The organism is Arthrobacter sp., from assembly GCF_031988865.1.
GTDB lineage: Bacteria > Actinomycetota > Actinomycetes > Actinomycetales > Micrococcaceae > Arthrobacter_B.
Genome location: NZ_DALZXY010000007.1, coordinates 1 through 57,671 on the forward strand (window position 1 = coordinate 1; position 57,671 = coordinate 57,671).

52 protein-coding genes, 1 tRNA gene and 2 pseudogenes (1 of these 55 running past the window's edge) are annotated in these 57,671 nt (G+C 64.9%); 33 read left to right on the forward strand and 22 right to left on the reverse strand.

Translation table 11 applies throughout. From position 1 onward, the window contains the following. Positions 1-208: 208 nt before the first annotated feature. Both purH and RTN46_RS02330 read left to right on the forward strand, forming a co-directional pair. Positions 209-1,822 carry a bifunctional phosphoribosylaminoimidazolecarboxamide formyltransferase/IMP cyclohydrolase gene (gene purH, locus RTN46_RS02325; RefSeq protein ID WP_312178816.1) on the forward strand — a complete coding sequence of 538 codons (1,614 nt, stop codon included), beginning with the start codon at positions 209-211 and terminating at the stop codon, positions 1,820-1,822. A gap of 176 nt (positions 1,823-1,998) precedes the next feature. Continuing rightward, entirely contained in the window at positions 1,999-3,219 is a 1,221-nt protein-coding gene (locus tag RTN46_RS02330; RefSeq protein WP_312178817.1) for an NADP-dependent isocitrate dehydrogenase, read from the forward strand. Positions 3,220-3,311: 92 nt separating this feature from the next. Here the strand turns inward: RTN46_RS02330 and RTN46_RS02335 are convergent, their stop codons facing one another. Together RTN46_RS02335 and RTN46_RS02340 are read right to left on the reverse strand one after the other, a co-directional pair. Beyond that, positions 3,312-3,857 (reverse strand): Hsp20/alpha crystallin family protein, encoded by a 546-nt coding sequence (locus RTN46_RS02335; protein WP_312178818.1) that lies wholly within the window; start codon positions 3,855-3,857, stop codon positions 3,312-3,314. Between the two features lie 169 nt (positions 3,858-4,026). Then, entirely contained in the window at positions 4,027-5,496 is a 1,470-nt protein-coding gene (locus RTN46_RS02340) for a glutamate--cysteine ligase (protein WP_312178819.1), read from the reverse strand. A 147-nt stretch (positions 5,497-5,643) separates the two neighbouring features. Here RTN46_RS02340 and RTN46_RS02345 point away from each other — a divergent pair, with 147 nt between their 5' ends. Beyond that, positions 5,644-5,841 carry a hypothetical protein gene (locus RTN46_RS02345; protein ID WP_312178820.1) on the forward strand — a complete coding sequence of 66 codons (198 nt, stop codon included), beginning with the start codon at positions 5,644-5,646 and terminating at the stop codon, positions 5,839-5,841. Between the two features lie 56 nt (positions 5,842-5,897). Here RTN46_RS02345 and RTN46_RS02350 read toward each other — a convergent pair whose 3' ends face one another. The 9 genes from RTN46_RS02350 to purU form a co-directional block, all read right to left on the reverse strand. Beyond that, positions 5,898-7,022, reverse strand: coding sequence for a Gfo/Idh/MocA family oxidoreductase (locus RTN46_RS02350; RefSeq protein ID WP_312178821.1), 1,125 nt, complete (start codon positions 7,020-7,022; stop codon positions 5,898-5,900). A 94-nt stretch (positions 7,023-7,116) separates the two neighbouring features. Further along, the gene (locus tag RTN46_RS02355; RefSeq protein ID WP_312178822.1) at positions 7,117-8,376 is read right to left on the reverse strand and encodes an MFS transporter; all 1,260 of its coding nucleotides are present in this window, start codon (positions 8,374-8,376) and stop codon (positions 7,117-7,119) included. Beyond that, positions 8,373-8,993 (reverse strand): helix-turn-helix domain-containing protein, encoded by a 621-nt coding sequence (locus RTN46_RS02360; protein WP_312178823.1) that lies wholly within the window; start codon positions 8,991-8,993, stop codon positions 8,373-8,375. The genes RTN46_RS02355 and RTN46_RS02360 overlap by 4 nt, the downstream gene beginning before the upstream one ends. A gap of 169 nt (positions 8,994-9,162) precedes the next feature. Further along, positions 9,163-10,245, reverse strand: coding sequence for a substrate-binding domain-containing protein (locus RTN46_RS02365; RefSeq protein ID WP_312178824.1), 1,083 nt, complete (start codon positions 10,243-10,245; stop codon positions 9,163-9,165). Between the two features lie 71 nt (positions 10,246-10,316). Next, a complete protein-coding gene (mmsB, locus tag RTN46_RS02370; RefSeq protein WP_312178825.1) occupies positions 10,317-11,612 on the reverse strand; it encodes a multiple monosaccharide ABC transporter permease in 1,296 nt (431 codons plus the stop codon). Continuing rightward, positions 11,609-13,174: a multiple monosaccharide ABC transporter ATP-binding protein gene (mmsA, locus tag RTN46_RS02375; RefSeq protein ID WP_312178826.1), complete on the reverse strand. Its 1,566-nt coding sequence runs from the start codon at positions 13,172-13,174 to the stop codon at positions 11,609-11,611. The genes mmsB and mmsA overlap by 4 nt, the downstream gene beginning before the upstream one ends. A 232-nt stretch (positions 13,175-13,406) precedes the next feature. Then, on the reverse strand, positions 13,407-14,615 hold the full coding sequence (locus RTN46_RS02380) for an ROK family transcriptional regulator (protein ID WP_312178827.1): 1,209 nt from the start codon (positions 14,613-14,615) through the stop codon (positions 13,407-13,409). An 84-nt stretch (positions 14,616-14,699) separates the two neighbouring features. Continuing rightward, positions 14,700-15,218, reverse strand: coding sequence for a gamma carbonic anhydrase family protein (locus tag RTN46_RS02385; RefSeq protein ID WP_312178828.1), 519 nt, complete (start codon positions 15,216-15,218; stop codon positions 14,700-14,702). 42 nt (positions 15,219-15,260) lie between these two features. Continuing rightward, on the reverse strand, positions 15,261-16,151 hold the full coding sequence (purU, locus tag RTN46_RS02390) for a formyltetrahydrofolate deformylase (RefSeq protein ID WP_312178829.1): 891 nt from the start codon (positions 16,149-16,151) through the stop codon (positions 15,261-15,263). A 45-nt stretch (positions 16,152-16,196) separates the two neighbouring features. On the opposite strand from purU, the gene RTN46_RS02395 reads away from it, so the two are divergent. From RTN46_RS02395 to RTN46_RS02420, 6 genes are all read left to right on the forward strand, one after another. Continuing rightward, positions 16,197-16,778 carry a GNAT family protein gene (locus RTN46_RS02395; protein WP_312178830.1) on the forward strand — a complete coding sequence of 194 codons (582 nt, stop codon included), beginning with the start codon at positions 16,197-16,199 and terminating at the stop codon, positions 16,776-16,778. 222 nt (positions 16,779-17,000) lie between these two features. Then, the gene (gene glyA / locus RTN46_RS02400) at positions 17,001-18,284 is read left to right on the forward strand and encodes a serine hydroxymethyltransferase (protein ID WP_396157203.1); all 1,284 of its coding nucleotides are present in this window, start codon (positions 17,001-17,003) and stop codon (positions 18,282-18,284) included. 20 nt (positions 18,285-18,304) lie between these two features. Further along, entirely contained in the window at positions 18,305-19,237 is a 933-nt protein-coding gene (locus RTN46_RS02405) for a bifunctional methylenetetrahydrofolate dehydrogenase/methenyltetrahydrofolate cyclohydrolase (RefSeq protein WP_396157218.1), read from the forward strand. 85 nt (positions 19,238-19,322) lie between these two features. Beyond that, complete coding sequence (locus RTN46_RS02410) at positions 19,323-20,291, forward strand: ABC transporter ATP-binding protein (RefSeq protein ID WP_312178831.1); 969 nt, start codon at positions 19,323-19,325, stop codon at positions 20,289-20,291. Further along, a complete protein-coding gene (locus tag RTN46_RS02415) occupies positions 20,284-21,156 on the forward strand; it encodes an ABC transporter permease (protein ID WP_312178832.1) in 873 nt (290 codons plus the stop codon). Before RTN46_RS02410 ends, RTN46_RS02415 begins: the two co-directional genes overlap by 8 nt. Continuing rightward, positions 21,153-22,040: an ABC transporter permease gene (locus RTN46_RS02420; protein WP_312178833.1), complete on the forward strand. Its 888-nt coding sequence runs from the start codon at positions 21,153-21,155 to the stop codon at positions 22,038-22,040. Before RTN46_RS02415 ends, RTN46_RS02420 begins: the two co-directional genes overlap by 4 nt. 86 nt (positions 22,041-22,126) lie before the next feature. Here the strand turns inward: RTN46_RS02420 and RTN46_RS02425 are convergent, their stop codons facing one another. Then, positions 22,127-22,774, reverse strand: coding sequence for a response regulator transcription factor (locus RTN46_RS02425; RefSeq protein WP_312178834.1), 648 nt, complete (start codon positions 22,772-22,774; stop codon positions 22,127-22,129). After that, on the reverse strand, positions 22,771-24,168 hold the full coding sequence (locus RTN46_RS02430) for a histidine kinase (RefSeq protein ID WP_312178835.1): 1,398 nt from the start codon (positions 24,166-24,168) through the stop codon (positions 22,771-22,773). The genes RTN46_RS02425 and RTN46_RS02430 overlap by 4 nt, the downstream gene beginning before the upstream one ends. Before the next feature lie 124 nt (positions 24,169-24,292). Between RTN46_RS02430 and RTN46_RS02435 the strand changes: the two genes are divergently transcribed. Then, entirely contained in the window at positions 24,293-25,291 is a 999-nt protein-coding gene (locus RTN46_RS02435) for a GAP family protein (RefSeq protein ID WP_312178836.1), read from the forward strand. Positions 25,292-25,311: 20 nt separating this feature from the next. Here the strand turns inward: RTN46_RS02435 and RTN46_RS02440 are convergent, their stop codons facing one another. Beyond that, positions 25,312-25,830 carry an O-acetyl-ADP-ribose deacetylase gene (locus RTN46_RS02440; protein ID WP_312178837.1) on the reverse strand — a complete coding sequence of 173 codons (519 nt, stop codon included), beginning with the start codon at positions 25,828-25,830 and terminating at the stop codon, positions 25,312-25,314. A 139-nt stretch (positions 25,831-25,969) separates the two neighbouring features. Here RTN46_RS02440 and RTN46_RS02445 point away from each other — a divergent pair, with 139 nt between their 5' ends. The 4 genes from RTN46_RS02445 (at position 25,970) to RTN46_RS02460 (ending at position 29,067) form a co-directional block, all read left to right on the forward strand. After that, the gene (locus tag RTN46_RS02445; protein WP_312178838.1) at positions 25,970-26,482 is read left to right on the forward strand and encodes a hypothetical protein; all 513 of its coding nucleotides are present in this window, start codon (positions 25,970-25,972) and stop codon (positions 26,480-26,482) included. Positions 26,483-26,578: 96 nt separating this feature from the next. Next, positions 26,579-27,427, forward strand: coding sequence for an exodeoxyribonuclease III (locus RTN46_RS02450; protein ID WP_312178873.1), 849 nt, complete (start codon positions 26,579-26,581; stop codon positions 27,425-27,427). Positions 27,428-27,439: 12 nt separating this feature from the next. Further along, entirely contained in the window at positions 27,440-28,480 is a 1,041-nt protein-coding gene (trpS, locus tag RTN46_RS02455) for a tryptophan--tRNA ligase (RefSeq protein ID WP_312178839.1), read from the forward strand. Positions 28,481-28,557: 77 nt separating this feature from the next. After that, positions 28,558-29,067, forward strand: a complete 510-nt coding sequence (locus RTN46_RS02460; protein ID WP_312178840.1) for a 2'-5' RNA ligase family protein — start codon at positions 28,558-28,560, stop codon at positions 29,065-29,067. A gap of 30 nt (positions 29,068-29,097) precedes the next feature. Here the strand turns inward: RTN46_RS02460 and RTN46_RS02465 are convergent, their stop codons facing one another. From RTN46_RS02465 to sdhC, 5 genes are all read right to left on the reverse strand, one after another. Next, positions 29,098-29,868: an alpha/beta fold hydrolase gene (locus RTN46_RS02465; protein WP_312178841.1), complete on the reverse strand. Its 771-nt coding sequence runs from the start codon at positions 29,866-29,868 to the stop codon at positions 29,098-29,100. A 133-nt stretch (positions 29,869-30,001) separates the two neighbouring features. Continuing rightward, a complete protein-coding gene (locus RTN46_RS02470) occupies positions 30,002-30,778 on the reverse strand; it encodes a succinate dehydrogenase iron-sulfur subunit (protein WP_312178842.1) in 777 nt (258 codons plus the stop codon). Next, on the reverse strand, positions 30,778-32,544 hold the full coding sequence (gene sdhA / locus RTN46_RS02475; RefSeq protein WP_312178843.1) for a succinate dehydrogenase flavoprotein subunit: 1,767 nt from the start codon (positions 32,542-32,544) through the stop codon (positions 30,778-30,780). Before sdhA ends, RTN46_RS02470 begins: the two co-directional genes overlap by 1 nt. A 74-nt stretch (positions 32,545-32,618) precedes the next feature. After that, on the reverse strand, positions 32,619-33,083 hold the full coding sequence (locus RTN46_RS02480) for a succinate dehydrogenase hydrophobic membrane anchor subunit (protein WP_312178844.1): 465 nt from the start codon (positions 33,081-33,083) through the stop codon (positions 32,619-32,621). Positions 33,084-33,085: 2 nt separating this feature from the next. Further along, entirely contained in the window at positions 33,086-33,466 is a 381-nt protein-coding gene (sdhC, locus tag RTN46_RS02485) for a succinate dehydrogenase, cytochrome b556 subunit (protein WP_312178845.1), read from the reverse strand. A 241-nt stretch (positions 33,467-33,707) separates the two neighbouring features. On the opposite strand from sdhC, the gene RTN46_RS02490 reads away from it, so the two are divergent. The 19 genes and pseudogenes from RTN46_RS02490 to RTN46_RS02575 all read left to right on the forward strand — a co-directional run bounded on the left by RTN46_RS02490 (position 33,708) and on the right by RTN46_RS02575 (position 55,247). After that, a complete protein-coding gene (locus tag RTN46_RS02490; RefSeq protein ID WP_312178846.1) occupies positions 33,708-34,859 on the forward strand; it encodes a mannose-1-phosphate guanylyltransferase in 1,152 nt (383 codons plus the stop codon). A gap of 102 nt (positions 34,860-34,961) precedes the next feature. Beyond that, entirely contained in the window at positions 34,962-36,152 is a 1,191-nt protein-coding gene (locus RTN46_RS02495) for an amidohydrolase (RefSeq protein WP_396157220.1), read from the forward strand. 227 nt (positions 36,153-36,379) lie between these two features. Beyond that, the gene (locus tag RTN46_RS02500; protein WP_396157208.1) at positions 36,380-37,498 is read left to right on the forward strand and encodes a BMP family protein; all 1,119 of its coding nucleotides are present in this window, start codon (positions 36,380-36,382) and stop codon (positions 37,496-37,498) included. Between the two features lie 133 nt (positions 37,499-37,631). Next, a complete protein-coding gene (locus RTN46_RS02505; RefSeq protein WP_312178847.1) occupies positions 37,632-39,176 on the forward strand; it encodes an ABC transporter ATP-binding protein in 1,545 nt (514 codons plus the stop codon). Next, the gene (locus tag RTN46_RS02510; protein ID WP_396157210.1) at positions 39,173-40,537 is read left to right on the forward strand and encodes an ABC transporter permease; all 1,365 of its coding nucleotides are present in this window, start codon (positions 39,173-39,175) and stop codon (positions 40,535-40,537) included. The genes RTN46_RS02505 and RTN46_RS02510 overlap by 4 nt, the downstream gene beginning before the upstream one ends. Continuing rightward, a complete protein-coding gene (locus RTN46_RS02515) occupies positions 40,534-41,820 on the forward strand; it encodes an ABC transporter permease (RefSeq protein ID WP_312178848.1) in 1,287 nt (428 codons plus the stop codon). The genes RTN46_RS02510 and RTN46_RS02515 overlap by 4 nt, the downstream gene beginning before the upstream one ends. Positions 41,821-41,833: 13 nt before the next feature. Then, positions 41,834-42,289, forward strand: a complete 456-nt coding sequence (locus RTN46_RS02520; protein WP_312178849.1) for a cytidine deaminase — start codon at positions 41,834-41,836, stop codon at positions 42,287-42,289. Next, positions 42,286-43,572, forward strand: coding sequence for a thymidine phosphorylase (locus tag RTN46_RS02525; RefSeq protein ID WP_312178850.1), 1,287 nt, complete (start codon positions 42,286-42,288; stop codon positions 43,570-43,572). Before RTN46_RS02520 ends, RTN46_RS02525 begins: the two co-directional genes overlap by 4 nt. 260 nt (positions 43,573-43,832) lie before the next feature. Then, positions 43,833-44,477, forward strand: a complete 645-nt coding sequence (locus RTN46_RS02530) for a DedA family protein (protein ID WP_312178877.1) — start codon at positions 43,833-43,835, stop codon at positions 44,475-44,477. A 43-nt stretch (positions 44,478-44,520) separates the two neighbouring features. Next, a complete protein-coding gene (locus tag RTN46_RS02535; protein ID WP_312178851.1) occupies positions 44,521-45,672 on the forward strand; it encodes an adenosine deaminase in 1,152 nt (383 codons plus the stop codon). After that, positions 45,665-46,372, forward strand: a complete 708-nt coding sequence (locus tag RTN46_RS02540) for a MazG nucleotide pyrophosphohydrolase domain-containing protein (RefSeq protein ID WP_312178852.1) — start codon at positions 45,665-45,667, stop codon at positions 46,370-46,372. The genes RTN46_RS02535 and RTN46_RS02540 overlap by 8 nt, the downstream gene beginning before the upstream one ends. 117 nt (positions 46,373-46,489) lie before the next feature. Next, entirely contained in the window at positions 46,490-47,770 is a 1,281-nt protein-coding gene (gene eno / locus RTN46_RS02545) for a phosphopyruvate hydratase (protein ID WP_312178853.1), read from the forward strand. A 126-nt stretch (positions 47,771-47,896) separates the two neighbouring features. Next, the gene (locus RTN46_RS02550) at positions 47,897-48,631 is read left to right on the forward strand and encodes a septum formation initiator family protein (protein WP_312178854.1); all 735 of its coding nucleotides are present in this window, start codon (positions 47,897-47,899) and stop codon (positions 48,629-48,631) included. Positions 48,632-48,806: 175 nt separating this feature from the next. Beyond that, positions 48,807-49,469 (forward strand): annotated as a pseudogene (locus tag RTN46_RS17005) (DUF501 domain-containing protein); the annotation flags it as partial. A gap of 111 nt (positions 49,470-49,580) precedes the next feature. After that, positions 49,581-50,444 (forward strand): annotated as a pseudogene (locus RTN46_RS17010) (exopolyphosphatase); the annotation flags it as partial. 35 nt (positions 50,445-50,479) lie between these two features. Next, positions 50,480-51,871: a S8 family peptidase gene (locus RTN46_RS02560; protein WP_396157213.1), complete on the forward strand. Its 1,392-nt coding sequence runs from the start codon at positions 50,480-50,482 to the stop codon at positions 51,869-51,871. 79 nt (positions 51,872-51,950) lie between these two features. Further along, the gene (locus RTN46_RS02565) at positions 51,951-53,333 is read left to right on the forward strand and encodes an FAD-dependent oxidoreductase (protein WP_312178856.1); all 1,383 of its coding nucleotides are present in this window, start codon (positions 51,951-51,953) and stop codon (positions 53,331-53,333) included. 163 nt (positions 53,334-53,496) lie between these two features. Next, positions 53,497-53,569 (forward strand) — tRNA-Leu (locus RTN46_RS02570). 283 nt (positions 53,570-53,852) lie between these two features. Continuing rightward, a complete protein-coding gene (locus RTN46_RS02575) occupies positions 53,853-55,247 on the forward strand; it encodes an ABC transporter substrate-binding protein (protein WP_312178857.1) in 1,395 nt (464 codons plus the stop codon). A 284-nt stretch (positions 55,248-55,531) separates the two neighbouring features. On the opposite strand, the gene RTN46_RS02580 is transcribed toward RTN46_RS02575, so the two are convergent. The 3 genes from RTN46_RS02580 to RTN46_RS02590 form a co-directional block, all read right to left on the reverse strand. Then, complete coding sequence (locus tag RTN46_RS02580; protein ID WP_312178858.1) at positions 55,532-56,278, reverse strand: ABC transporter ATP-binding protein; 747 nt, start codon at positions 56,276-56,278, stop codon at positions 55,532-55,534. Next, a complete protein-coding gene (locus RTN46_RS02585) occupies positions 56,275-57,219 on the reverse strand; it encodes an ABC transporter ATP-binding protein (RefSeq protein ID WP_312178879.1) in 945 nt (314 codons plus the stop codon). Before RTN46_RS02585 ends, RTN46_RS02580 begins: the two co-directional genes overlap by 4 nt. A gap of 125 nt (positions 57,220-57,344) precedes the next feature. After that, positions 57,345-57,671: the 3' end of a branched-chain amino acid ABC transporter permease gene (locus tag RTN46_RS02590; RefSeq protein WP_312178859.1), read on the reverse strand. 654 nt of this gene lie beyond the right edge of the window; 327 of the gene's 981 nt are visible here — the last part of the coding sequence; its start codon lies beyond the right edge, outside the window; the stop codon is at positions 57,345-57,347.

Here is a 57,671-nt window from a genome sequence, read left to right on the forward strand (position 1 = left end):
CTGCCGCCCGCCCGCCAGCACCCGCCGCCTGACCGTCGCCCGCGCCCCCGTACTCCAAGGGGAATGAGTCCGCAGGCTGCCGCTCTGTTACCTGTGGTCTGGGGACCGGACAGAGCGGAGCATAAACTGGTTCCGGGCCCGCCCGGCCGCGATCCGCGGCGCGGTCGCAGCTCGATCTGCCGAACCCACGTCACCTGGAGTGCCTTCCGTGAAACACACCCCCCTCGACCGTGTCCCCATCCGCCGGGCCTTGATCTCGGTTTATGACAAGACCGGACTGACGGAACTGGCCCAGGGCCTCTCCGCTGCCGGCGTCAGCATCGTCTCCACCGGCTCCACCGCCAAGCAGATTGCTGCCGCGGGAGTACCCGTTACCGAGGTCGCCGAAGTCACCGGCTTCGCCGAATGCCTCGACGGCCGCGTCAAGACGCTGCACCCGCGCGTGCACGCCGGCATCCTTGCCGACCGCCGCCGGCAGGACCATAAGGACCAGCTCGAGGAACTCGGCATCGAAGCCTTCGACCTCGTGGTGGTCAACCTCTACCCGTTCGTGGAGACCGTGAAGTCCGGTGCAGCCCAGGACGACGTCGTCGAGCAGATCGATATCGGTGGCCCCTCGATGGTCCGCGCTGCAGCGAAGAACCACCCGTCGGTCGCCGTCGTCGTTGACCCGGCCAAGTACGCCGCGGTGACCACGGCCGCCGCTGAAGGCGGCTTTGACCTGAATGAACGACGCCGGCTGGCCGCCGAAGCGTTCGCCCACACCGCCGCCTATGACACGGCAGTGGCAACCTGGACGGCACAGCAGTTCGGTGACGGCACCGACGCCGGCGCCTCCTGGCCGGCCTACACCGGAATGGCCCTGGAACGCTCGGAAGTCCTGCGTTACGGCGAGAACCCGCACCAGGCCGCCGCGCTCTACGCGGACAAGGATTCGATGCCCGGTGTCGCCCAGGCTGACCAGCTGCACGGCAAGGCGATGTCCTACAACAATTACGTCGACGCCGATGCCGCCCTGCGCGCCGCCTTCGACTTTGACCAGCCGGCCGTCGCCGTCGTCAAGCACGCCAATCCCTGCGGTGTGGCCGTCGCTTCCCCGGGTGCCGCTGACCCGATTGCGAACGCGCACCTGAAGGCGCACGCCTGCGACCCGGTCTCCGCCTACGGGGGAGTCATCGCCGCCAACCGCACCGTAACCGCCGGTATGGCAGAGACGGTGAAGGACATCTTCACCGAGGTGGTCATCGCCCCGGACTTCGAGCCCGAAGCCGTGGAGATCCTCTCCCGCAAGAAGAACATCCGCCTGCTCACCCTGCCCGACGGTTACGGGCGCAACCCGGTGGAGTTCCGCCAGGTCTCCGGCGGCGTGCTGATGCAGCAGCCGGACACGGTTGAGGCTGAAGGCGACGACCCGGCCAACTGGACCCTGGCCGCGGGCGAAGCCGCGGATGAAAAGACGCTGGCCGACCTCGCCTTCGCCTGGACCGCAGTCCGCGCCGCCAAGTCCAACGCGATCCTGCTGGCCCGCGACGGAGCTTCCGTGGGCGTCGGCATGGGACAGGTCAACCGGGTGGATTCCTGCAAGCTGGCCGTTGAACGCGCCAATACCCTGGCAGGCGAGGATGATGAGCGGGCCCGCGGCGCCGTGGCGGCCTCCGACGCGTTCTTCCCGTTCGCCGACGGCCTGGAAATCCTGCTGAACGCCGGTGTCCGCGCCGTGGTCCAGCCCGGCGGCTCCGTCCGCGACGAAGAGGTGATTGCGGCGGCGAATGCTGCCGGCGTCACCATGTACTTCACCGGCGCACGCCACTTCTTCCACTAGGAAATCCCCGCCTGCCGGCCCCGCCGCAGGCCGCGCGCATGACGAATGCGCACGGCCTGCGGTTTATGGGCCGCCAATGCGCTGTGGCATAGTTGGACGAAGATACCAGACCCAAAAAAGCCGGGTCCCCGCATGCCAAAAGCCATGTCCGGACCCCCATCACACTAGGAGACCGTGTGGCTGACAAAATCAAGGTTGTGGGCTCTGTCGTAGAGCTCGACGGCGACGAGATGACACGGATCATCTGGCAGTTCATCAAGGACCGCCTGATCAACCCGTACCTGGACGTTGACCTCAAGTACTACGATCTGTCGATCCAGAACCGCGACGCCACGGATGACCAGGTCACCATTGACGCCGCCAACGCCATCAAGGAGCACGGTGTAGGCGTCAAGTGCGCGACCATCACTCCGGATGAGGCACGCGTCGAGGAATTCGGCCTGAAGAAGATGTGGGTTTCCCCGAACGGGACCATCCGCAACATCCTGGGCGGCGTCGTCTTCCGCGAACCGATCATCATCTCCAACATCCCGCGCCTGGTCCCGGGCTGGAACAAGCCGATCATCATCGGCCGCCACGCACACGGCGACCAGTACAAGGCCACCAACTTCAAGGTTCCCGGCGCCGGCACCCTGACGCTGACCTACACCCCCAAGGACGGCGGGGAAGAAATCAAGACCCAGGTTGTCACTTACGGTGACGACGGCGGCGTGGCCATGGGTATGTACAACTTCAACGACTCCATCCGCGACTTCGCCCGGGCATCCTTCGCCTACGGCCTGCAGCGGAACTACCCCGTGTACCTCTCCACGAAGAACACGATCCTGAAGGCCTACGACGGCCAGTTCAAGGACCTCTTCCAGGAAGTCTTCGACGCCGAGTTCAAGGACCAGTTCGAAGCAGCCGGCCTCACCTACGAGCACCGCCTGATCGATGACATGGTTGCCTCCGCGATGAAGTGGGAAGGCGGCTACGTCTGGGCCTGCAAGAACTACGACGGCGACGTCCAGTCCGACACCGTGGCACAGGGCTTCGGCTCGCTGGGCCTGATGACGTCCGTGCTGATGACCCCGGACGGCAAGACCGTCGAGGCTGAAGCCGCACACGGCACCGTGACCCGTCACTACCGCCAGCACCAGCAGGGCAAGCCCACCTCCACGAACCCGATCGCCTCGATCTTCGCGTGGACCCGTGGCCTGATGCACCGCGGCAAGCTGGACAACACCCCCGAGGTCACCAACTTCGCACAGACGCTGGAAGACGTCGTCATCAAGACGGTCGAATCCGGCAAGATGACCAAGGACCTGGCACTGCTGGTCGGGCCCGACCAGTCGTACCTGACCACCGAGGACTTCCTCGCCGCACTGGATGAGAACCTCAAGGCGCGCCTGGGCTAGATCCCGCACCAAGAAGTAATACAGCAGCCCCGGTCCGAAAGGACCGGGGCTGCTGTATTTATAGGTATTCCTGCGTCTCCTGGGTTTGCCGGTTAGGAGCCTGACCCGGGATTCCCGGAGCCGCCCATGCCGCCGGAAGCGGATCCCGGCGCGGCGCCCGGCGCAGTGCCCGCACCCGTACCCATGGCCCCTGAGGGCTGTGAGGACGACTCGCCCCGGATGACGTTGCCGCCGTCCGTGTAGGAGGCCGAGACCTGGATCTTCCGTGGCTTGGCCCGCTCGCTGACGGGGATGAGGACGCTCAGCACCCCGTTCTCGTACTTGGCGGAAATACCGTCAATATCAATACCCTGGCCGAGGTTCAGCTGCCGCAGGAAGCTGCCGGACTCACGCTCCCGGGTCAGCCAGGTGGTGCCTTCCGGTGCCTGGACGGTCCGCTCCGCCCGGATGGTAAGCAGCTGGCCGTCAACATCCACATCAACGGATCCCGGATCGATGCCGGGCAGGTCCGCATTCATGATGTAGTGGTCGCCCTCGCGGTACAGGTCGATCGGCATGAGCCGCAGCCGCTGCCGGGGATCCAGAAGGGCGCCTGCCATCCTGTCCAGTTCGCGGAAAGGATCGAATTTCATGGCCATTCTCATCAACTCCTTTTCACCGTCCCGCCGGGGCGGTGGATGTGTTTTTCACTAACAGAACTGAATGAATAAACGAAGGGTCGAAACTTGAGCCAACCTCGCTCAAGGATGGAAATAGGTTAGCACTCGCGCATGGAGAGTGCTAGTGCAACCCTGATTTCCCTTCCAGCTAGTCCAACGTCCACAGATGGACCGGCTCATTGCTGTGCATGTGGCGCCAGTAGCGGCGGGTCATTTCCGTCAATGCCGTCGTCCGGTCGAACCCGGCGGCCTCGAGTTTTCCGAGCATGGCAACCTGCCACGACGCACCGTTCTGCTCGCTGCGTGCCCGTTCCCCGATGACACCGAGATAGCGGGCAATACAGGCATCCTCGACACCGAGATCCCGCAGCCCGTCCGCGGCCATGGGGACAAGGTGCCGGACCACAAGCTCAGCCACGGGGATGTCCCCGATGCCTGGCCAGTAGACGGCAGCGTCCAGTCCCAGGCGGGAGCAGGCGAGGAAATTGTCCGTGGCAGTCTTGAACGCCATCCTCGTCCACAGCGGCCGGTCAGCGGTGCGCAGCGTGTGCACCAGGCCGTAGAAGAACGCGGCATTTGCGGTTACGTCCAGGACTGTGGGCCCGGCCGGCAGGGCACGGTTTTCCAGCCGCAGGTTGGGCGTGTCCGTGCCCGGGTCGTAGATCGGACGGTTCCACCGGTACACGGTGCCGTTGTGCAGGCGAAGTTCCGGCAACAGCGGCGCGCCGGACTGTGTGGAGCCCGACGTCGTTGCTGAGACCTCAGGCAGCAGGGCCGGGAAATAGCGGACGTTCTCCTCGAACAGATCGAACATGGAGGTGATCCACCGTTCGCCGAACCAGACCCTGGGCCGAACGCCTTGGTTCCGCATCTCCGGAGGCCTGGTATCGATGGCCTGTTTGAACAGCTCGATCCGGGTTTCCTGCCACAGGATGCGCTCCATGAAAATGGGGGAGTTGGCCGCCAGTGCAACCTGCGGACCCGCGATCAGCTGGGCGGCATTCCAGGCGGGGGCAAAGTCAGCCGGGCTGACCTCCAGATGCAGCTGCAGGGAGGTGCAGGCAGCTTCCGGAGCAATGTTAGCGGCGTACTGGGTGAGCGTTTCGATGCCGTGGAGCGAGAGATGCACATCCTCTCCGCGGGCTTGGAGAACCGACGTGTTAAGCGCCGCGTAACGCGCACCGGAACTGATCCAGGCATCGCCGTCGAAGACAGCCGGAGTCAGGGTAGGCAGGATCCCGACCATCAGGATGTTCGCTTCGGCTTTGGCCGCCAGCTCGTCGGCCCGGTTGAGCTGGCGCCGCAGGCTCTCTTCAAGCTCCATCAGGCCCTCGCCGCGGATGGAAAGGGCCGGATGGTTCATTTCGATGTTGAAGGCACCCATCTCGGTCTGGAACGCGGGGTCGGCTATCTGTTCCAGGACCGAGGTATTCCGGAGCGCCGGCGTGAAGTCGTCGTTGGTGAGGTTCAGTTCGAGTTCGACGCCGATGCTGGCAGAGTCCGCGAAGTCCGCGGTACCCAAAAACCCGGCGAATCTGTCCAGGTTCTCCAGCAGGCGTGCACGGTACCGGGTCCGCTGTTCGCGGCTGAAGGACTTGGAGGTGACTTCTGCGCCCATGGTTGAAGGAAACCACGGCCGTGGGAGGTTGTATAGCGTGCCGGTGGGCCTGGGGGCGAAACTACCCGGGCCCTGTTGCCCGGCGCTGGCTGCGCCTACGCTCGTGCCTGGGATCAACGGTTGGGGAGCACCGTAAAGGAGACAGATATGCAGATCGGAAAACAGCAGATCATCGATTTCCTGAAGAGCAAGGGCAGCAATGACCAGGCAAGCCACGCCGAATCTGAGTTGCCGGACCAGGTGGATACGGACAAGGACTCGGGGCTGCTGAGCAAACTGGGCGTCAATCCGCAGGACCTGATCGGGAAATTCTCCGGCGGACTGGGCGGTCTGGGCGGGGGATAGACAAACTGCAGGGTGCCCGGCCAGCGCCGGGCACCCTGCAGTTGCTTGTGGCTGGACTAAGCGGAGCCGGGGAGTTTGCCGAGCGTATGCAGGGAAGGCTGGTGACCGTCGTCGTTGGGGTAGCGGACACCCAGCTGGGCACGGACTTCGTCGAAGAGCTGCATGGTCCGCAGGGAGTCAGCCCACGGCATGGTGGGGCTTTCGGTGAGCCCTTCCTGGATGCAGCGCGTGACTTCCCGGAGCTCGTAGGTGTAGCCGTTGCCTACCTGTTGGAAGCGTTCAACCCGGGTCTCACCCAGATGCTGCTGGATCTGCAGTTCCACGGGGTTGTGCAGCGGCGCACCGGTCCGGACCCACCCCTCGCTCCCCGAGATGGTTGCGGTCCGCGGGCCGGAGGACAGCAGGGAAGAGGTCAGCTGGGCCATGGCACCGGACTCGTAGCCCAGGGTGAGGGCGTTCTGGGTGTCGACGCCGTCGCCGTTCAGCGACCCGGAAGCCTGCACCCGCTGTGGAAAGCCCAGGGCGCCGACGGCGAGGGTCAGCGGATAGATGGTGAGGTCCAGGAGTGCCCCGCCGCCGGCGGCCGGATCCCACAGCCGGCTCGCTGGATCGTACGGCGCCGGGAACCCCAGATCTGCCTGCACCCAGTTGATGGTGCCAAGTTCGCCGCCGGCGAGGATATCCCATAGCCGGTTGATGCACGGAAGGAACCGTGTCCAGACCGCTTCCATCAGGAACACCCCGCGCCGCGAGGCCACCTCCATCAGGTCTGCCATTTCCGCGGCATTAATGGTGATCGATTTTTCGCACAGCACGTGCTTGCCGGCCTCGAGTGCTTCGCGGGCGAGCTCGTAGTGCTGGGCGTGCGGCGTAGCGATGTAGACGACGTCGACGTCCGGGTCCGCAAAAAGCTGCCGGTAGCCCTTGCCCCGGGCCTCGTCGTCGTAATAACTGGCAGCGAACCCGAAGCGGTCCGCGAAGTCCACGGCGGTCGCCTGGGAACGGGAGCTGACAGCCTGCAGGACGGCGTCTTCGAGGCGGGCGATGTCCTCGGTGACTCGGCCTGCGATTCGTCCGGTGGCCACTACGCCCCACCTCAGGATGCGGCCGGTTGCCTGGACTGGGCTGGGCGCTCCTTGAAGGACACACGGCGGTGTGTGAATGTACTTCGGGGCCTTCATGGTCCTCGGCTCTCGGTCAGTGGCTTGGCCAGCTAGTGTCTCGGCAATAGAACTACCTTATGGTCCGGGCTGGCCGCTGCCCAGTCCCGAACGACTACTTTGCCGGGTCCGCGGCCGGCTGCGGGGCGTCCGGAACTGCCGGCGCAGACGGGCGGCGCTGCATCAGCGGCAGGAGCGCCGCCAGGCACATCACCGACGCAGCGAGGGTTAGGGCCCGGTAGTCGAGTACGGAGATCAGAACCGCTGCCAGCGCGGAGGAGGCTACCTGGGGAAGGCTGATCACCACCTGCGTGGCAGCGGCGGTGCGGCCCTGGAGCGAGGAAGGGGTTTCGGATTGGCGCAGCGTGTTGAAGGAGACCACGGCCAGGGAGACACCGGTACCGGCAAGGGCAACCGCCAGGAAAAACAGTGGAACGGAGGCGGTGGCCAGCAGGGGGATTCCAAGGGCGAAAACCGCAATTCCGATCCGCAGGCACCAGGACAAGCCGATCCGGCGGATAACTGCCGCCGCGGACAGCCCGCCAATGATCGCGAACACGCCCTGGACGCTTGCGAGCACACTGATGAACTCCGGCGGCAGCCCGGCACCCTGGTCCACGGCGGCGAATTCAGTGACGTTCAGGGCTCCGGCGCCGCAGACCAGGATCACGATCGCCAGCGTGGCGGTGCGCAGGACCCGGTGGCGGGCCAGGAACACCGCACCGGCCACCGACTCTGTCCAGAACCCTGGCCGGCTGTGCGGAGCAGCCCGGACAACGGAGGTCGGCAGGCCGGCGAGGACAAGCGCGGAGGCCGCGAAACAGCAGACGGTCAGCACAACGATCGGGGCCATGCCCCACAGCGCAAACAACCCGGCGCCCAGCAGCGGGGAAACGATCCGCAGGCCCTGGTCGATGCTGGTCAGCAGCCCGTTGCCGGGTGCCAGCAGGCGTGGTTCCAGCAAATCCTTGAGCAGTCCCGACTGCGCGGCGGAGGTGAGGTAGGAGCCGGTGCCGTACAGGAACATCACCGGATAGATCAGCCACGCCATTGCTGCGTCGCTGACAAGCAGCAGCGGGAGGACGACGGCGGCAGAGCCCGCGTTGGCCGCCACGAGCAGTCCGCGCCGGGGGAGGTGGTCGGCGAGCCACCCGGTCACCGGTGCCAGGAGGGCGGGCAGGCCCAGGCAGGCAAACACGAGCCCGGCCGCGGCATCGCTGCCGGTCAGGTGCTTCATCCATACGGCGGCCGTGAGGTAGAGGGCCGAGTCGGCGAAGTTGGTAAAAACCCAAGCGGCAGACAGGCGTCGGAACGCGGGCACGGACAGGGCCTGACGGTTGGTGCCTGCCCCGGCTGTGTCCGGGCGGCTGGTCATGGTGTGCCCGGGGGAGGGGTGGGCTCAAAGTTGGTCACGCTGAAGTAGTGGACCTCACGGCTTCCAGCCGGACGCAGCGCCGGGTCGGTGCGGCGGGGAGCCAAGCGGTCCAGGAGAGCCATAATCTCTTCGCGGAGTGCTTTCAGCTCAGCGGGTGTGGCGTAGAAAGTGCTTTTGAGGATTGACGCGGCGTCCACGTCTTCGGGGTCCAGTTCACCGGATGTCCGGGCCCAGTCCATGATCCGTTCGGCCTCCCGGGCGACCAGGAGGCCGGACAGTGCTGCCAGGGCGTGCTGTGAGCCAGGAACCGTGGGGTCAACCGAATGGGTGCGGCTTTGCCGCGGTGACCGCCAGGGCTTTTCACGGCCCGGCTGCTGCACCTGCTCGATGTAGCCGTGCTTCGCGAGGATCCGGAGATGGTAGGAGCAGCTGGCTACGGACGTGCTGGTCGCAGCAGCACATTGCGTGGCCGTGCCCTCCGGAACCTTGTCCAGATAGTCCAGCAGGGCCAACCGAAGTGGATGTGCCAGGGCTCGAATACGGACCGGATCGGATATCTCAGCGGTGCGTCCGGGGGTGGACGGGCCGGGGCCGGATGGTTCTGTCTGCTCGGTCATGCACCCATCCTGTGTGCTAAAGACTTCTTTAGCAAGGGTTCTTTAGAAATGATTGCCTGAGCCATAGCAAAGAGTTTCCGGAACTGCTGCTGAACCTGCGAAAGTGCGGTCCGGACATGGAAAAGCCCGGACACCCTCGGAAAAGGGTGCCCGGGCTGTTCTTGAAGGGTTACTTGACCAGCGCGGAGAGCGTCGGATCGTTGGCGTACGCCTCGGCAGCGTTTTCCTTGGTCACGATCTGCGGTTCGAGCAGGTAGGCGGGAACCACCTTGACGCCGTTGTCGTAGGACTCGTCGTCGTTGATTTCGAGTTCGTCGCCGGCACCGAGGCCCTTCACCATTTCGATGGAGTGGTCCACGAGGGCTCGGGTGTCCTTGTTGATGGTGGAGTACTGGATGCCGTCCATGATGGACTTCACCGACTCAACCTCGGAGTCCTGGCCGGTCACGACCGGAACCGGCTTGCCGGCAGCGGAGACAGAGGTCAGGATGGCACGGGCCAGCGTGTCGTTGGGGGAGAGGACGCCGTCGAGCTCTTCGGTGCCGTAGGAACCCGAGAGCAGAGTATCCATGCGCTTCTGGGCGTTCTCTGCCTTCCAGCCCTGGGTGACGGCCTGGTTGAACTCGGTCTGGCCGGACACAATGTTCAGGTTGCCCGATTCGATCTCAGGCTGCAGGACGTCCATGGCTCCGTCGAAGAAGACCTGGGCGTTGGCATCGTCGGGGGACCCGGCGAAGAGCTCGATGTTGTAGGGGCCTTCGGGCTTGTTGGCCTTCATTCCGTCCAGCAGCGCCTGGCCCTGCAGCTGGCCCACCTTGAAGTTGTCATATGCCACGTAGTAGTCGACGTTCTCGGTGTTCGTCAGCAGCCGGTCGTAGGCGATGACGGTGATGCCGGCGTCCTTGGCTTCCTGCAGCTGCGAGCCGAGCTGGGCGCCGTCGATGGCCCCGACCACCAGGACCTTGACACCGTTGGTGATCATGGAGCTGATCTGGTTCTGCTGCTCCGATACGCCGCCGTTGGCGAACTGGACCTGCGGCTTGTAACCGGCTTCGGTCAGTCCGTCGTTGAACAGGCCTTCGGCAAGGACCCAGTTTTCCGAGGTCTTCTGCGGCAGTGCCACACCGATTGCCGAGCCTTCTTCGAAGCCGGCAGCCTCACCTGACGTGGTTTCGTCGGAACGGCCGCATGCTGACAGCGACAGTGCTGCCACCGTCGCGACAACGGCGATTGACTTTGCGATCTTGCGCATGGTGCTCTCTTTCGGGATTGGTGGTGCTGGGGTGGAGCGGACGGGTAGTGCGGAACAACGGGCCGGAAGCGCTAGGCATCCGTTCCGATGGTGGACTTCGTCCCGGTGGGCATCTCGGGCTTGGGATTGACCGGCGGCGAAACAACAGGTTTGCCGGCTTTGCCGCCGAAGTTCCGGGTTATCAGGCCGACTATTGAGGGCTTGCCCTGGCTCTTGTTCCAGACATCGAGGGCGACGGCTACGAGCAGGACCAGGCCCTTGATGATGGAGGTACGGTCGGCTCCGATGCCCAGCAGCTGCAGTCCGTTGTTCAGGACTGCCATCACGAGGCCCCCGACGACCGAGCCGACGACGGTGCCGACGCCGCCGGAAACTGCTGCGCCGCCAATGAACACGGCAGCAATGGCGTCCAGTTCCCAGCCGGTCCCGTCAAACGGGCCGGAAGCAGTGGAACGGGCAACGAAGATCATGCCGGCCAGGGACGCCAGGATGGACATGTTCATCATGACGAGGAAGTTGACCTTCTTGCTCTGCACGCCGGAGAGTTCAGCCGCGTGCAGATTGCCGCCCACCGCGTAGACATGGCGGCCGATCACCGTCTTGGTGGAGATGAAAACGTAGAAAATCACCAGGACGCACAGGATGATGCCGGAGATCGGAAAGGAGGTTCCCGGCCGCCCGGTGGAGAAGAGGTATGTCGCGTAGAGGATGGCAGCGACGAGCAGGCCGGTTTTGACCACCGAAACCCAGACCGGCGGATTGACGGATCCGATCTTTGCGGTCTTGGCCCGGCGGCGGATCTCGCCCACGATGACCACCGCTGCCAGCAGCAGGCCGAGCAGCAGCGTGAGGTTGTTGAACCCGGTGTCCGGGCCGATTTCCCAAAGGTATCCGGCACCAATGACCTGGAAATCCTGGGGCACGGGAACGGTGTTGGACTGGCCGACCCACTGGTTGGCTCCGCGGAAGATCAGCATGCCCGCGAGGGTCACGATGAAGGCGGGTATGCCCACATAGGCCACCCAGATTCCCTGCCAGGCTCCGATGGCGGCACCGATCAGCAGGCCCAGCAGGACCCCGGCGTACCAGGGCAGTCCCCAGTCCCGCATGGCCATCGCCACGAGGATGCCGGTAAATGCCGCCACGGAGCCGACCGAGAGGTCGATGTGGCCAGCGATGATCACAAAGACCATACCGACCGCGAGGATCAGGATGTAGGAGTTGCCGTTGAACAGGTTGATCATGTTCGTCGGCGTCAGGGTCTTGCCGCCCGTGAGCCACTGGAACAGGGCGATGAGGACAACGAGGGCAAAGATCATGCCGAACTGGCGGCCGTTGCCGCTCAGGAGCGCTTTGAGTGCTTTCATGAGAGGGGTCCTTGAGTGGCGTAGGTTTGCTTGCCGGCCGAGGTCATGAGCCTCATGAGGTTCTCCTGGCTGGCCTCGGCCTTGGCGAGCTCGCCGGTGATGGCGCCTTCGAAAATGGTGTAGATGCGGTCGGAGAGACCCAGGAGCTCGGGCAGCTCCGAGGAGATGACGATCACGCCCTTGCCCTGGTTGGCGAGCTGCTGGATGATCCCGTAGATCTCGAATTTGGCGCCCACATCGATGCCGCGGGTCGGCTCGTCAAGAATCAGCAGGTCCGGGTCGGTGAACATCCATTTGGACAGGACCACCTTCTGCTGGTTCCCGCCGGAGAGCTTGGCAACACCTTCATCCACGCTGGGGGCCTTGGTCCGCAGGCTTTTGCGGTATTCCTCGGCGTACCGGTATTCCTCGTCCTTGTCGACGACCAGTCCCTTGGTGATTTTCTGCAGGTTTGCCGCGACGGTGGTGGCCTTGATGTCATCGAGCAGGTTCAGGCCCAGGCTCTTGCGGTCCTCGGTGACATAGGCCAGGCCGTGGTCGATAGCCTGGGTAACGGTCCTGAGTGTGACCTCCCGGCCGTCCTTGAAGATCTGGCCGCTGATGAAGTTCCCGTAGGAGCGTCCGAAGAGTGAACGCGCCAGCTCGGTGCGGCCCGCGCCCATGAGGCCGGCAAAACCAACGATTTCCCCGCGGCGGACCTGGAAGTTTGAGCCCTTGCAGACGAGCCGGTCCGGCACAGTGGGGTGCCCGACGGTCCAGCCGCGCACATCGAAGAAAACTTCGCCGATGTGGGGTGTGTGGTCCGGGAAGCGGGATTCGAGTGAACGCCCAACCATGCCCTTGATGATCCGGTCTTCATCGGCGCCGTCCTTGGCAACGTCAATTGTCTCAATCGATTTGCCGTCGCGGATGATCGTGATGGAGTCGGCGATCTGCTCAATTTCGTTCAATTTATGCGAAATCATGATGCAGGAGACTCCCTTGGAGCGCAGGCCTGACATCAAATCGAGCAGGTGCTGGGAATCGGATTCGTTCAGGGCGGCTGTTGGTTCATCAAGAATAAGGAGCTTGACGCTCTTGCTCAGTGCCTTGGCAATTTCGACGAGCTGCTGCTTGCCCACCCCGATGTCCTTGATCGGAGTAGTGGGATCTTCCTCCAGGCCCACCCGGGCCATAAGCTCTGTCGCCGCAAGATTAGCCTTGTCCCAGTCGATGATTCCGAAACGCTGCGGTTCATTGCCGAGGAAGATATTCTCCGCAATGGACAGCTCTGGGATCAGGGCCAGTTCCTGGTGGATGATGACGATCCCGGCGGCTTCCGATGAGCGAATGTCCTTGAACTGGACTTCTTTGCCCTGGAAAAAGATGCCGCCGGTGTAGGTGCCATACGGATGCACCCCGGAGAGGACCTTCATGAGCGTCGATTTTCCCGCACCGTTTTCGCCGCAGATCGCGTGTATTTCGCCGGATTGGACGGTAATCGAAACCTCGGAGAGGGCCTTGACCCCAGGAAATTCCTTGGTAATGGAACGCATTTCCAGGATGGTGTGGTTAGCGGGCATCCGCAAAATCCCTGCCGCAGGGGCAATGGACGCTGCGCGTTCCAATTGCCCGAACTGCAACTGCTGCCTGCATGAGTGCCTCCCAATGTGACTTCTTTGTCTTTCAGGGTCTTTCCGGGACCCCGTGACGGGGTCGATAAGGAAGTAAACTCTCTTCCTTCACTTGCCGTCAAGTCTTGAACATAAGCGCAGTGAAATTGTTCATAAATATGCGTTGTAATTCAGTTCAGCGTCAGGGTACTGCACCGGCTTGCGCCAGTACCAGCGAGGCCGCACCCAACGCCTCGGCCCGATCGCCGAGGGAGGACATGGTGAGCGTGGTGGTCTCCCCGATCAGTGGGACGGCATGCCGGAGCAGGCCCCGGCGAATGGGGTTGAGGAAGCTGTTTCCCAAGCCGGTCAGTGAACCACCCACCACAACCACTTCGGGGTTCAGCGCATTCGCGAGTCCTGCCACGGTCCGGCCGATGGCCATGCCGGCGTCGTCCACCACCCGCAGCGTGGCTGGATCCCCGGCCGCCGCCTGGCGGATGATGTCCGCAGCGCTGACCGGCTCCGCCGCGGCCCGGCTTAGCAGGTCAATCATTGTTGAGGTGGACGCAACCGTTTCCAGGCAGCCCCGGTTGCCGCAGCGGCAGAGGAGGCCCTGATCGGTGACCGTGGCATGGCCGATCTCCCCGGTGATCCCGACGTGTCCGTAGAACAGGGAGCCGTTGATCAGCAGTCCGGCACCGATGCCGGAGGCCACTTTGACGAAGATCAGGTTCTCGCAGCCTCCGTGCGGGCCCCACGTCACCTGGGCTAGCGCGCCGAGGTTGGCATCGTTGTCGATGAAGACCGGAACCTGCAGTTTGGCGGCGAGGTCCTCGCGCATATTGATGCCCACCCATTCGGGCAGGATTGCCCCCGGCGCCACGGTTGCGGTTCTACGGTCAATCGGGCCGGGGATGCCGACGCCGGCGCCAAGCACCCGGTGCCGCTCCACATCCGCCTCCGCGAGGACACGGTTGAAAAGGCCGGCCGCCGCGTCCATGCCTTCGCCGGCGGCGTGGCCAAGCGGCAGGGGAATTGAGGCCTCGCCGAGGATCCGGTAGCCAAGGGTGGACAGGATTACGCGGACGTGACGGCGGCCGATGTCGATTCCAGCAGCGACGGCGCCGGTGTCCCTGAGCCGGACGGAGAGGGCACGCCGGCCGGAGCTGGTGGTGGGCTCGGTGTCCACCAGGCCGGTCTCGCTCATCTGGCGCACGATATTGGAAATGGTTGCGCTCGAGAGTCCGGTCACCCGTGAAAGCCCGGCCTGCGTCTGCGGCCCGCCGGCCAGCAACGCCTCGATAATGCGCTGCTGGTTGCGGGCGCGGAGAGCGGTCTGGGAACCCGGGTCGCTGCGGCGCCGGCCAGCGGAGAGAGCCCTCATCGTTGAGGGTGATTCGGCGGACATGGTGTTCAGAGTGCTATATGGACTCCATGTCGTCAAGAAATGAACACAGTTCTGTTGTACGCATTCAATTCTTGCCGTCAGGGTTTAGCCGATGGCTTCCCGATGCTCGGCTGCGGTTTCCAGATAATGCTCGGCGTTTCGCTGGACCGAGGCGAACTCCTCGTCGGTAAGTGTGCGCCGGACCTTCGCTGGCACTCCGGCGACGAGGGAACGCGGCGGAACCTGCGTGCCCTCCAGGACCAGGGCTCCGGCGGCTACCAGCGAACCGGCCCCGATCACGGCACCATTCATGATCGTGGCGCTCATGCCGACCAGGCAGTCGTCTTCCACCGTGCAGCCGTGAACGACGGCGTTGTGCCCAACGCTCACCCGTTCGCCAACGGTCGTGGGAAAACCTGGATCAGCGTGCAGCACAACGTTGTCCTGCAGGTTCGTCCCTGCCCCGACCCGGATCGAATTGGAATCACCGCGGACACAGACGCCGTAGAAGGCGCTGGCTCCCGGTCCAAGTTCGACGTCGCCGATCAGCGACGCGGTCGGAGCTAAGAACACGGTGGGGTCGATAACGGGCGTTTTACCGCGGAAGGGAACGATGTGAGCCATGCGACCACTGTAACGGGGCCGGCCGGCAGCGCAGGCGCAGCCCTAGTTGAAGACGATAGTGCGCCGGCCATCGAGCAGGACGCGGTGCTCGGCGTGCCACTGGACCGCCTTGACCAGGGTGCGTCCCTCGACTCCGGCCCCCAGCGCGGCCAGACGCGCTGCCGTCCGGGAGTGGTCCGCGCGGATGACTTCCTGTTCGATGATCGGACCCTCATCCAGGTCTGCGGTGACGTAGTGGGCCGTGGCGCCGATCAGCTTCACGCCGCGGGTGTGGGCCTGATGGTAGGGGCGGGCCCCCTTGAACGAGGGAAGGAAGGAATGGTGGATGTTGATGGCCCGGCCGGAGAGTTCCTCGCACAGCTCGTTGCTGAGGATCTGCATGTAGCGGGCCAGGACAACCAGTTCGATGTCCAGTTCCGCCATCAGCGCACGCAGCTGGTCTTCGGCTGCCTGCTTCGTGTCCGCGGAGACGGGGATGTGGTGGAACGGAACTCCGTAAAACTCCGCCAGTCCGGCCAGGTCGGTGTGGTTGGAGACGATCGCTGGAATCTCGATCGGCAGGTTTCCGGCACGCTGCTGGAAAAGCAGGTCATTGAGGCAGTGCCCGTCCTTGGACGCCATGATCAGGGTGCGGACCGGTGCCCCGGAGCGGTGCAGTTCCCACTCCATGCCGAATTCACCTGCAACCGCCTCGATGCGGGAACGCGTTGCCTCGTAAGGGCCCGGCGCCGTGAAATCCACCCGCATAAAAAAGGAGCCGGTGTCCGGGCTGCCGTACTGCTGTGATTCGGTGATGTTTCCTTCCACGGCGGCGAGGGCCCCGGAAACAGCGTGCACAATTCCCGGTCGGTCGGCGCAGGAAAGCGTCAGCGTGTAGGACTCCGGAGTGGATTTGGTCGTTGCCGGCAGTCCGGCGGAAGCATTTGCGGTCACCCGAACAAGGTTACCGCCCGGAGGTAGCTGGCCTACGCTGGGTGAATGGACGTTACTTTCGCCCCGCTGTCCGACAAAGACGACGAAGAGCTGGTGAGGTTCCTGACCACCAACCGCTTCCCGTTCCACCTCATCACGGAGCCGTCCGCGGACCTGGTCCGCAGGCTGCTGCTTGAGGGCAGGTTCGAATCCGACGATGTGCGCACATTCTGGGTTTACGGCGGAAACCAGCGCCTGGGCCTGGTGATCCTTGAAGACCTGGACAAGGACTGCGGCATATTCGATCTTCGGCTGGTGGAAGGACACCGCGGCGAGGGCAAAGGCGTGCCAGTGCTGCAGGCGCTGACCGGCAAGGTCTTCACGGACTATCCGGGCCTGCGCCGCCTCGCCGGGAAAACCCGGGAGGACAACATCGCGATGCGCAAGACCCTGCTGCGCTCCGGCTTTGTGAAGGAAGCCCATATCCGCGAGGACTGGCCGCTTGACGACGGGCGGCGGATTGCGTCGGTAACCTATGGGCGGCTGCGTTCGGACTGGGAAGCCGGAACCGTCACCTCCTTCGACTGGGAAGACCTTGCTGCACCCGCCCCGGGGAAGGGGCCTGGCCAGGAACCGTCCGCGCGGTAACCGAACCGCTCGGTAACTGAACCGCGCTGTAACTGCGCGCTAACATGGTTAAGTCGCAACTGGCGTTGGGTGGGTAACCACCAGGAAGCGGCAACAGCAAGCCCAAACCACGGATCGCACGCCTGGGCCGGGGTCACGTAGTCATCTGTTCGTCATGCCCGGAAACCGGGGGTGTCCGGCAGGTAGCCTGACCTATAGAACATCTTTCCCCAGGAGATCCACGTGAGACTATCCACCCAGCCCGTCACCAACGCACCCCTCTCGGAAGTAGACCCCGAGATCGCAGCCGTCCTCGACGGTGAACTGGCCCGCCAGCGGAACACGCTGGAAATGATCGCATCCGAGAACTTCGCGCCGCGTGCCGTCCTTGAGGCTCAGGGCTCAGTCTTGACCAACAAGTACGCCGAGGGCTATCCCGGCCGCCGCTACTACGGCGGCTGCGAGCAGGTGGACGTCGCCGAGAACCTGGCCATCGAACGGGTCAAGGCCCTTTTCGGTGCTGAGTTCGCCAACGTTCAGCCGCACTCCGGCGCCCAGGCCAATGCCGCGGCGCTCGCCGCCCTGATCAAGCCCGGTGAGAAGATCATGGGCCTGAACCTCGCCCACGGCGGGCACCTGACCCACGGCATGAAGCTGAACTTCTCCGGCAAGCTGTACGAAGTTGCCGCGTACGGCGTGGACGAGCAGACCTACCGCGTGGACATGGACAAAGTCCGCGAGCAGGCGCTGGCCGAGCGGCCCCAGGTCATCATCGCCGGCTGGTCCGCCTACCCCCGCCAGCTGGACTTCGCTGCCTTCCGGTCCATCGCGGACGAGGTTGGCGCCTACCTGTGGACGGACATGGCCCACTTCGCCGGCCTGGTGGCGGCCGGTCTGCACCCGAGCCCGGTCCCGTACTCCGACGTCGTGACCTCCACGGTGCACAAGACCCTCGCCGGTCCCCGTTCCGGCATGATCCTGGCCAAGGAAGAATTCGGCAAGAAGATCAACTCCAGCGTTTTCCCGGGACAGCAGGGCGGTCCGCTGATGCACGTCATCGCTGCCAAGGCTGTCGCCTTCAAGGTGGCCGGCTCGGAGGAATTCCGCGAACGGCAGGAACGCGTTCTGGAAGGCGCGCGGATCATCGCCGACCGCCTCACGGCAACGGATGTGGCCGAACACGGTGTTTCGGTCCTGACCGGCGGTACCGACGTGCACCTGATCCTGGTGGACCTGCGCAACTCCAAGCTGGACGGCAAGCAGGCCGAAGACCTGCTGCATTCGGTTGGCATCACGGTGAACCGCAACTCCATCCCGTTCGATCCCCGCCCGCCCATGGTCACCTCCGGCCTGCGCATCGGCACCCCCGCGCTGGCCACCCGCGGCTTCGGCGCGCCGGAGTTCACCGAGGTCGCCGAGATCATCGCCGCGGCGCTGAAGCCCGCCCCGGATGCCGATGACCTGCGCCGCCGGGTCTCGGTGCTCGCCCAGGACTTCCCGCTGTACTCCGGACAGGAAGAGTGGTGAGCATGGAGCAGGGCACCAATATGGAAGGAAACGTCGAGCTGGAAACCAAGACGCCGGAAACCGCACAGCGTCTGGACGGCCTGAAGGCAGCCCGGGAGATCAAGGCAGAACTGGCTGAACGGATCCAGGTCCTCGCCCAGGAGCACGGCATCACCCCCGGACTGGGAACCGTCCTGGTGGGCGATGACCCGGCCAGCCACTCCTACGTGGGCGGCAAACACAAGGACTGCGCACAGGTGGGCATCAACTCGATCCGCCGGGACCTGCCGGAGGACATCAGCCAGGAGGACCTGGAAAAGGTCATCGATGAGCTCAACGCAGACCCGGCCACGACCGGCTACATTGTGCAGCTGCCGCTGCCCAAGCACCTGGACACCAACGCCATCCTTGAACGCATCGCTCCCGAAAAGGATGCCGACGGGCTGCACCCGGTGAACCTTGGCCGGCTGGTGCTCAACGTGTCCGATGCGATGACCTCGCCGCTGCCCTGCACGCCCCACGGGATCGTGCAGCTGCTGGTCCGCAACGGCATCGCCCTCACGGGCAAGCACGTGCTGGTTGTGGGCCGCGGGGTTACGGTTGGCCGTCCGCTGGGCCTGCTGCTGACCCGCCGGCCGATCAACGCCACGGTCACGCTCGCCCACACCGGCACCGTGAACCTGCCCGAACTCCTGCGCGACGCGGACGTTGTGGTGGCCGCCGCAGGATTCCCCGGCATGATCAAGGCCGCTGAGCTGAAGCCCGGGGCGATTGTCCTGGATGTCGGCGTCACCCGCGTCACCGACCCGGAAACCGGAAAGACCACGCTGATGGGCGACGTCGACAAGGACGCAGCCGCCGTCGCGTCCTGGATCTCCCCGAACCCGGGCGGCGTCGGCCCGATGACCCGCGCCATGCTGCTGTCCAACGTGGTCGAAGCTGCCGAACGCCAGGCCGGAATCCTGGCCGGCTAAGCCGCTCCGCACCGGCGCAGGCCCGTCCGCCCTTTGGCGTGCGGGCCTGCGCCGTTCCTAGCCATACTTGCACTATGCTTGCCGGGTGCCGCAGATCACATCATCCGCCCCGCCTGCCAAGCAGGCCTTCCGGGGCCCCGTCATCTCAGCCGTGAACCTCACGAAATCCTATGGAGATTTCACCGCGGTGGACGGTATCAGTTTCGACGTTCCGGCGGGGGAGTCCTTTGGGCTGCTCGGGCCCAACGGGGCGGGCAAATCCACCACCATGAAGATGATCGGCGGTGTCTCCCGGCGCACCTCCGGGGACCTGCGGATCATGGGGCTGGACCCGGACCGCAATGGACCCGAAGTCCGAGCCCACCTCGGCGTCGTGCCCCAGCAGGACAACCTGGACGAAGAGTTGAGGGTGCGGGACAACCTGCTCGCCTACGGGCGCTACTTCGGCCTCCCCAAGAGCTATCTGCAGCCCAAGGCGGACGAACTGCTGGAATTCGCCCAGCTGACCGACAAGGCCAAGGCCCGCGTCGACGACCTTTCCGGCGGGATGAAGCGCCGCCTCACCATCGCCCGCTCCCTGATCAACGATCCGAAGATCCTGCTGCTGGATGAGCCAACCACCGGCCTGGACCCGCAGGCCCGGCATATCCTCTGGGACCGGCTGTTCCGGCTGAAGGAAGCCGGAGTCACCCTGATCCTGACCACCCACTACATGGACGAGGCCGAGCAGCTCTGCGACCGGCTGATCGTGGTGGATAAAGGCACCATCATGGCGGAGGGTTCCCCGGCGTCGCTGATCCGGGAGCATTCCTCGCGGGAGGTGGTGGAGCTGCGGTTCGGCTCGGAGCGCAACACCACCGTCGCGGCCGAGCTGGAAGGCATCGGGGAACGGATCGAAACCCTGCCGGACCGGGTCCTCATCTACGCAGACAACGGCGAGCACGCCCTGGAAGCCGTCGGCTCGCGCGGCCTGCATCCGATTACCTCTTTGGTACGCCGCTCATCGCTGGAAGACGTCTTTCTCCGGCTGACCGGCAGGAGCCTCGTTGACTGAGCAGCAGACCCACGCCGTCCTCGGGCTGCGTTCTCCACTGACTCCAGAGGAAACGGCGCGCCGTGCCCGCCGCTACGGCGCCGTCTACTACGCCGAGCATTGGCTGCGCCGGATGCGCGGCTATGGCTGGACCGTGCTGGTCACTGCAGTCGGCACCCCGCTGGTCTACCTCTTTGGTATGGGGGTGGGGCTGGCGTCGCTGGTTGACACCGGGACCAACGCAGCGTTCGACGCCGGGAACGGCACCTCGGTGTCCTACCTGCTGTTCGTGGGGCCGGCCCTGCTGGCCACCGCCTCGATCATGGTCTGCAGCGAAGAAAACACGTATACGGTGATGTCCGGGTTCAAGTGGCGGCGGACTTATTACGGTCCCAATGCGTCCCCGCTGCGCAGCGCCCAGCTGGTGGACGGACATGTGCTGGGCCTGACCACCCGGCTGCTCATCACCTGTGGAACCTACTTTGTGTTCCTGCTGCTCTTCGGCGCGGTCGGGAACCCGGCCACCGCCTGGCTGATGGTGCTCACAGCGATCCTCGGCGGTCTCGCATTCGGCCTGCCCCTGATGGCGTACAGCTCCTCGATCACCGAAGACCGGGGCCAGTTCGCCATGGTGCAGCGCTTCATCGTGATGCCGTTGTTCCTGTTCTCCGGCACCTTCTTCCCCTTGGATACGCTGCCGCTGGTCATCCGCTGGATCGGCTGGATCTCTCCGCTGTGGCACGCGTCCGAGCTGGGCCGGATGGTCAGCTACGGCCTGGCGGAACCTGTCCTCGTGACCGTTGGCCACCTCGCCTACCTGCTCCTGCTGGCCGTCGCCGGCTGGCTGCTCGCGCGGCGGAATTTCACCCGGAGGCTGGGCAAATGAGTGGAGCGCACCATGCCGGCGCCCGGATAACCACCGGTGGGGACCCTGGGGAAACGGCGGGCCGGCAGGCGCTGGCAGACCTGCCCGAACCCCGCCAGCGTTTCCTCGGTTCCCTGTACGGCCGGAACATCCGGGCGGTCTTCGCCCGTGGACTCAAAGCCACCTGGGGAAACAACTGGTCGATCATGATCAGCGGGTTCGTCGAGCCCGTGCTCTACCTGATTGCCATGGGCATCGGCCTCGGGTCGCTGATCGGCACGGTTACCGGTCCGGGCGGGGAGCAGGTCAGCTACGCGGCCTACATCGCGCCGGCGCTGCTTGCCGTTTCCGCCATGAACGGCGCCATCTACGACTCCACCATGAACGTGTTCTTCAAGCTCAACTTCGCCCGGTTGTACGAGGGGATGCTGGCAACCTCCCTTGGACCGCTGGACGTGGCCATGGGTGAGATCCTGCTTGCCCTGCTGCGGGGCGGAATGTACGCCACGGGTTTCACCGCCGTTATGGCTGCGATGGGCCTGATCACGTCCCCTGCCGCGTTGCTGATGATCCCGGCCGCAGTGGTTATCGCCTTTGGCTTCGCCTCCATCGGCATGGCGATCACCAGCTACATGAAGACGTTCCAGCAGTTGGATTGGGTGAGCTTCGTGATGCTGCCCATGTTCCTGTTCTCGGCCACGTTCTACCCGCTGAGTGTCTACCCGCAGAGCATCCAGTGGGTTATCCAGGCGCTGCCGCTGTGGCACGGTGTGGAAATGCTGCGGCAGATCAGTGCAGGGGCTTTCGGTTTGGAGACCGCAGGGCACCTGCTCTACTTCGTGGTCATGATCGGCTTTGGCCTGGTAGTCACGACACGGCGGCTGGAAGCCCTTTTCCAGAAGTAGCCGCGTTCCAGAAGCGGCGGTGTCCAGAAGCAGCAGTGTCCAGAAGCGGCAGCGTCCAGCGGTCTCCAGGAAACAGCCTCGGCCGCTCAGGAGGAGCGTGCCCGGGCTGCCAGCGCGGCCTGCAGCCTGGACTCGACGCCCAGCTTGGCCAGCACGTGGGAGACATGCGTCTTCACCGTGGTTTCAGAGATACCCAGCCGGCGGGCAATCCGGACGTTGCTCAGTCCTTCGCCCAGGCAGTCCAGGACCTCGCTTTCACGGCCGGTGAGCTCCACTGCCGGAGGGGACGGGGCTGCACCTGAGGCTTGCCGGCTGACCGCCGCGGCGACCAGCCGGCCAGCGACCTCGGGGGCAATAACGGTTCCGCCCTCGTGCACACGGCGCAGTGCCGTCGTGATTTCTGCCGGTTCGGCGGTCTTCAGCAGGAACCCGGCAGCTCCGGCGGCCAGGACCCCGAACAGGTAGGAGTCATGGTCGAAGGTGGTCAGCGCAACCACCTTCGCCAGACCGTCCGCAATGATGGTTCCGGTTGCCTCCACGCCGTCCATCACCGGCATTCGCAGATCCATGAGGACGACGTCGGGCTGCAGCGCCCGGGCCATGGAGACAGCGGTGGCGCCGTCGCCGGCCTCGCCGACTACTTCAAATCCAGGTTCCACCTCGATGACCATGCGCATTCCCAGACGGATCGCCGCGTGATCGTCGGCCAGCAGGACCCTGAGCGTTCCACTCATGCTTTGGTACCCCCATGGACTGCGGAGCCGGTGCTGGCCGGGAACATCCGCTGCGGGCCGCCTGCCAGGCGATCTTGGGCGGCCACGCCGGCTTGTGCAGAGTCGGATTGTGCGGCGCCGGCCTGTGCAGGGTCGGATTGTGCGGCGCCGGCCTGTGCAGGCCCGGATCGGGCGGCGCCGGACGCCAGGGGAGTGTCCGGAAGGACTGCCTCCACCGCCCAGCCGCTGCCCCGTGGCCCCGCGGACGCGTATCCGCCAAGCTGTTCTGCCCGGGCCAGCATGCTGGGGATGCCGGTCCCGGTGCCAACTCCGTGGTCCGCCGCGGAGGCGGCAGCACCGGTGGCGCTCGAATCAGGGCTTGTGCCGCCGTCGTTCTCAACCTGCAGCCGGACCCCGGCGGGAACCGGGTCAAGGGACATCCGGACGGCTGCCCCAGGTGCATGGCGTCCCGCGTTGACCAGCGCTTCCGTGACTATCCGGTAAAGGGCAGCCTGCACAGGCCCGGGGAGCCCGGCACCGCCGCCGGGCAGTCCATTGGTCCACTTGATCGTCAGCCCGGCAGCCCGGTGGCCATCCACCACGGCATCCAGATCCGCGGCGTTCCCGGCGAGGGGGCGGGGCTCGCCGGTACTGAGCATCCGGATCATGCCGTTGAGTTCCTCCAACCCCGCCACACTTTCCCGCCGCACATGGGAGAGCACTTCGCGTGACAGCCGGCCATCAGGGCTGCTCAGCGCAGCGCCGGACTGGAGCGCGATGGCGGACAGCCGCGAAGACAGGACGTCGTGAAGCTCACGGGCCATGTCCTGGCGTTCAGCCGCCAGCGCCAGCTCGTGCTCACGGGAGGCGAGGCTGGCCTGGTCGCGGGCAGCCTGCCGGATTGCCGCCGCCCGGGCGCTCTCACTTTCCGCCAGCTGGCCCGCCTTCCGGAGGTTGCCTGCCCATTCGGCAGGCAGCAGCAGCACCATCCCGGAGGTCAGGAGGAAAACCACACCCGCGGCAAGGCTCCCGGTCAGCAACCAGGCCGCAGCCCCGGACGCGGCGCAGACCGCCAGCATGGAGATCTCCGTGGTCCTCGCGGCCCGCGCCGAACCAAAGAGAACCAGCGAGAAGACGGCTTCAAAAGCGAAGAAGTACCCGCCTGCGCTCCCGGCCAGTGCCAGGGCCACGGCCGCGGCTGCACTGACGGTCACCATAAGGGCAGTCCGCCGGTGGCGCAGGACGACGGCAGCGGACCCGGCCACAGTGAGCAGCGGCCACCACGGAGCCAGCCAGGGCAGCAGCGGTTCACGGGTCGCAGTGATATCGACCGAATGCAGTAACCAGGCCAGGGCAGCGTAGCCCAGGGCCAGCAGCACGTCCTCGCGGCGGATCCGGCCGGAAGAAGAATTCATACCTCCATCCTGATGGCCCGGACCCCGGCAGCCAAGCAGGCCGCACCGGCCTGAGACGAAAGGATGAGGCCCGCTCCTCCCAATGCCGGATGCCCGCTGAATCCGCTCCCGGAAGAGTGAGGATATGACCTTGGAAATCCTGGCCCAATTGGCCATTCTCGCCCTCATCGACAGCACCAGCATCGGCACGCTCGTGATCCCCGTGTGGCTGCTCCTGCGCCCCGGTGCGCGCAGGACAGCCGGGAAGGTTGCGGTCTACCTGGGGGCAGTTGGGGTGTTCTATTTCCTGGTGGGGCTTGTCCTGCTGTCAGGAGCCACCGGGATCGCCGGTGTGCTGGGCAGCGGCAGCATCGGCTCTGTGCTGGAGCTGCCGGCGGTGCAGGCCGTGATGGTGGCAGCCGGGGCGGGCATGCTGGTCTGGTCATTCAAGGACTCAATCGGCATCTCCAAGCCTGGTGCCCGAAACAGCTCAGCAAGCGGAGCCGGTGCTGCCGGTCCGGGTGCCGCGGTTCCGGCGCCCGGTCCCGCAGCTGCGGAACCGGGACTCCAGATACCAGCCCAGACACCAGGCCGGGAGCCGGCCCAATCGAGCCCCCAGCGGGACCGGCCGGGCTCTGCGGCCGGCTACGCCACCACAGGCAGTACCACCGCAGGCAGTACCTCCGGCAGCGGAATTCCGGCCGGGACCCGCGGAGCCAAGGTGGCAACAGCCGAGCGTTCCGAGGCCACCGAGCGGCGGTGGCAGCATCGGATTGGCAGGGCACTGGACACCCGCGGCGGGCTGCTGGGCCTGGCCCTGCTCGCCGGGCTCCTCGAGCTGCCAACCATGCTGCCCTACCTCGCCGCCGTCGGTTTGCTGACCGGTTCCGGCACGGAATGGCCGGCATCTGCCGGGATTCTGGGACTCTACTGCCTAGTGATGCTGCTGCCGGCAGGACTCCTGGTTGCCGGCCGGCTGCTGCTGGGCCGGCTGCTGGATACCCCGTTGGAACGGCTGGGCGCCTGGCTGTCCAGGGTGTCCGGGGAGGCTGTGCTGTGGGTGGTGGGAATCGTCGGCTTCCTGATCCTGCGGGCAGGGCTTGCCGGGCTCTTCCCCGGCGCGGCCTGGAACCCGTTCGGCTGAGCACCCGGCAAGTCAGTTGGTCAGTCGGCGGCGGCCAGCGCCGAGCTGAAGATCCGGGTCATGGCTTCGTTGAAAAGGACGAACTCGACCGTGTCTATCCCCGTCCCCGGATGATTACGGACGGTCTGCACGGCAATCTCCGCGACTGTTCCGGCGTCCCACCCGTAGACCCCGGCGCTGATCGCCGGGAAGGCGACCGATGCCGCACCCAGTGAGACCGCCGCGTCCAGGCTGTTCCGGAACGCTGCCGCGAGCAGGCGGGGATCTGTCTGGCCGGCGTGCCGGTTGGGGCCGACGGTGTGGATAACCCAGCGCGCCGGCAAGGCAAACCCCTCGGTAACCGCTGCCTGGCCGACTGCGAGTCCGTCCCGGTAGTCGCCGGCCCGCAGGGCCCGGCACGCCTCGAGCAGTTCAGGCCCGGCGGCCCGGTGGATCGCGCCGTCAACACCGCCGCCGCCAAGCAGGGAGGAGTTCGCGGCATTCACCACGGCGTCCACAGACCGCCGGGTGATGTCGCCTGTCACTGCCTTCATCTCCATCGCACCAGCCTCCCAGCAGGGTCACCCGCCCGGCAACCGACGGGCCGGCGTAACCGGAACCAAGAGCAATCCGCCGCTCCGGGTTTCGCCGTGGGGGTAAGCGGAATCGATCTGCATGAATTTTTGAGAGAATAAGTCCATGCAGTCCATCCCTAACGGCAAAACGCCGCCAGCATCCAGCCCCGGCAGGGGAATCAGCCGCAAGATGGCCACCATCGGCACCACGCTTATGGTGTTTGTGTTCATCGTGGCCGTGATCTTCGCCGCCAATGAGAACGACGTCGTTGGCTGGCTGGTGGTGATTATCTCCCTTGGGTGGCTTGTCCTGTTCGCCTTCGTGGTCTTCAGCATCCGCGGCGCTGCCCGGAAGGCAGGCGCCAAGCTGGCGGAAGCGCAGGATTCCCTCAACCGGGCAGCCGGCGGAGCTCCGTCAGTCCAGGTCATGGATGAGGCAACCACGATCCGCGACCAGAAGCTGGACCACAGCTTCAAGATCATCCAGGTGCAGTCCCGGGTGATCCGCGAGAACCTGGGCAGCGACGAGGGCCAGGTTGAGCGGGCGATCGAGACGATTGAAATCACCGCGCACAATGCCCGCGGAATGATGAAAAAGGACGACGGCGGCCCGGTCGAGGGCACGCTCGTCGACTGAGCCGGGGAGTACCGCGCAGGCCGCATGCCCTCTCGATGGGCGTGCCGCACAAGATGAACCCGCAAGCTACCGAGGGGTAAGGTTATTGGCGTGAGCATGGCATCTGCAGGGGAGCCCAGCCCCGCATCGGCACTGGGAACACTGAGAATCGCGACGGTCAACGTCAACGGCATCAGGGCCGCGTACAAGCGCGGCATGGCCGACTGGCTGGCCGACCGGGACATCGACATCCTCTGCCTGCAGGAGGTGCGTGCGCCGGACGCGATCGTCCGGGAGCTGCTCGGCGACGAATGGCACATCCTGCATGCCGAAGCGGAGGCCAAGGGCCGCGCCGGCGTCGCCATCGCCTCGCGGCATGAGCCGGTCGCCGTGCGAGAACACATCGGGGAAGACTACTTCGCCCTCTCCGGACGCTGGGTCGAAGCGGACTTCAAGGTCCCCGTCGACGGCGAGGAGAAGCTGCTGACCGTCGTCAGCGCCTACGTGCACTCCGGCGAAGCCGGAACACCCAAGCAGGAGGACAAGTACCGCTTCCTGGACGTTATGGCCGCTCGGCTGCCCGTACTGGCCGCGACCAGCGACTACGCCCTGATCGTCGGCGACCTCAATGTCGGCCACACCACCTTGGACATCAAGAACTGGAAGGGCAACGTCAAGAAGTCGGGCTTCCTGCCTGAAGAACGTGCCTACTTCGACCGCTTCCTCGGAGAAGAAATCGGCTACGTCGATGTGGCCCGCCGGCTCGCCGGCGACGTGGCCGGGCCCTATACCTGGTGGTCCTGGCGCGGCCAGGCCTTCGACAATGACGCCGGCTGGCGCATCGACTACCACATGGCCACACCGGGCCTGGCGGAACGAGCCGTCAGCGCCGTCGTGGACCGTGCCGCCACTTACGACACCCGTTTCTCGGACCACGCTCCCGTCGTGGTCGACTACCAGTTCTGAGGTCCTGGACAAATGACTGAAACCCCCACAACACCTGCTACACGTCAACGCATCCTCTCCGGCATGCAGCCGTCCGCAGATTCCCTGCATCTGGGCAACTACCTCGGTGCACTGGTGAACTGGGTGCGGCTGCAGGAGCAGTACGACGCCTACTTCTTCATCCCTGACCTGCACGCCATCACGGTGCCGCAGGATCCAGACGACCTGCGCAAACGGACCCGGGTCACTGCTGCGCAGTACATTGCCGGGGGAGTGGACCCGGACCGCGCCACCCTCTTTGTCCAGTCCCAGGTTCCCGAGCACACGCAGCTGGCCTGGGTGCTGAACTGCCTGACCGGTTTCGGCGAAGCTTCGCGGATGACGCAGTTCAAGGACAAGCAGCAGCGCTTCGGGGCGGACGCCGCGAGCGTGGGCCTGTTCACCTACCCCATCCTGCAGGTGGCTGACATCCTTCTCTACCAGCCGCACGGTGTTCCGGTCGGTGAAGACCAGCGCCAGCACGTTGAACTGAGCCGGGACCTGGCCAAGCGCTTCAACAGCCGGTACGGGGAAACCTTCACGGTTCCGGAAGTCTTCATCCAGAAGGACTCCGCGAAGATCTACGACCTGCAAAACCCGGCCGCGAAGATGTCGAAGTCTGCCGCATCGCCGGCAGGCCTGATCAACCTGCTGGATCCGGACAAGGTCATCGCCAAGCGGATCAAGTCGGCTGTCACCGACGACGGCACCGAGATCCGGTTCGACCGCGAGGCCAAGCCGGGCATCTCCAACCTGCTCTCCATCTATTCGCTCATCTCCGGCCGCAGCGTTGACACCCTGGTGAAGGAGTACGAAGGAAAGATGTACGGACATCTCAAGGTAGACCTTGCAGACGCCGTGACTGAACATGTCCGCCCCATCCGCGAACGGGCCCTCGAACTGCTGGACGATCCGGCGGAACTCGACCGGCTGCTCGCTCACGGTGCAATGAAAGCCCGCGAGAGCGCGTCGGCTACACTGGCCGATGTGTACGAGAAGATGGGTTTCCTGCCACTGGGTTCCACGACTCGCTAAATCTCATGGGCTACACGAACTCGACGGTGCAAATCCCACCCGGCGCGGCGCGCGGCGGCAGAGACCTAACGCCCGAAATGCCGTGCCAGGTCGGAATCGTCATCCCCGTTCCCGAGCCCATGGCCTCCGAGCTGCAACGGGCACGCGCGTCCTTCGGTGACCCGATGGCCTCCGTGATCCCGGCCCACATCACCCTGGTGACCACCACCCCGGCCACCGACTGGCCCTCAGCGCTGCGCCACGTCCGGCAGGTTACTGCCGCACACCGCCCGTTCACCGTAACCCTGCGCGGCACCGCATCGTTCCGGCCGGTAACCCCGGTGGTGTACGTCCAGGTGGCCGAGGGGTTCGAGGAATGCTCACGCCTGCACCAGGAACTTCAGAGCGGGCCGCTGGAGCACAGGACCCCTTACCCCTACCATCCGCACGTAACCGTGGCGCACGATGTCAGCGAGGCGGGCATGGACGAAGCCCTCTCCTCGCTAAGCGGCTACGAAGCGAGCTTCCGCGTGGATCGGATCGGTGTATTCGAGCACAACGACCAAGGCCTCTGGATCCTGCGCGAGGACATGGCCCTCAGGGGCTAGGACACCCCACCGCCGGCGGACCTCCCTCGCCTACTGTGCCCTTCGCAGATACACGCGGGACCAGGCGGCGATGACCTCGGCGGCACGGGTGGTCTGCTCCCGATCCGGCATCAGATGGTCGGCCCCCTCAAGGGAAACAAAACTGCGCGGTGAACCGGCCGCCCGGAAGATCTCATCAGCGTTCTGCACGTCCACGGTCTTATCCTGCGGCGAGTGCATCACCAGAAGCGGAACCCCAAGGCCACTAATGCACTCTGCCAGGTCGTGCCGGAGCAGGTCATCCACCAACTCCTGCCGGATGGTCAGGGTCCGCCCGCCAAGTGAGACGTCGGCCTGGCCAAGGCGCGCGATTGTCTCCAGCTCATCTTCGAAGAGGTGCAGCACGTGGGAGGGGCGGAAAGGCGCCGCGATGGTCACGAGGGCCGCCAATTCAGGCACCATGGCCGCGGCGGCCAATGCCGCTGCCCCGCCGAGGGAATGGCCCACCAGCAGGGTGGCAGGGCGCCCCTGTGAGCGCAGATAGTCCACGGCGTTGAGTAGGTCCTGGACCTTTGTGCTGAAAGAGCCGTCCTCCCAGGTGCCAGTCGAGCGTCCCAGGCCCGCCGCATCATAGCGAAGGACGCCGATGCCCTGCTCCGACAGCGCCTTGGAGATACGGGAAGCCGCCGCACTGTTTTTACCCAAGGCAAAACCATGGCAGAACACAGCCCAGCCGAGCGTGCCGCCGTCGGGGATATCCAGGGTCCCGGCCAGCGTGGTGCCGTTGGCTCCGGGGAAGGTGACGGATTCGAACGCAGGCATGGCTAAACCCTATCCGCTCGGAAGAAGGGGCCAGAAAAGCAGAAAAACAGAAAAGCAGAAAAGCAGAAAAGCGGCGGCCCCGGTCAAAGACCGGAGCCGCCGCTTTCAGCAATTTCTGCGCAGTGGCTGTTGCCTAGATCGAGCGGCTCAGGATGGCCTGCTTGACCTCGGAAATCGCCTTCGTCACCTGGATGCCGCGGGGGCAGGCTTCCGAGCAGTTGAAGGTGGTGCGGCAGCGCCACACACCTTCCTTGTCGTTCAGGATCTCCAGCCGCATGTCTCCGGCGTCGTCACGCGAGTCGAAGATAAAGCGGTGGGCGTTCACGATCGCGGCCGGACCGAAGTACTGGCCATCGGTCCAGAACACCGGGCAGGAGGACGTGCACGCAGCGCAGAGAATGCACTTGGTGGTGTCGTCGAACCGCTCACGGTCCTCTGCGGACTGCAGGCGCTCCTTCGTGGGCTCATGGCCCTTGGACACGAGGAAGGGCATGATCTCGCGGTAGGACTGGAAGAACGGCTCCATGTCCACGATCAGGTCCTTCTCCACCGGGAGGCCCTTGATCGGCTCCACGAGGATCGGCTTGGAGGTATCCAGGTCCTTGAGCAGCGTCTTGCAGGCCAGGCGGTTGCGGCCGTTGATGCGCATGGCATCGGACCCGCAGACGCCGTGGGCGCAGGAGCGGCGGAAGGAAACGGAACCGTCGTGTTCCCACTTGACCTTGTGCAGGGCATCCAACACGCGGTCGGTACCGTACATGGTGAGGGTCCACTCGTCCCAGTACGCCTCGTCAGAGACCTCCGGGTTGTAGCGCCGGACCTTCAGGGTGATGTCGAAGGACGGGATTTCGCCACCGGTGGATTGGGCCAGATCGACCTTTGAGGCCGGCTCTGCTGCTTCCGTAGTCATTAGTACTTCCTCACCATCGGCTCGTAGCGCGTGAAAATAACCGGCTTGGTATCGAGCCGGATGCCGGCGGTGTGCTCGGCGTTGTCCGCTTCATCGACCTTGTAGGCCATGGAGTGCAGCATGAACTTCTCGTCATTGCGGTCCGGGAAGTCTTCACGGAAGTGGCCGCCGCGCGATTCCTCGCGGTGCAGGGCCGCAACCGTCATGACCTTGGCCAGTTCGAGCAGGAAGCCCAGCTCCACCGCCTCGAGCAGGTCAAGGTTGAAGCGCTTGCCCTTGTCCTGGACGTTGATCTTCTTGTAGCGCTCTTCGAGTTCCGCAATGTCGGAGAGCACCTGGTTGATGGTCTCAGCGGTGCGGAACACCTGCATGTTGGCATCCATGGTGTTCTGCAGGTCGCGGCGGATCTCCGAAACGCGCTCGGTTCCCTCGGAATTGCGCACCAGGTCCAGGAGGGCGATGGTCTCAGCCTCCGGATCTTCGGGCAGCTCGACGAAATCGGCCTGCAGTGCGTACTCAGCGGCGTAGATGCCGGCACGCTTACCGAAAACGTTGATATCCAGGAGGGAGTTGGTGCCCAAGCGGTTGGAACCGTGGACGGAGACGCAGGCAACCTCGCCCGCTGCGTACAGGCCGGGGATGACGGTCTCGTTGTCCTGGAGGACCTCGGCCTTGATGTTGGTCGGGATGCCGCCCATGACGTAGTGCGCGGTCGGGAAGACCGGCACGGGCTCCGTGTACGGCTCCACACCCAGGTAGGTACGGGCGAACTCGGTGATATCCGGGAGCTTGGCGTCGATGTGGGCCGGCTCCAGGTGGGTCAGGTCCAGCAGGACGTAGTCCTTGTTCGGGCCGCAGCCGCGGCCTTCCCGGACTTCGTTGGCCATGGAGCGGGCCACGATGTCACGGGGCGCCAGGTCCTTGATGGTGGGGGCGTAGCGCTCCATAAAGCGCTCACCCTCGGAGTTGCGCAGGATCGCGCCTTCGCCGCGGGCAGCTTCCGAGAGCAGGATGCCCAGGCCGGCCAGGCCGGTCGGGTGGAACTGGATGAACTCCATGTCTTCCAGCGGGATGCCCTTGCGGAAAGCGATGCCCATGCCGTCACCGGTCAGGGTGTGGGCATTGGAGGTGGTCTTGAAGACCTTGCCCGCGCCGCCGGTGGCGAAGACCACGGACTTGGCCTGGAAGACGTGCAGTTCACCGGATGCGAGGTCGTAGGAAACGACGCCGGCAACACGCTTCTGGCCGAAGCTGTCGGTGACAGTCAGCAGGTCCAGGACGTAGTACTCGTTGTAGAACTCAACGTTGTGCTTGACGCAGTTTTGGTACAGCGTCTGCAGGATCATGTGTCCGGTGCGGTCGGCTGCGTAACAGGCACGGCGGACCGGTGCCTTGCCGTGGTCACGGGTGTGGCCGCCGAAGCGGCGCTGGTCAATCCGGCCTTCGGGCGTGCGGTTGAACGGCAGGCCCATCTTTTCCAGGTCCAGCACTGCGTCAATGGCTTCTTTCGCCATGACTTCTGCTGCGTCCTGATCTACCAGGTAGTCGCCGCCCTTGACCGTGTCAAAGGTGTGCCACTCCCAGTTGTCTTCTTCTACGTTGGCCAGTGCTGCGCACATGCCGCCCTGCGCCGCGCCCGTGTGGGAGCGGGTGGGGTACAGCTTGGTCAGTACCGCCGTCCGTGCGCGCTGTCCGGATTCGATGGCGGCACGCATACCGGCGCCGCCGGCGCCGACTATGACGACGTCGTACTTATGGACCTGCATACCAGATGCTCTTTCTGTTGAAACTGAACCTTACTCAGGTCTTACTCAGGAGGAGTGCTGCGGTGCCTGTCCGGCTACGGGGCCGGGCAGAAGGACGGCAGCTGGTCCAGCGTGGCGTTGGCCGGGCACGGATCGAAGGTGAAGATCACGAGCGTGCCGAGCACGATGATGACGACGGTGGCTGAGTACAGGACCGTCTTGAGCCACATGCGGGTGGAGTTCTTTTCGGCGTAGTCGTTGATGATCGTCCGGACGCCGTTGGTGCCGTGGAGCATAGCCAGCCAGAGCATGACCAGGTCCCAGATCTGCCAGAGCGGGGAGGCCCACTTGCCGGCAACAAAACCGAAGTCGACGGCGTGGATGCCGTCGCCGACCATCAGGTTCACGAAGAGGTGCGTGAAGATCAGGACCACCAGGAGTGCACCTGAGATGCGCATGAACAGCCATGCGAACATCTCGAAGTTTCCCTTGCCCGACTTGCTGCGGGTGTAGCGGGGGGCAATGCGGCCGGCCCGGGGGGCTTCAATTGGCGTACTCATGATTAGTTACCCCCGAAAACGATGGGAAGGTGGCGAATGGCGAAGCCGATCACGGTGACAGCCCACAAGCCGACAACACCCCACAGCAACTGGCGCTGGTACTTGGGGCCCTTCTTCCAGAAGTCGATAAGAATTACCCGGATGCCGTTAAAGGCGTGGAACACGATGGCGGCGACCAGGCCAAGCTCACCGAGACCCATGATGGGGTTCTTGTACGATCCGATGACCACGTTGTAGGCCTCGGGCGAAACGCGCACCAGTGAGGTATCCAACACATGGACTAATAGGAAGAAGAAGATCACCACGCCAGTGATCCGATGGGCAACCCATGACCACTGGCCTTCGCGGCCGCGGTAAAGCGTGCCTGCTGGTAACTTCGACACTGAATTTTCCTCCCTGCATCGCAGCGGCGCTAGCGCGTCTTCTACGCAGTGATGACGCCGGTGCGAGAGCATTTAATAAGCTCAAGCATAATCTAGGTCCCGGTAGGACCGGGATCAATTTAGGTTCCCCTATTGTGTGACCTGGCTTACACTCCGCAGCGTGCGCCTGGGGCGGCTGGGCATCTACTCAAGGTGCGGCAACAGCGGGTCGGAAGGGAACGGTCAGCTAACCTTGGCACTGATGAGTACTGAAATGAAAAACGTGAACCCGGGACCGGCTCCGGACACCGACATATTCGAGCGTTTCTACGGTGTAATTCCGGCTGGCGGGGTGGGGACCCGGCTCTGGCCCCTCTCGCGTGCTGCCGCGCCGAAGTTCCTGCACGACCTGACCGGCTCCGGTTCGACGCTGATCCGCGCGACCTATGACCGCCTGACTGCGCTCAGCGACGACCGGGTCATGGTCGTCACGGGCCAGCTGCACCGGACGGCAGTCCTCGCACAGCTGCCCGAGATCCAGCAGGAGAACCTGGTGCTGGAAAGCGAGCCCAAGGACTCCGCTGCCGCCATCGGGCTGGCTGCGGCCATCCTTTACCACCGGGACCCGTCAATCATCATGGGTTCCTTCGCCGCAGATCAGGTCATCACCCCGGTAGAAATCTTCCAGGAGACCGTCCGGGAGGCGGTCCACACCGCGGCCCAGGGGTACATCGTCACCATCGGCATCCATCCCACCCACCCTTCGACCGGGTTCGGCTACATCAGGGCCGGCGAGGCACTCGAGATCGCCGGCGCACCCAGCGCCCACGCCGTCGTCGAGTTCGTGGAGAAGCCCTCCGAGGACACCGCCCGCAGCTACCTGCGCAGCGGCAATTACAGCTGGAACGCCGGGATGTTCGTTGCGCCGGTGGCGCTGATGCTCAAGCACCTGCAGTCCAACGAGCCCGAGCTGCACGCCGGGCTCATGGAGATCGCGGAGGCCTGGGACACGCCGAAGCGGCGCGAGGTCGCACTGCGTGTCTGGCCCACCCTGCCCAAGATCGCCATCGACTATGCGGTCGCTGAACCGGCTGCAGCAGCGGGTGACGTGGCAATGATTCCCGGCATCTTCAGCTGGGACGACGTTGGGGACTTCGCCGCAATCGGGCGGCTGAACCCGGCCGAACAAAACTCGGAGCTGACCGTTATGGGGGAGGGCGCCAGGGTCTATTCCGAGAATGCTTCGGGGATCGTGGTCTCCGACACCAAACGCGTGATCGCACTCATTGGCATCGAAGATGTGGTGATCGTGGACACCCCGGACGCCCTGCTGGTCACCACCAAGGACCATGCGCAGGAAGTCAAAAAGGCAGTGGAGCACCTCAAAGCCAGCGGCGACACCGACGTCCTCTAGGCGAATTGCGTTACACAATCGGTGTGACGGAGGTCTTAAAGCCCGCTGGCTCACGCAAGCCAGATCAGGTTGGCTAACCTTGAAGATGTGCAGACAACTTCACTGAGTAACTCACCCGTACCCTCAATCCGGGGAAGCGTTGCTCCGATTCTGGGTGAGCTGATCGATTTCCGGCGGGACCTCCATTCCCATCCGGAACTCTCGCACAAGGAATTCCGCACCACCGACCGAATCGTCGAAGCTCTCGAAGCCGCCGGCTTGGAGCCGAAACGGCTGGACGGAACCGGCGCCTACGTCGACATTGGCGACGGGCCGATCCGGCTGGGCCTGCGGGCGGATATTGATGCCCTGCCCGTTCTGGAGGAGACCGGCCTGCCCTACGCATCGGTCAACACCGGCATCACCCACGCCTGCGGGCACGACATCCACACCACGGTAATGCTGGGCGTAGCGCAGGTACTAGCCCGTGTGGAGGCCGAGGGAAGCCTGGGCGGCAGGATCCGCGTCATCTTCCAGCCCGCCGAAGAGGTGATGCCCGGCGGTGCCCTGTCAGTCATCAAGCAGGGCATCCTCGAAGGCGTGCCCCGGATCCTGGCACTGCACTGCGACCCCCGGGTCGACGTCGGCCAGGTCGGCACCCGCATCGGCGCCATCACCTCGGCGTCGGACACCATCCGCATTGAACTCTCCGGGCGGGGCGGCCACACCTCCCGCCCCCACCTGACCGAGGACCTGGTCTTTGCCCTGGGCCAGATAGCCGTCAGCGTTCCAGCCGTCCTGTCCCGGCGGATCGACGTGCGCAGCGGTGTTTCCGTGGTCTGGGGGCAGATCCATGCCGGGTCGGCGCCCAACGCGATCCCGGCGCACGGGTTTATGGCCGGGACCATGCGCTGCCTCGACGCCGAGGCCTGGTACGCGGCTGGAAAACTGCTCGACGACGTCGTCCGCGAGGTCGCTGCGCCGTACGGTGTGGACGTTGCCCTCGAGCACACCCGCGGCGTTCCTCCGGTGATCAACTCCGAGGCCGAGACCGGGCTGATCGAGGCCTCCGCGCGGGCTGAACTCGGCGAAGATTCCGTGGTCCTCACCCCGCAGTCCATGGGCGGAGAAGACTTCGCCTGGATGACCGATGCAGTTCCCGGGGCCATGATGCGGCTGGGCACCCGCACGCCCGGCGGGGAAACTTTCGACCTGCACCGGGGTGACTACAACCCCGATGAGCTGGCCATCAGCTGCGGTGTTTCCGTGATGGCTGCGGCCGCGGTGCGGGCCGCGCGCGGACTGCGCCACTAACCCCTCCGGGACCGCTCCGGCGGCAGGGTTGGTAACAACATACAAACAATGTCCTCCGCAGCGCCCAAAAAATGGGTGCTTTGTGTCACATGCCATTATGGTTAGGTCTTGCTGCGCTCCACTGAGGTAAGGGGCGCGCACCACACGCGCCTGCGCGCGAGGCCTTTCAACCGGATGGCTGTGCTGCAGACTTCAACGGGTGGAACCCATTTCTTTCTGGAGGAACATTGAAGAATTTTCCGCGCAGCATCAAGCGCAATGCCGGTATGTCCGCCGCCATGCTGGGCGCTTCGGCGCTCCTGCTGGCCGGCTGCGGTGCCGCTCCCGAGGAAGACACGTCTTCGGACTCTGCCAGCAGCAGCAGCGCCAGCAGCGACTTCCTCGCCTGCATGGTCTCGGATTCTGGTGGATTCGATGACCGTTCGTTCAACCAGTCCAGCTTCGAAGGCCTTCAGGCTGCCGAGAAGGACCTCGGAATCCAGGTCAAGACGGCAGAGTCGCAGTCCGAAACCGATTTCCTGCCGAACCTGGACTCCATGGTGGTCCAGAACAGCTGCGACATCACCGTCACCGTCGGCTTCCTCCTGGCTGACGCCACAAAGGAAGTGGCAGCAGCAAACCCGGAGAGCAACTTCGCGATCGTCGATGACAACAGCATCGAACTGGATAACGTCAAGCCGATCATCTATGACACGGCGCAGGCTGCGTTCCTGGCCGGCTACGTAGCAGCCGGCACCTCCGAGAGCGGAAAGGTGGCGACGTACGGCGGCATCAACATCCCGACCGTCACCATCTTCATGGACGGTTTCGCGGACGGCGTTGAGTACTACAACGAGCAGAACGACGCGAAGGTAGAAGTTCTCGGCTGGGACAAGGCCGCCCAGACCGGTTCCTTCATCGGCAACTTCACCGATGCCGGTGCCGGCAAGACGACGACCGAGAACTTCATGAACGAAGGCGCCGACATCATCATGCCCGTCGCCGGGCCGGTCGGCACCGGCACGCTGGATGCCGTTGTCGCAGCCAACGCCGATGGCGGGAATAACAAGGTTGTCTGGGTGGACTCCGACGGTTTCGAAACCACTACCACCGGCAAGGAATTCATCCTTACCTCGGTCATGAAGCTGATGGGCGATGCCGTGGAGACTGTTATCTCCTCTGACGTTGACGGCCAGTTCGACGCTACCCCGTACGTCGGCACCCTGGAGAACGGCGGAGTCACTCTCGCTCCGTTCCACGATCAGGAAGATGCCGTGCCGGCAGATGTGAAGACGGCTGTGGATGAGATCAAGGCCAAGATCATTTCCGGTGAGATCACCGTGGAATCCGCAGCCAGCCCCAAGTAATCCGGGCAGGCAGTGAACCGAACCGCCGTCCGTCCGGCTGCAACGCAGCGGGTCGGGCGGCGGTTTTTCTGCTCCCGGTAGTCTTCCTTCCGGGGAACCCACACGCAAAGACTCAAACAGATTGGTTGGGGTTGTGAAACTCGAACTCAAGGGGATCACCAAGCGCTTCGGCGCATTGGTGGCCAACGACCACATTGACCTGGTGATCGAACCGGGACAGGTGCACAGCCTGCTCGGGGAGAACGGGGCAGGCAAATCAACGCTGATGAACGTCCTGTACGGCCTCTACCAACCAACAGAGGGCGAAATCCTGGTCAATGACAAGCCGGTTGTTTTCTCAGGCCCGGGAGAAGCCATGGCCGCCGGAATCGGCATGGTCCACCAGCACTTTATGCTGGTGCCGGTATTCACCGTGGCGGAGAACGTTGCTCTGGGACATGAAAGTACCAAGTTCGGCGGCACGCTGAACCTGGAAACCACCCGCGCCCGCATCCGCCAGGTTTCCGACCAGTACGGGTTCGACGTCGACCCGGACGCCGTCGTTGAAGACCTCCCGGTGGGCGTGCAGCAGCGCGTGGAAATCATCAAGGCCCTGATCAGGGACGCGGAAGTCCTGATCCTGGATGAGCCGACGGCCGTCCTCACCCCTCGTGAAACAGATGAACTGCTCGCCATCATGCGCCAGCTGACTGTGGACGGAAAATCCGTGGTCTTTATCTCCCACAAGCTGCGCGAGGTTAAGGCCGTCTCCGATGTGATCACCGTGATCCGGCGGGGCAAGGTGGTCGGCGACGCACCGCCAAGCGCCAGCACCACCGAACTCGCGACCATGATGGTCGGCCGCTCCGTCAGCCTGACCCTGGAAAAGGCGCCGGCCGAACCCGGTGCCGAAACGTTCGCGGTCCGCGATCTGGTGGTCCTTAACAGCACCGGCCAGGCCGTAGTGGACCACGTCAGCTTCGAGATTGCCAAGGGCGAGATCCTCGCCGTCGCCGGGGTCCAGGGCAACGGGCAGACTGAACTGACCGAAGCCGTTATGGGGCTGCAGGACCACGTGACCGGCTCCATCCAGCTTGACGGCAAGGAACTCGTTGGGCGGCGCGTTGACCAGATCATCGACGCCGGCGTCGGCTTCGTGCCTGAAGACCGCAGCGTCGACGGACTCGTTGGTCCCTTCTCGGTAGCGGAGAACCTGGTCCTGAACCGCTACAACAAGGCACCGTTTGCGCGGGGGCTTTCCATGCGCGCCTCGGTCGTGGCAACCAACGCAGCCGAGAAGATCGACGAGTTCGATATCCGGACACAGTCCGCCGAGGCCGCGGCAGGGACGCTGTCCGGAGGTAACCAGCAAAAAGTCGTGATGGCACGCGAACTCTCGCGGCCGCTCTCACTGTTCATCGCCTCCCAGCCGACCCGCGGCGTCGACGTCGGCTCCATCGAATTCCTGCATAAACGAATCGTGGCAGAGCGCGACGGCGGGACACCGGTCCTGATCGTGTCCACCGAACTGGACGAAGTCCTGGAACTGGCTGACCGCATTGCCGTCCTTTATGGCGGAAGGGTCATGGGGATTGTCCCCGGCAACACTTCGCGCGATGTCCTTGGCCTGATGATGGCCGGGATGAGCGCCGACGAAGCAGCATCGCACGAACGCGAGACCGAGGGAGGGGCGCAGTGAGCCCGGAGGACAAAAACAGTTCGGACGGCCAACCGGCCGGACGGAAGAACAAGGAAGAGGCAGCAGCTGAAGAAGCGCGGCTGCTGACCGCCGCCGAAACTGCCGGCGGCTCCATGCCGCCGCCTGCCGTGCCTGTGTCCGGATCCGAGCTGCGCCCGGAGGACGGCGGCGAATCCATGCTCCACCGAATCGTCACGGGCAACGCACTGGTATCGGTGCTGGCTGTCCTGATGGCGCTTGTCGTTGGGGGGCTGCTGATCGCAGTGACGGACGAAGAAGTGGCCAAGGCCGCTGCCTACTTCTTCAACCGCCCGGGCGATTTCTTCGCAGCTGCTTGGTCTGCGGCGTCGGGCGCCTATATTGCCCTGTTCCAGGGCGCGGTCTTCAACTTTGAAGCCGAAAGCTTCTCACGGATGATCTACCCGCTCACCCAAACACTGACGGTTGCGACCCCGCTGATCTGCGCCGGCCTCGGTGTGGCCCTGGCCTTCCGTGCCGGGCTGTTCAACATCGGCGCCCAGGGCCAGATCCTCATCGGCGCTACCCTGGCTGCCTGGGTCGGCTTCAGCTGGCACCTGCCGGTGGGAGTGCACCTGCTGCTGGTCATCATTGCCGGAGCGCTCGGCGGCGCGCTGTGGGGCGGGATCGCCGGAATCCTCAAGGCCAAGACAGGCGCGCATGAGGTCATCGTGACCATCATGCTCAACTACATCGCCATCCAACTGGTGCTTTTCCTGCTCACAACGCCGAGCTTCCAGCGCCCAGGCTCCACGAACCCGATCAGCCCGCAGATCGACAGCACGGCCCTGTTCCCGCCTTTGCTCGGTGACGGGTTCCGCCTCCACTGGGGCTTCGTGATGGCAATCGCGGCCACCGTTTTCATCGCCTGGCTGCTCAACCGCTCCACTGTCGGCTTCGAACTCCGTGCTGTCGGCGCCAATCCGGCGGCCGCCCGCAATGCCGGCATCAGCACTGCCAAGGGCTACATCACCGTTATGCTCATCGCCGGCGCGCTGGCCGGGCTGGCGGGTGTCTCCCAGGTTGCCGGTACCGAAAAGGTACTCACTTCCGGGGTGGCAGCCAGCTTCGGCTTCGATGCCATCACCGTCGCGCTGCTCGGCCGGTCCACCCCGTGGGGGACCTTCGCGGCCGGCATCCTCTTCGGAGCCTTCCGGGCCGGCGGCGTCACCATGCAGACCAGCACCGGAACCAGCATCGACATTGTCCTGGTGGTCCAGTCGCTGATCGTCCTGTTCATCGCCGCACCGCCGCTGGTTCGGTCCATCTTTCGAATTCCACCGCCCGGAGCGTTTAAGACGTCCGGCCAGCGCACGACCTCGAACGCCCCAGGAGCAGCATGAGCACCGCACCCACCCTCGCCTCCGAACGGCCGCCGGCAGTCCAGGCCATCCGAAGCTGGAAGGTTCCGATCATCCTCGGGATCCTTGCCCTTCTAAGCTTCTTCATCTTTGGGCTCGGCGCCCCCTCCACCGAGGTGACGTTCCGCCTCACCAAACCCGAGGCCGCGATCCAGCTGCCCGACGTCGTTGTGTCCGCCACCGTGGTGGGCTGGATTTCCTCGGTGGTCCTGCTCGTCTGCGCAGCGTACGCGGCCTTCCTGGTGAGCCGCTACCGGCACGTGCCCGGCTGGCTGATCGCGGTGTTCGCGGTGTTCTTCGTCGCCGCTTTCCTCACCTGGGCCGTGGGCAGCGCCCGCACCCCGAGTGTCGCCCTGTACGGCCTGCTGGTAGGTTCATTCACTCTGGCTTTCCCGCTGATTTTCGGTTCCCTCTCAGGGGTGCTCTGTGAACGGTCCGGGGTCGTGAACATTGCGATCGAGGGCCAGCTGCTGTTCGGCGCCTTCGCCGCTGCAGTGGCCGGTTCACTGTCCGGCAACGCGTTCGTTGGCCTCTTTGCAGCTGCTGTTGCCGGTGTCCTGGTCTCCCTGGTCCTGGCAGTGTTCAGCATCAAATACATCGTGAACCAGGTGATCGTCGGCGTCGTGCTGAACGTGCTGGTCTCGGGCCTCACCGGGTTCCTCTTCTCCACGGTGCTCAGCGCCGATCCGGCAAAGTGGAACTCTCCGCCGCGCCTGCCCGTGATCCGGATCCCGCTGCTGGCCGACATTCCGATCATCGGACCGATCCTTTTCGAGCAGTCCGTGATCGGCTACCTGATGTACATTGCAGTGGCCGCGATCTACTTCGGCCTCTTCCATACCAAGTGGGGACTTCGCACCAGGGCCGTCGGCGAGCATCCGAAGGCCGCTGACACCCTGGGCGTCAACGTGAACCGCACCCGGTTCTACAACGTGCTGCTGGCCGGCTCGGTCGCCGGGGTGGGCGGAGCATTCTTTACCCTGGTCTCGGTGTCCTCCTTCAACCGGGACATGACCTCCGGCCAGGGGTACATTGCCCTCGCTGCCCTCATCCTCGGCCGGTGGAATCCGATCGGGGCACTCTTTGCGGCCTTGCTCTTCGGCTTCGCATCGAACCTGCAGTCCGTGCTCGGCCTGCTCGGGACTCCCGTCCCCAATCAGTTCCTGGCCATGCTGCCGTACGTCGTGACCATCTTCGCCGTCGCCGGCGTCGTCGGTAAGTCACGTGCTCCGGCGGCCAGCGGCATCCCATATATCAAGGGTTAGGCGGTAGAAACCTATGCAAGGAAACAACGCAGCTGGTGCCCCTGAGGGCGCCGCCGGCGGCAGCGTCCCGGACATTGACTGGGACACACTTCAGGACGCCGCACGGGCCGCCATGGCCCACGCCTACGTCCCGTATTCCCGCTATCCGGTTGGGGCGGCAGCGCTGACGGACGACGGCCGGATCGTCTCCGGCTGCAACATCGAAAACGCCTCCTACGGGCTCACCCTGTGCGCCGAATGCTCCATGATCAGCCAGCTCCAGATGACCGGCGGCGGGCGGTTGACGGCCTTCACCTGCGTGGACGGCGAAGGCAACATCCTCATGCCGTGCGGGCGCTGCCGTCAGCTGCTCTATGAATTCCGGGCACCGGACATGGCGCTGCTGACCGTCAGCGGCGTCAAGACGATGGACGAAGTGCTGCCGGACGCCTTTGGCCCCCAGCACCTGGAAGGGCAGAAAAACCAATGAGTTCCGAAAAGTTCGACACCATTGACATCATCCGCACCAAGCGGGACCGCGGCACGCTCACCCCGGAGCAGATTGACTGGACGATCGACGCCTATACCCGCGGTGCGATCGCCGACGAGCAGATGGCCGCACTGAACATGGCGATCCTGCTTAACGGCATGAACCGGGAGGAGATCTCCCGCTGGACGGCAGCGATGATTGCGTCGGGGGAGCGGATGGACTTCTCCGGCTTGGGCAAACCCACCTCCGACAAGCATTCCACCGGCGGTGTGGGGGACAAGATCACCCTCCCGCTGGCACCCCTGGTGGCAGTCTTCGACGTCGCCGTTCCGCAGCTCTCCGGCCGCGGCCTCGGCCACACGGGCGGCACCCTGGACAAGCTTGAAGCCATCCCCGGCTGGCGGGCGGACCTCAGCAACGACGAGATGATGGCCCAGCTGTCCGACGTCGGAGCGGTGATCTGCGCGGCGGGCGCCGGCCTGGCACCTGCCGATAAAAAGCTCTACGCCCTGCGTGACGTCACCGGAACCGTGGAAGCGATTCCGCTCATCGCCTCCTCGATCATGAGCAAAAAGATTGCCGAAGGCACCGGTTCCCTGGTGCTGGACGTGAAGGTCGGCTCCGGTGCCTTTATGAAGAATGTGGACGACGCCCGCGAACTGGCCCGCACCATGGTCACACTCGGTAAAGATGCGGGCGTTAATACTGTGGCATTACTCACAAATATGGCCACTCCGCTGGGCCTGACGGCAGGCAACGCCATCGAGGTGGAGGAATCCGTGGAGGTCCTCGCGGGCGGGGGACCGGCCGACGTCGTCGAATTGACCGTCGCGCTGGCCCGGGAGATGCTCACCGCAGCGGGCCGCCCCGATGCCGATCCGGAGGCCGCGCTCCGGGACGGGCGGGCCATGGACGTGTGGCGCCGGATGATCTCCGCGCAGGGCGGCGATCCCGCCGCCAAGCTGCCGGTGGCGAAGGAGTCCGAGACGATCCTGGCGCCGGCTGACGGCGTGCTCACGGAGCTGGACGCCCTCGCGGTTGGAGTGGCAGCCTGGCGGCTGGGCGCCGGGCGGGCGCGGAAGGAAGACGCCGTCCAGGCGGGCGCCGGAGTTCGGCTGCATGCCAAGCCCGGTGACAGGGTCAAGGCAGGGAGTCCGCTTCTGACGCTTCTGACCGACACCCCGGAGAAGTTCGAGCGGGCCCGCGAGGCTCTCGCCGATGCCGTCACGGTGTCCCCGGGCCCCGCCGCCACACCTGACCTGATCATCGACCGCATCAGCTGAGCCCCCCGCAACCCGGAACCCGGAACCCAACAAAAAAACACAGGGCCCAGGGCAGGGGCCGCCGGCTCAGCTTCCGGCGGACCCCTGGCCGTTGCTGCCATTCCCCGGGTCAGTCCGGGTCAGCCCGGGTCAGTCCGGGTTGAGGTTCAGGGTGTGCTCGGGGGAATACCCCATACCGGGCACTCTTCGCAGGGTGGCATCGTTGTAGCTACAGATGCCGACCCGAGGAGTGCAGCCCATTGGACGTTCTAAACGCCGTAATGGACAACATCAACAGCTTCGTCCTGACCTATTCGGGGGCTCCCTGGGTTTATCTGGTGCTGTTTGCCTGTTGTCTGCTGGACGGTTTCTTCCCGCCGATCCCCAGCGAATCGCTGGTGGTGGGCCTCTCCGCGCTCATCTTTACGTCGGCCGCTCCCAACCCCTGGCTGATTCTCCTGGCCGCAGCCGGCGGGGCATTTATCGGTGACAACATCGCGTATGCCCTTGGGCGTTCCCTCCGCACGGACCGGTTCCGCTGGATGCGTGGACCGCGGATGCAGCGCGGTTTTGTCTGGGCCCGGAGGGAACTCGACAAACGCGCTGTTTCACTAATCCTGATCGCGCGGTTCATCCCGGTGGGACGAGTGGTGGTGAACCTGACTGCGGGAGCGACGCGATATCCACGGCGTATGTTTGTGGCCCTCACCGGGCTCTCCGCGGTGCTGTGGGCCGCCTATTCAGTCGCCATCGGGGCGCTTGCCGGTGCGTGGTTCCAGCAGCACCACCTGCTCGCCGTCATCGTCGCCGTCGCGGTGGCGCTGGTTCTGGGCCTGATCATCGACAGGATCATCAACAAGCTGCGGGGCCCCACCCCGATGCACCACGAGGAACCGGTCGAGCAGATGGCCCGGAAAGAGTCCTAGCGGCCCAGGGGCGCCGGTGGCGCGGCTCACGTAGAGTTGGCGTGTGACTGAGCCCATTACGCATCCCGCTGCCCTTTCCCGCTTCGATATCCGCGTCCTGCCAAAGGTTTCGCTCCACGACCACCTCGACGGCGGGCTGCGGCCAGCCACCATGGTGGAACTCGCCGAGGCAGGCGGTTACGTCCTTCCGTCCACGGACCCCGTGGCTCTGGGGGAGTGGTTCCGTGAATCGGCGAACTCCGGATCCCTGGTCCGTTACCTGGAGACCTTCGACCACACCATCGCCGTTATGCAGACCCGTGAGGGGCTGGGCCGCGTCGCCCGCGAATTTGTTGAAGACCTGGTCGAAGACGGAGTTGTCTATGCCGAGGTCCGCTGGGCCCCCGAGCAGCACCTGCGCGGCGGACTGACCCTGGACGAGGCCGTTGAAGCCGTCCAGGCGGGCCTGGACGCCGGTGTCGAGGACGCCGCCGCCAATGGGCACCCGATCCAGGTTGGCCAGCTCATCACCGCCATGCGCCACGGCGACCGCGGCATGGAAATTGCCGAACTGGCCGTCCGCCACCGGGACAGCGGAGCCGTGGGCTTCGATATCGCCGGCGCCGAGGACGGCTTCCCGGCCTCGCGTTTCAAGGATGCCTTCACCTACCTGGCCGAGCAGATGTTCCCGGTCACGGTCCACGCTGGGGAGGCCGCGGGCGTCGAAAGCATCGTGGATGCACTGGTCCACGGGCGGGCGCTCCGCCTGGGCCACGGCGTGCGCATCGCCGAGGACATCGAAGTGGACTTCGAAGACGAAGACGCGCCCGACGCCGGCGAGGACACCGCCATCGGAATGGTGACCCTGGGTGACGTGGCCGCCTGGGTGCGGGACCGTGGAATCCCGCTGGAAATCTGCCCGTCCTCGAACCTGCAGACCGGAGCCGTGGAGTCCTTCGGCGCAGACATCGAATCCCACCCGATCGACCTGCTGTTCCAGACCGGCTTCGCCGTTACCGTGAACACGGACAACCGGCTGATGGGCGGCGTCAGCCTCACAGACGAGTTCGAGCTCCTGGTGCAGACCTTCGGCTACGACCTTGATGACGTCCTGGACCTGACCATGAACGCGGCCAACGCCGCCTTCCTGCCGCTGGAAGAGCGCGCGGCCCTGGCTGCGCACATCACCGAAGGCTTCAACCGCGTCCGTGGCTGATCCCGCGCACAGCACCGATGACCTGGGCCAGGCCTTCACCCGGCTGGCCCAGGTCATCGCGCTGCTGCGGGAGCGCTGCGCGTGGACAGCCGCGCTGACCCACGAGTCGCTGCTGGAGTACCTGCTGGAGGAGGCCTACGAGGTCATCGACGCGGTGGAGGCCGGCCACACCGGTGCCGCTGACGCCGCAGAGCTCAGCGGAGAACTGGGCGATGTATTATTCCAGGTCCTGCTGCATGCCAGGCTGCAGGAAGAAGCGGGTCACTTCTCGATTCAGGACGTGATCGAGGGACTGACCGGGAAAATGGTCCGGCGGAACCCGCACGTGTTCAACTCCGACGGAACCCTGACAGATTCTCCTACCGGTGACCCGGCCGAGATCGAGCGTGCCTGGGACGCTGCCAAAAAGGTTGAAAAACCTGCGCGCAACAGCCCTTTCGAAGGCATTCCCGCGTCCCTGCCGGCCCTTGCCCTGGCCGCCAAGGCACAGAACCGGGCCCGCCGTGCCGGAGTCCCCGTTCCCCTGCCCGCCTCCGGAACGCCGGCTTCCGGAACGCCGGAGTGGGACGGCGAGGAGGAACTCGGGGAACTGCTCTTTGAAACCGTGCGGCAGGCAACCGAACGCGGCATCGACCCGGAGGCGGCCCTGCGGGCAGCCGTCCGCCGTTTTACGGCGCCGGTGCCTCCCGTTACCGATTGACGCACCCGGTCCTTACTACGCGCCGCGATTCCACTAGGCTTGGAGCAGGCAGCGTGGCTCCCGTCTTAGGCCTGGCTGTAGTTTCCATCCCAAGTTCCAACGAACAGGAGCATTCCCATGGCCATCATTGATGCCATCCACGCCCGTGAAATCCTTGACTCCCGGGGCAACCCGACCGTCGAGGTCGAGGTCCTGCTCGACGACGACACCTTCGGCCGTGCCGCAGTTCCCTCCGGTGCTTCCACCGGAGCCTTTGAAGCCAACGAACGCCGCGACGGCGAAAAGGACCGCTACCAGGGCAAGGGTGTCCTCCAGGCCGTTGAAGCCGTCATCGACCAGATCCAGCCCGCCCTGCTCGGCTTCGACGCTGCCGACCAGCGCGCCATCGACCAGGCGATGATGGACCTGGACGGCACCGAGAACAAGTCCGGACTCGGTGCGAACGCCATCCTGGGGGTCTCCCTTGCCGTGGCCCGTGCCGCGGCAGAATCAGCGGCGCTGCCGCTGTACCGCTACCTCGGCGGCCCGAACGCGCACATCCTGCCCGTGCCGCTGATGAACATCCTCAACGGCGGCTCCCACGCGGATTCCGACGTCGACATCCAGGAATTCATGATTGTTCCCCTGGGCGCCGAAACCTACTCCGAGGGCCTGCGCTGGGGTGTTGAGGTCTACCACAACCTCAAGTCCGTGCTGAAGGAACAGGGTCTCTCCACCGGTCTCGGCGATGAGGGCGGCTTCGCCCCGAACCTGCCGTCCAACCGTGCTGCCCTGGACCTGATCCTCGAGGCCATCACCCGCGCCGGCTACACCCCGGGCACCGACATCGCGCTGGCGCTCGACGTCGCCTCCTCCGAGTTCTTCAAGGACGGCGCGTACGTCTTCGAAGGCCAGAACCGCACCGCTGCGGAAATGTCCGCGTACTACGAGGAGCTCGTCCGCGACTACCCGCTGGTTTCCATCGAGGATCCGCTGGATGAGAACGACTGGGACGGCTGGAAGGCCCTCACGGCGAGCCTCGGCAGCAAGGTCCAGCTGGTTGGCGACGACCTCTTCGTCACCAACCCGGCCCGCCTCGAGACCGGCATCAAGGAAAACGCCGCCAACTCGCTGCTCGTGAAGGTAAACCAGATCGGTACCCTGTCCGAGACTCTGGACGCAATCACCATGGCGCAGCGCGCCGGATTCACCACGATCACCTCGCACCGCTCCGGCGAAACCGAAGACACCACGATCGCTGATATCTGTGTCGCCACCAACGCCGGCCAGATCAAGACCGGTGCCCCGGCCCGGTCAGAGCGCGTAGCCAAGTACAACCAGCTGCTGCGCATCGAAGAAGAGCTCGACGACGCCGCACGCTACGCAGGCCGCAGCGCCTTCCCGCGTTTCACGGCGTAGTTACGCGCCTGCCGGTGGGTACCCTCGACTATGGGGGTGCCCACCGGCGGCATTTAGCCGCCCTTGCCTCCGGCCAGCAGTGAACCGGTGCAGCAAGAACCGAGAGTCAGCCAGACGAGGAGCAGCATGTCCACCCGACGACCGAAGGTGCCCAAGCCGGCGGCCGACGGACTTCCGGCAGGAGCCCCCCGCCGGGCAGCCCCAAAGCCCCCCAGCGCGGATAACGCCAACGCAGCTGCGCCAGGGACGGGCTCAAGAACAGCCTCGGCCAAGGGGACAGCCCCGGCCAAAAAGGCCGGTGCAGCGGCTCCAGCGGGCAAAAAGCCCCGGCAGCCCAAACCAGCCAAGACGGCCAAACCCGAGAGCGCCTCTGCTGCCCGCGCCGCAGCCCGGCAGGAACTGGCAGGGGAGATCCGCCGCGATGTCCCGCCCGGCACCCGGCCCGAAGAGGAACCCAAATCCGAACCTGCCTTGCAGCCCGTTCCGGCGAAGTCCTTTTCCGGCAGGCTGCTGGCACTCGGAATCGTCATGGTGGTCATCACAGTCCTGCTGGCGCCTTCTGTCCGGACCTTCCTGCAGCAGCGGTCGGAAATCGCCGCGCTGCAGGCGGACATCGTCCAGGCGGAACAGGCCGGGGAACAGCTGCAGGAGACCCTGGACCGCTGGGAAGACCCGGCCTACATCAAGGCCCAGGCGCGTGAACGGATCTTCCTGGTTATGCCCGGTGAAACCCGTTACCTGGTCAAGGGCGAACACGGCGTCGAGGACGTCGAAGAGCAGGCAGCGGCCGAAGCGCCGCAGGACCTCGAATGGGTGGACGCACTATGGGATTCGGTGGTCCGCTCCGCCACCGCGCCCTGATCCGGTAACCGCTTCATAAGGTCCTGGTGAACGCCCGGAGGCACCCCTGGGATGCGCCGGCGATGGCCCCGGACGGTCAGGACCCGGCGCCGGCGCCCCCGGCGGCACAGTACGCTGGACTATTGAAACACCACCACTTCGGTCCGCTCCGGACCCCCAGGAAGGACCTTCCGGCATGATCCAGGACCAGCTCACACCGACCCAGGAAGACCTGGAGACCCTGAGCCGGCAGCTCGGACGGCCGGTCCGCGACGTCGTCGAGATCGGTGCCCGCTGCGTCTGTGGCAACCCGCTTGTAGCCACCACCGCTCCCCGGCTGGGCAACGGCATTCCGTTCCCGACTACGTACTACCTGACCCACCCCGTGATCACGGCGGCGATTTCCCGCCTCGAGGCCGCCGGTGTGATGGCCGAGATGACGGCACGGCTGGAACAGGACCCGGAACTTGCCAGCCGCTACGAAGCCGCCCACGAGGCCTATCTGCAGGTCCGCGACCAGATCGGCGAACGCACCGGCACCGGGCCGGTTCCCGAAATCGCCGGGGTCTCCGCCGGCGGGATGCCGACCCGGGTCAAATGCCTTCACGTGCTGGCCGGCCATTCCCTCGCAGCGGGTCCCGGAGTGAACCCGCTGGGGGATGAAGCGCTCGACGCCATCGCCGAGTGGTGGACCCGTGACCGCTGCTATTGTGAGGGCGCATGGGCAACGGACGGCCCTGCCCCCTCGCGGGACCTGAGCCGCCACACCAAGACACAGGGTCTCTCTGCCCAGGAGCTGGACCGGAAACGGGCTGCCCGGCGGGCTGCGCTGGAAGCCGAACAAAGGGGGCAGGACCAAGCCATGGAGAACACCGCGAACACGAAGACCCGGGTGGCCGCAGTGGACTGCGGCACCAACTCAATCCGCCTCCTGATCGCCGACGCGCAGACGCACGACGGCGTCACCCGCCTCACCGACGTCGTGCGCCTGATGCGCATCGTCCGGCTGGGCGAGGGGGTCGACGCCACCGGACGCCTCTCGAACGAGGCCCTGGCACGCACGTTCGCCGCCACCGAGGAATACGCTCAGCTGATCCAGGAACACGGAGCCGAAAAAGTCCGGTTCGTGGCCACCTCGGCCACCCGCGACGCGGAGAACAGCGAAGAATTCGCCGAAGGCATCCGCAAGCGCCTGGGCGTCAGCCCGGAAATCATTACCGGCGAGGAGGAAGCAGGCCTCTCCTTCGCCGGCGCCACCAGTGTCCTGGACGGCGGCAGTGACGTCCGTACCCTCGTGGTCGACCTTGGCGGCGGATCAACCGAGTTTGTCCTCGGCACCTCCGAAGGCGTGCTCGCGGCCAAGAGCACCGACATGGGCTGCGTCCGGTACACCGAACGCCACCTGGTCTCCGATCCGCCCACCGAAGCCGAAGTCGCCCTGGCGCGTGGAGACATCCTGGACATGATCGCCCAGGTGCTTCAGACGGTACCGCTCTCCACCGCGGACCGGCTGGTCGGTGTCGCCGGGACCATCACCACGGTGACGGCCCACGCCCTGAAACTGCCCGAATACACCTCCGAAGCCATCCACGGCACGGAGCTGAGCGTGGAATCCATCGACGACGCCACCCGCTCGCTCGTCCAGATGACCCGGAGCGAACGCGCCGAGCTGCCGTACATGCATCCCGGCCGCGTGGACGTCATTGGTGCCGGTTCACTGATCTGGCAGACCATCGTGGACCGGGTGGCGGAACTGACGGACGGGCGCATCAATTCCGCAGTGACGTCCGAGCATGACATCCTCGACGGCATCGCCCTGAGCACGGCCCGGTGACGGCGGCAACGAACCGGCGCCCCAGGGGTGCCGCGGTGAAACGCGCTGCTTCCGCAGGAGCCTTTTCGCTCACGGTTGTGCTGTTGTTCCAGCTCGCCGCGCCCAGTCCCGCCCACGCGGACGAATGGCGGGACAAGGAATACTGGCTTACCGACTACGGGATCACCGAAGCCTGGAAAACGACCCAGGGTGAAGGCGTCAAGGTGGCGGTGATCGACACCGGTATCGATCCGACCCATCCTGACCTGGCCGGCGCCGTCCGCGGCGGAACCGACGTCTCCGGTGCCGGTGATCCCGCCGGGGCACGGGGCATCGGCGTGAATCCCGAGCACGGGACCCTGGTGGCCACGCTGCTGGCCGGGCGCGGACACACTGCCGAAGCCAGCGGCAAGGACGGCGACAAAGACGCCGACAAGGACAAGGCAAAATACGACGGCCCGGGCAACGGGCCGGACGGCATCGTCGGCGTGGCGCCAAAGGCCGAACTGATGACGGTCTCCGCCTGGATCGGCGGCTCGAACCCGGGCGGAATTCCGATTGACGATCAGCTGCCCAACGCAGTGCGATGGGCAGTGGACAACGGCGCCAAGGTCATCAATATGTCCCTGGGCTCCTCGTCCACGGCCTGGCCGGAAAGCTGGGACGACGCCTTCCTGTATGCCGAGCAGCACGACGTCGTGATCGTGGCTGCCGCGGGTAACCGCGGCGTGGGCATGGTCCAGGTTGGTGCCCCGGCTACCATCCCGGGCGTGCTGACGGTCGCTGGGCTGAACCGTGAAGGGAAAGCGAGCTGGGATTCCTCCTCGGAAGGCATCAGCATCGGGGTGGCGGCACCTGCCGAAAACCTGGTGGGAGGCCTGCCGGAAGGCACCTCACGCTACGCCGAATGGTCCGGCACCTCGGCGGCGGCGCCACTGGTTTCCGGCGTCGCGGCCCTGATCCGCTCGGCCCACCCCGAACTCAGCGCAGCCCAGGTGATAAATCGCATCATTACCACGGCCAAGGACGGCGGCGTACCCGGCCGGGACACCCTCTATGGCTACGGCATCGTTGACGCCAATGCGGCGGTCAACGCCGCCGTTCCGGTGGTTGAGGGGAATCCGCTGGGCACCATCGAAGAGTGGATCCGCATCCACAGGCGCGGAGAAGCGCCGGCCGCACCGGAGGACGCCGAGCCGCCGGCAGGTCCTGCGGTGCCGGACATTCCCGCACCCCAGGTCCCGGAGGCAGCCGAACCGCATCCGGAAGAGGACCCACTGCCGGCCGCCCTGGTGCTTGGTTTCGGTGGTCTCATCCTGCTGGTCGGGACGGCCGGAACCATCGCCGTCCTGCGGATCCGCCGCTCCGGCCGGAGCGCTCCGGAACAGCCGGGGGAGAGTTCCCCGGGAGGCGGGGAACACGAAAAGGAACCCGCCCGGCAGGGTTAGCAGACTCGGTCGGCGGAAGCGAAAAACCGAGTTCGGAAGACTTCGTGAAGACTTTCACAAGTCGGGTAAGATGTGTGCCATGGCATCGCATACACAATTTTCTGATCGTCCCCGCGTCCTGGTGGTTGGCGGTGGCTACGTCGGTTTGTACGTAGCCAAGAACCTCCAAAAGAAGGTCAAGGCCAACGGTGGAATCGTTACGGTAGTGGACCCGCTGCCGTACATGACCTACCAGCCTTTCCTTCCGGAGGTCGCCGCCGGCACCATCCATGCACGCAACGCCGTTGTCTCGCACCGGATGCACCTGAAGGACTCCGAGCTGATCACCGGCAAGGTAATCGCAATCAACCACGCGGCTCACACTGCGACGGTGGAACCGGCTGACGGCAGCGAGCCGTTTGAGCTCAGCTACCGGGACATCGTCCTCTCCGCCGGCTCCGTCACCCGGACGTTCCCGATTCCGGGCCTGGCCGAGGTCGGCATCGGCATGAAGACCATCGAAGAAGCCGTCGAGATGCGCAACAAGGTACTTGAGCGCATCGAAACCGCATCCCTGATGACGGACCAGGCAGAACGCGCCCGCGCACTGACCTTCGTCGTCGTCGGCGGCGGCTTTGCCGGCATTGAAACCATCACCGAAATCGAAGACATGGCCCGCGCGGCCGTACGTGAGAACAACCGCCTCAAGCGCGAAGACCTCCGCTTTGTCATGATCGAAGCCATGGGCCGCGTTATGCCCGAGGTCAAGCCCGACCAGGCTGAATGGGTCGTTTCCAGCATGCGTGAACGCGGTATCGAGGTACTGCTGAACACCTCCCTGGCCAGCGCCGAAGGCGGCCTGCTGAAGCTGATCAACATGGCGGACAAGTCCTCTGCCGGCGAGTTCGAAGCCGACACCCTGATCTGGACTGCCGGTGTGCAGGCCAACCCGATGGTCCGTGCCACCGACTTCCCGATTGACGACCGCGGCCGCGTCCGCGCGAACGCCGAACTGCGGATCACCGGCGACGACGGGCCCCTCGAAGGCGCCTGGGCTGCCGGCGACGTATCCGCCGTTCCCGACCTGACCGGCGGCGGCGTCGGCGGTTTCTGCGTACCGAACGCACAGCACGCCGTCCGCCAGGCCAAGCAGCTCGCGAAGAACCTGCTCGCTGCCCGCTACGGTCAGGGTTCCGTTCAGGAATACCGCCACAAGAACCTCGGTGCCGTGGCCGGTATGGGCCAGGGCAAGGGTGTCGCGAACATCATGGGCTTCGGCATGAAGGGCTTCCCGGCCTGGCTGGCCCACCGCGGCTACCACGGCATGGCCATGCCGATGTTTGAGCGTAAGTTCCGTGTGGTTTCCGGCTGGGCCGCCAACTTCTGGTTCGGCCGCGACTTCACGCAGCTGCTGCACCTGAAGAACCCGCGCAAGGCATTCGTGGAGGCTGCAACGCCGGCCAAGAAGCCTGCCGGCAAGTAACCTGCCGAGCTTTCCTGCCATCCGACGGCGGCCACCGGAGAAACTTCCGGCGGCCGCCGTTGGCGGTTAAGGCGTTTCCCGCGGCCGGTGCGGCTCAAGTAGGCTTGTCAGTGCCTGTGGGGCTGTGGCGTGTTTTCAAGCGAAGCGCCGGGCCAGCAGGCAGGCCCCAGTAGCCCAATGGCAGAGGCAGCGGACTTAAAATCCGCGTGTTGTCGGTTCGAGTCCGACCTGGGGTACCGGAATGCCGCATGGACGTAGCCTGGCGTTTCCGGGCCAGCCAAGGACCATGAGCAGCTGACGTTAGCTGTCGGTCCGAACCCGGTCTGGGGGTACAAAATGACCGGTATGAGTGCACATACTTGGTCATCATGCAACATTGACGTCACAGTCGTGATTAGTGTTACAAGGCTGTGACCAGAACCCCTTATCTTCGCCTGAATATTCCATTAGCTTTTCTTCCACCAGGAACACCTGGTATCGCGTCAAAGGCACCCGCCTTTCGATCGGGGAGAAAAGTACATGACTGCACTTCGCAATACCGGGCCGCTTGGCCTTGGGGATGGGTATGGCCGCGCAGCAAAGATTGCAGCACTGGGCATGGGTATCGCCCTGTTCGCATCGGCCTGTGCCGGCGGAGGGGATACCGGAACCGAATCCTCACCGTCTGAAGAATCATCGTCATCGGCTGCCAGCTCGGTACTGAGCTGCCCGCCCAGCCAGGGCGGCACTGGCGAAGACCCCGGAGAAAAGGGTGACCCGGCAGCCGTTCCGGCCTCCACCGGAACTACGGACACTCCGCTGAAGCTCGGCACGCTTCTGCCCACCACCGGTGCACTGTCCTTCCTCGGCCCGCCGGAAATTGCCGGTGTTGATCTTGCCGTCCAGGAAGTCAACGCAGCCGGTGGCGTGTTGGGTAAGCCGGTTGAGGTGGTGCACCGCGACTCCGGTGACACAACCACCGACATCGCCACCCAATCGGTCACGGACCTGCTGGGCCAGGATGTCAGCGCCATCATCGGCGCAGCGTCCTCCGGTGTTTCCAAGACCGTGATCAACCAGATCACCGGTGCGGGTGTCATCCAGTTCTCTCCGGCCAACACCTCTCCCGATTTCAGCACCTGGGATGACAACGGACTGTACTGGCGCACCGCGCCCTCCGATGTTCTCCAGGGACGTACCCTGGGCAACTACATCATGTCCTGCGGCGCCCAGACCGTGGGCATGATTGTTCTCAACGATGCCTACGGCACCGGCCTGCAGTCCAACATCAAGAGCTCCGTGGAGGCCGCCGGCGGCCAGGTAGTTTCAGAAGCAATGTTCAACGAGGGGGACTCCCAGTTCAGCAGCCAGGTCGACGCCGTGACCGGGGCCAACCCGGATGCGATCGTTGTGATCAGCTTCGACCAGGCCAAGAGCATCGCGCCGCTGCTCACAGGTAAGGGCGTGGACCCGTCGCAGCTCTTCTTCGTGGACGGCAATACCTCCGATTACAGTGCGGACCTTGAGCCCGGCACGTTGGAAGGCGCACAGGGCACGATCCCGGGACCGTTTGCCTCGCAGAACTTCAAGGACGCGCTGCTGAAAATTGATCCGTCGCTGAAGGACTGGTCCTACGCGGGTGAGAGTTTCGACGCCGTGACTCTGTTGGCGCTGGCGGCTGAAGCTGCCGGCAGCACCGATGGAGCGGCCATGGCCGCAGAACTCCAGGGCGTTTCACAGGACGGCGAAAAGTGCTTCGACTACGCCAGCTGCGTCACGATCCTCCGCGGCGGCGGAGACATCGATTACGACGGCTACTCAGGTCCGGTGAGCTTCGACGAGAACGGTGACCCGACCGAGGCATTCATCGGCATCTACCAGTTCGACGCCGATAACAAGCCGGTCCCGAGCCGCTCGGAAGTGGGCAAACTCTAACCGCGCTAACTCTCATCTGAAGTAACAGAGCAGGGCTTCCGCCGCGGCGGAGGCCCTGCTCTGTTATGCGTGTGCCGAGCTTCCCGCCCCGGGTTACGCGTCGACGCAAAGTAGTGCCCGCCGGAAGCCTTCAGATTCCCGGCGGGCACTATGGGCACTACGGGCAGTACGGGCAGTACGGGCGCTACCGGCACTTCTGCGGCACCTGGGCCGGATCCCGGCCCAGGTGCTGCCCGGCCCTGACCCCGCCCGGCTCAGGCAGGCTCAGGCAGGCACAGGCCGGCTCAGGCCGTTTCGGCCAAGGTTCCGAGGTAGAGCTGGATGACCTTGGGATCCTTCATCAGTTCCCGCCCGGTGCCGGTGTAGGCGTCCTTGCCCTGGTCCAGGACGTAGGCGCGGTCGCAGATCTGCAGGCAGCGGCGCGCGTTTTGTTCCACCATGATCACCGAGACACCCGCGCGGTTGATTTCGTGGACCCGAAGGAAGGTTTCATCCTGCTTCACCGGTGACAGGCCGGCGGAGGGCTCGTCAAGGAGGAGCACTGCCGGTTCCATCATCAGCGCGCGGCCCATCGCCACCATCTGCCGTTCACCGCCGGAGAGCGACCCTGCCCGCTGGCTCCGCCGCTTCTTCAGCTCCGGAAACAGGTCGGCGACGAACTCGAAGCGTTCCCTGAAATTCTTCGGCTGCTGGTACAGCCCCATCTGCAGGTTCTCTTCGATGGTTAGCGAGGCGAACACGTTGTTGTTCTGCGGCACAAAACCAACGCCCCTCGTGACGAGCTTGTTGGCCTTCAGCCCGGTGAGGTCCTGGCCGCGCACCATCACGGTGCCTGAGTGCACCTTCACCAGCCCGAACATTGCCTTCAGGAGCGTGGACTTGCCGGCACCGTTCGGCCCGATGATGCCGATCAGTTCACCTCGGCGGGCTTCGATCGAACATCCGTTGAGGATATTGACCCCGGGAATGTATCCGGCCACCAGGTCCGTGACCTTGACGACCGAGTCGCCCTCAAAGTTCTCCGCACTCATGCCATGTCCTTACGTTCTTCGATCGTGGGAGTGGACAGATCGTCTTCGGGCCGGATATCCGAGTCGGGGTCGCGTTCCAGCACCGCTTCGAGTTTCTCGAAGCCTTCGGAATCACCGAGGTCGACGTCATGATGGGCGCCCAGATACGCATCGATCACCGCCTGGTCCTTCATGACGTCGGCGGGCGGGCCTTCGGCAACCACCTTGCCTTCGGCCATCACGATTACCCAGTCGGCGATGTGGCGGACCATATGCATGTCATGTTCCACGAACAGGACGCTCATGCCTTCGGCCTTCAGGTTCTTGATGTGATCCAGCAGCGACTGGGTCAGTGCAGGATTCACGCCGGCCATCGGCTCGTCGAGCATCACCAGTTTCGGATTGACCATAAGTGCCCGCGCCATCTCCAGCAGCTTGCGCTGGCCGCCGGACAGCGACGCCGCGTAGTCGCTGCGTTTGGTGTCCAGCTTGAACTTGGAGAGTAAACGGTCGGCCTGGCTGGTGATTTCCTCTTCACGTCCCCTCCACAGGGGCCGGAACAGCGCCCGGTGCAGCGCCTCACCGGGCTGCTTATTGGCGCCAAGACGCATGTTCTCCAGCACCGTCAGCTTGCCCATTACCTTGGTCAGCTGGAAAGTGCGCACCATGCCCAGGCGCGCCACCTTGAAGGCAGAGACGCCGGCCAGGTCCCGGTCCTCGAACTTCCACTGTCCGGACTGCGGGGTATCGAACCCGGTCAGCAGGTTGAAGAGGGTCGTTTTGCCTGCGCCGTTGGGGCCGATCAGTGCGGTGATCTTGTGGCGTGGGATCTCCACGTGCTCGACGTCGACGGCGTGAATGCCGCCGTAGGTGCGGGTCACATTCGACGCGACCAGGATCGGATCCCGCTTCCTGCATCCCGGTGCCACGGTATCCGCGGCAATCGGACTGGTGTCCGTCATGTACTGGTTGCCGGCCCAGCTTTCTTCCTGGCTGGAAACCTCGGGCTCCGGCTCCTGGTTTTCGGCCGGGACGGCCGCGTGCGCGCCGGGGCGGCGTTTTGGCTGTGGGCTCTGTGCTTCATGACTCATGCGAATGACAGCTCCTTCTTATTGCCCAGCACGCCCTGCGGCCGGAAGATCATCAGCAGCATCAGGGCCACACCTACAAGGATGTAACGAAGCTGGCCGGCCTGGGTAGTGGTCAGGAAAGTGATAAACCCGGACTCGATGGCACCGTAAAGCAGGCCCTGGGTGAGGGAAAGGACGGCCCAGAAAATCATGGCACCGATGACCGGCCCGAGGACCGTGGACATTCCACCCAGCAGCAGGGCCGTATAGAGGAAGAATGTCAGCTCGGTGCCGTAGTTCGCAGGCTGCACGGCGCCGCGGGGGAGGGTGAAGATGATCCCGGC

Bases quoted from the DNA above. Each gene is read 5' to 3' on its own strand.
- RTN46_RS02335 (WP_312178818.1), bottom strand. From the start codon at position 3,857: ATGGCCATGAAATTCGATCCTTTCCGCGAACTGGACAGGATGGCAGGC.
- RTN46_RS02340 (WP_312178819.1), bottom strand. From the start codon at position 5,496: ATGGGCGCAGAAGTCACCTCCAAGTCCTTCAGCCGCGAACAGCGGACC.
- RTN46_RS02345 (WP_312178820.1), top strand. From the start codon at position 5,644: ATGCAGATCGGAAAACAGCAGATCATCGATTTCCTGAAGAGCAAGGGC.
- RTN46_RS02350 (WP_312178821.1), bottom strand. From the start codon at position 7,022: ATGAAGGCCCCGAAGTACATTCACACACCGCCGTGTGTCCTTCAAGGA.
- RTN46_RS02355 (WP_312178822.1), bottom strand. From the start codon at position 8,376: ATGACCAGCCGCCCGGACACAGCCGGGGCAGGCACCAACCGTCAGGCC.
- RTN46_RS02360 (WP_312178823.1), bottom strand. From the start codon at position 8,993: ATGACCGAGCAGACAGAACCATCCGGCCCCGGCCCGTCCACCCCCGGA.
- RTN46_RS02365 (WP_312178824.1), bottom strand. From the start codon at position 10,245: ATGCGCAAGATCGCAAAGTCAATCGCCGTTGTCGCGACGGTGGCAGCA.
- mmsB (WP_312178825.1), bottom strand. From the start codon at position 11,612: ATGAAAGCACTCAAAGCGCTCCTGAGCGGCAACGGCCGCCAGTTCGGC.
- mmsA (WP_312178826.1), bottom strand. From the start codon at position 13,174: ATGCCCGCTAACCACACCATCCTGGAAATGCGTTCCATTACCAAGGAA.
- RTN46_RS02380 (WP_312178827.1), bottom strand. From the start codon at position 14,615: ATGTCCGCCGAATCACCCTCAACGATGAGGGCTCTCTCCGCTGGCCGG.
- RTN46_RS02385 (WP_312178828.1), bottom strand. From the start codon at position 15,218: ATGGCTCACATCGTTCCCTTCCGCGGTAAAACGCCCGTTATCGACCCC.
- RTN46_RS02395 (WP_312178830.1), top strand. From the start codon at position 16,197: ATGGACGTTACTTTCGCCCCGCTGTCCGACAAAGACGACGAAGAGCTG.
- RTN46_RS02405 (WP_396157218.1), top strand. From the start codon at position 18,305: ATGGAAGGAAACGTCGAGCTGGAAACCAAGACGCCGGAAACCGCACAG.
- RTN46_RS02420 (WP_312178833.1), top strand. From the start codon at position 21,153: ATGAGTGGAGCGCACCATGCCGGCGCCCGGATAACCACCGGTGGGGAC.
- RTN46_RS02425 (WP_312178834.1), bottom strand. From the start codon at position 22,774: ATGAGTGGAACGCTCAGGGTCCTGCTGGCCGACGATCACGCGGCGATC.
- RTN46_RS02430 (WP_312178835.1), bottom strand. From the start codon at position 24,168: ATGAATTCTTCTTCCGGCCGGATCCGCCGCGAGGACGTGCTGCTGGCC.
- RTN46_RS02435 (WP_312178836.1), top strand. From the start codon at position 24,293: ATGACCTTGGAAATCCTGGCCCAATTGGCCATTCTCGCCCTCATCGAC.
- RTN46_RS02440 (WP_312178837.1), bottom strand. From the start codon at position 25,830: ATGGAGATGAAGGCAGTGACAGGCGACATCACCCGGCGGTCTGTGGAC.
- RTN46_RS02445 (WP_312178838.1), top strand. From the start codon at position 25,970: ATGCAGTCCATCCCTAACGGCAAAACGCCGCCAGCATCCAGCCCCGGC.
- RTN46_RS02450 (WP_312178873.1), top strand. From the start codon at position 26,579: ATGGCATCTGCAGGGGAGCCCAGCCCCGCATCGGCACTGGGAACACTG.
- trpS (WP_312178839.1), top strand. From the start codon at position 27,440: ATGACTGAAACCCCCACAACACCTGCTACACGTCAACGCATCCTCTCC.
- RTN46_RS02460 (WP_312178840.1), top strand. From the start codon at position 28,558: ATGCCGTGCCAGGTCGGAATCGTCATCCCCGTTCCCGAGCCCATGGCC.
- RTN46_RS02465 (WP_312178841.1), bottom strand. From the start codon at position 29,868: ATGCCTGCGTTCGAATCCGTCACCTTCCCCGGAGCCAACGGCACCACG.
- RTN46_RS02470 (WP_312178842.1), bottom strand. From the start codon at position 30,778: ATGACTACGGAAGCAGCAGAGCCGGCCTCAAAGGTCGATCTGGCCCAA.
- sdhA (WP_312178843.1), bottom strand. From the start codon at position 32,544: ATGCAGGTCCATAAGTACGACGTCGTCATAGTCGGCGCCGGCGGCGCC.
- RTN46_RS02480 (WP_312178844.1), bottom strand. From the start codon at position 33,083: ATGAGTACGCCAATTGAAGCCCCCCGGGCCGGCCGCATTGCCCCCCGC.
- RTN46_RS02490 (WP_312178846.1), top strand. From the start codon at position 33,708: ATGAGTACTGAAATGAAAAACGTGAACCCGGGACCGGCTCCGGACACC.
- RTN46_RS02515 (WP_312178848.1), top strand. From the start codon at position 40,534: ATGAGCACCGCACCCACCCTCGCCTCCGAACGGCCGCCGGCAGTCCAG.
- RTN46_RS02520 (WP_312178849.1), top strand. From the start codon at position 41,834: ATGCAAGGAAACAACGCAGCTGGTGCCCCTGAGGGCGCCGCCGGCGGC.
- RTN46_RS02525 (WP_312178850.1), top strand. From the start codon at position 42,286: ATGAGTTCCGAAAAGTTCGACACCATTGACATCATCCGCACCAAGCGG.
- RTN46_RS02530 (WP_312178877.1), top strand. From the start codon at position 43,833: ATGGACAACATCAACAGCTTCGTCCTGACCTATTCGGGGGCTCCCTGG.
- eno (WP_312178853.1), top strand. From the start codon at position 46,490: ATGGCCATCATTGATGCCATCCACGCCCGTGAAATCCTTGACTCCCGG.
- RTN46_RS02550 (WP_312178854.1), top strand. From the start codon at position 47,897: ATGTCCACCCGACGACCGAAGGTGCCCAAGCCGGCGGCCGACGGACTT.
- RTN46_RS02565 (WP_312178856.1), top strand. From the start codon at position 51,951: ATGGCATCGCATACACAATTTTCTGATCGTCCCCGCGTCCTGGTGGTT.
- RTN46_RS02575 (WP_312178857.1), top strand. From the start codon at position 53,853: ATGACTGCACTTCGCAATACCGGGCCGCTTGGCCTTGGGGATGGGTAT.
- RTN46_RS02580 (WP_312178858.1), bottom strand. From the start codon at position 56,278: ATGAGTGCGGAGAACTTTGAGGGCGACTCGGTCGTCAAGGTCACGGAC.
- RTN46_RS02585 (WP_312178879.1), bottom strand. From the start codon at position 57,219: ATGACGGACACCAGTCCGATTGCCGCGGATACCGTGGCACCGGGATGC.